40 protein-coding genes are annotated in these 44,937 nt (G+C 61.8%); 21 read left to right on the top strand and 19 right to left on the bottom strand.

The window, feature by feature from the left end; genetic code table 11:
* Positions 1–64 precede the first annotated feature (64 nt).
* From KGB28_RS19295 to pedF, 5 genes are all read right to left on the bottom strand, one after another.
* Positions 65–1,840, bottom strand: coding sequence for a PQQ-dependent methanol/ethanol family dehydrogenase (locus tag KGB28_RS19295; protein ID WP_223447161.1), 1,776 nt, complete (start codon positions 1,838–1,840; stop codon positions 65–67).
* A gap of 274 nt (positions 1,841–2,114) precedes the next feature.
* Positions 2,115–3,053, bottom strand: a complete 939-nt coding sequence (locus tag KGB28_RS19290; protein WP_223447154.1) for a quinoprotein relay system zinc metallohydrolase 1 — start codon at positions 3,051–3,053, stop codon at positions 2,115–2,117.
* 16 nt (positions 3,054–3,069) lie between these two features.
* Positions 3,070–3,831 carry a quinoprotein dehydrogenase-associated SoxYZ-like carrier gene (locus tag KGB28_RS19285; protein WP_223447132.1) on the bottom strand — a complete coding sequence of 254 codons (762 nt, stop codon included), beginning with the start codon at positions 3,829–3,831 and terminating at the stop codon, positions 3,070–3,072.
* A gap of 10 nt (positions 3,832–3,841) precedes the next feature.
* Positions 3,842–4,717 carry a substrate-binding periplasmic protein gene (locus KGB28_RS19280; protein WP_223447130.1) on the bottom strand — a complete coding sequence of 292 codons (876 nt, stop codon included), beginning with the start codon at positions 4,715–4,717 and terminating at the stop codon, positions 3,842–3,844.
* 3 nt (positions 4,718–4,720) lie between these two features.
* The gene (gene pedF / locus KGB28_RS19275) at positions 4,721–5,182 is read right to left on the bottom strand and encodes a cytochrome c-550 PedF (protein WP_223447128.1); all 462 of its coding nucleotides are present in this window, start codon (positions 5,180–5,182) and stop codon (positions 4,721–4,723) included.
* Between the two features lie 210 nt (positions 5,183–5,392).
* On the opposite strand from pedF, the gene KGB28_RS19270 reads away from it, so the two are divergent.
* The 6 genes from KGB28_RS19270 to KGB28_RS19245 all read left to right on the top strand — a co-directional run bounded on the left by KGB28_RS19270 (position 5,393) and on the right by KGB28_RS19245 (position 10,602).
* Positions 5,393–6,577, top strand: a complete 1,185-nt coding sequence (locus tag KGB28_RS19270; protein ID WP_223447126.1) for an ABC transporter substrate-binding protein — start codon at positions 5,393–5,395, stop codon at positions 6,575–6,577.
* Between the two features lie 30 nt (positions 6,578–6,607).
* Complete coding sequence (locus KGB28_RS19265; RefSeq protein ID WP_223447124.1) at positions 6,608–7,567, top strand: YVTN family beta-propeller repeat protein; 960 nt, start codon at positions 6,608–6,610, stop codon at positions 7,565–7,567.
* A complete protein-coding gene (locus tag KGB28_RS19260; protein WP_223447122.1) occupies positions 7,564–8,295 on the top strand; it encodes an ABC transporter ATP-binding protein in 732 nt (243 codons plus the stop codon). Before KGB28_RS19265 ends, KGB28_RS19260 begins: the two co-directional genes overlap by 4 nt.
* Entirely contained in the window at positions 8,292–9,083 is a 792-nt protein-coding gene (locus KGB28_RS19255; protein WP_223447120.1) for an ABC transporter permease, read from the top strand. The genes KGB28_RS19260 and KGB28_RS19255 overlap by 4 nt, the downstream gene beginning before the upstream one ends.
* Before the next feature lie 239 nt (positions 9,084–9,322).
* A complete protein-coding gene (locus KGB28_RS19250) occupies positions 9,323–9,880 on the top strand; it encodes a PQQ-dependent catabolism-associated CXXCW motif protein (RefSeq protein ID WP_223447119.1) in 558 nt (185 codons plus the stop codon).
* 56 nt (positions 9,881–9,936) lie between these two features.
* Positions 9,937–10,602 carry a response regulator transcription factor gene (locus KGB28_RS19245; RefSeq protein ID WP_223447117.1) on the top strand — a complete coding sequence of 222 codons (666 nt, stop codon included), beginning with the start codon at positions 9,937–9,939 and terminating at the stop codon, positions 10,600–10,602.
* A gap of 94 nt (positions 10,603–10,696) precedes the next feature.
* On the opposite strand, the gene KGB28_RS19240 is transcribed toward KGB28_RS19245, so the two are convergent.
* The 7 genes from KGB28_RS19240 to KGB28_RS19210 form a co-directional block, all read right to left on the bottom strand.
* Positions 10,697–11,644 (bottom strand): IS110 family transposase, encoded by a 948-nt coding sequence (locus KGB28_RS19240; protein ID WP_223447115.1) that lies wholly within the window; start codon positions 11,642–11,644, stop codon positions 10,697–10,699.
* A 248-nt stretch (positions 11,645–11,892) separates the two neighbouring features.
* Entirely contained in the window at positions 11,893–14,526 is a 2,634-nt protein-coding gene (gene nahK / locus KGB28_RS19235) for a hybrid sensor histidine kinase/response regulator NahK/ErcS' (protein WP_223447113.1), read from the bottom strand.
* Positions 14,456–15,613 carry a nitric oxide-sensing protein NosP gene (gene nosP / locus KGB28_RS19230; protein WP_223447112.1) on the bottom strand — a complete coding sequence of 386 codons (1,158 nt, stop codon included), beginning with the start codon at positions 15,611–15,613 and terminating at the stop codon, positions 14,456–14,458. The genes nahK and nosP overlap by 71 nt, the downstream gene beginning before the upstream one ends.
* Before the next feature lie 154 nt (positions 15,614–15,767).
* Positions 15,768–16,952: a porin gene (locus tag KGB28_RS19225; protein ID WP_223447110.1), complete on the bottom strand. Its 1,185-nt coding sequence runs from the start codon at positions 16,950–16,952 to the stop codon at positions 15,768–15,770.
* Between the two features lie 209 nt (positions 16,953–17,161).
* Entirely contained in the window at positions 17,162–17,968 is an 807-nt protein-coding gene (locus KGB28_RS19220) for a sulfite exporter TauE/SafE family protein (protein ID WP_223447108.1), read from the bottom strand.
* A gap of 9 nt (positions 17,969–17,977) precedes the next feature.
* Positions 17,978–19,216, bottom strand: coding sequence for an FAD/NAD(P)-binding oxidoreductase (locus KGB28_RS19215; RefSeq protein ID WP_223447107.1), 1,239 nt, complete (start codon positions 19,214–19,216; stop codon positions 17,978–17,980).
* Between the two features lie 169 nt (positions 19,217–19,385).
* Positions 19,386–19,727 (bottom strand): ArsR/SmtB family transcription factor, encoded by a 342-nt coding sequence (locus tag KGB28_RS19210; protein WP_007976596.1) that lies wholly within the window; start codon positions 19,725–19,727, stop codon positions 19,386–19,388.
* A 118-nt stretch (positions 19,728–19,845) separates the two neighbouring features.
* Between KGB28_RS19210 and KGB28_RS19205 the strand changes: the two genes are divergently transcribed.
* The gene (locus tag KGB28_RS19205; protein ID WP_223447105.1) at positions 19,846–20,709 is read left to right on the top strand and encodes an MBL fold metallo-hydrolase; all 864 of its coding nucleotides are present in this window, start codon (positions 19,846–19,848) and stop codon (positions 20,707–20,709) included.
* Positions 20,710–20,718: 9 nt separating this feature from the next.
* On the opposite strand, the gene bkdR is transcribed toward KGB28_RS19205, so the two are convergent.
* The gene (gene bkdR / locus KGB28_RS19200) at positions 20,719–21,207 is read right to left on the bottom strand and encodes a Bkd operon transcriptional regulator BkdR (RefSeq protein ID WP_007976593.1); all 489 of its coding nucleotides are present in this window, start codon (positions 21,205–21,207) and stop codon (positions 20,719–20,721) included.
* 185 nt (positions 21,208–21,392) lie between these two features.
* Here bkdR and KGB28_RS19195 point away from each other — a divergent pair, with 185 nt between their 5' ends.
* The 5 genes from KGB28_RS19195 to KGB28_RS19175 all read left to right on the top strand — a co-directional run bounded on the left by KGB28_RS19195 (position 21,393) and on the right by KGB28_RS19175 (position 27,640).
* Complete coding sequence (locus KGB28_RS19195) at positions 21,393–22,628, top strand: 3-methyl-2-oxobutanoate dehydrogenase (2-methylpropanoyl-transferring) subunit alpha (RefSeq protein ID WP_056727828.1); 1,236 nt, start codon at positions 21,393–21,395, stop codon at positions 22,626–22,628.
* 1 nt (position 22,629) lies between these two features.
* A complete protein-coding gene (locus tag KGB28_RS19190; RefSeq protein WP_015095444.1) occupies positions 22,630–23,688 on the top strand; it encodes an alpha-ketoacid dehydrogenase subunit beta in 1,059 nt (352 codons plus the stop codon).
* A complete protein-coding gene (locus KGB28_RS19185) occupies positions 23,689–24,963 on the top strand; it encodes a dihydrolipoamide acetyltransferase family protein (protein ID WP_223447103.1) in 1,275 nt (424 codons plus the stop codon).
* 3 nt (positions 24,964–24,966) lie between these two features.
* Positions 24,967–26,349 carry a dihydrolipoyl dehydrogenase gene (lpdA, locus tag KGB28_RS19180; protein ID WP_223447101.1) on the top strand — a complete coding sequence of 461 codons (1,383 nt, stop codon included), beginning with the start codon at positions 24,967–24,969 and terminating at the stop codon, positions 26,347–26,349.
* Positions 26,350–26,620: 271 nt separating this feature from the next.
* On the top strand, positions 26,621–27,640 hold the full coding sequence (locus KGB28_RS19175) for a branched-chain amino acid aminotransferase (RefSeq protein ID WP_008052737.1): 1,020 nt from the start codon (positions 26,621–26,623) through the stop codon (positions 27,638–27,640).
* Positions 27,641–27,936: 296 nt separating this feature from the next.
* Here KGB28_RS19175 and KGB28_RS19165 read toward each other — a convergent pair whose 3' ends face one another.
* Positions 27,937–28,710, bottom strand: coding sequence for an ArsR/SmtB family transcription factor (locus KGB28_RS19165; protein ID WP_223447099.1), 774 nt, complete (start codon positions 28,708–28,710; stop codon positions 27,937–27,939).
* 79 nt (positions 28,711–28,789) lie between these two features.
* Between KGB28_RS19165 and KGB28_RS19160 the strand changes: the two genes are divergently transcribed.
* Positions 28,790–29,899 carry a cytochrome P450 gene (locus tag KGB28_RS19160; protein WP_223447097.1) on the top strand — a complete coding sequence of 370 codons (1,110 nt, stop codon included), beginning with the start codon at positions 28,790–28,792 and terminating at the stop codon, positions 29,897–29,899.
* 11 nt (positions 29,900–29,910) lie between these two features.
* On the opposite strand, the gene dmeF is transcribed toward KGB28_RS19160, so the two are convergent.
* The 3 genes from dmeF to KGB28_RS19145 all read right to left on the bottom strand — a co-directional run bounded on the left by dmeF (position 29,911) and on the right by KGB28_RS19145 (position 31,626).
* Entirely contained in the window at positions 29,911–30,843 is a 933-nt protein-coding gene (gene dmeF / locus KGB28_RS19155; protein WP_223447095.1) for a CDF family Co(II)/Ni(II) efflux transporter DmeF, read from the bottom strand.
* A gap of 13 nt (positions 30,844–30,856) precedes the next feature.
* Positions 30,857–31,132, bottom strand: coding sequence for a metal/formaldehyde-sensitive transcriptional repressor (locus KGB28_RS19150; RefSeq protein WP_108215964.1), 276 nt, complete (start codon positions 31,130–31,132; stop codon positions 30,857–30,859).
* 155 nt (positions 31,133–31,287) lie between these two features.
* Complete coding sequence (locus KGB28_RS19145; protein ID WP_223447093.1) at positions 31,288–31,626, bottom strand: FKBP-type peptidyl-prolyl cis-trans isomerase; 339 nt, start codon at positions 31,624–31,626, stop codon at positions 31,288–31,290.
* A gap of 172 nt (positions 31,627–31,798) precedes the next feature.
* Here KGB28_RS19145 and KGB28_RS19140 point away from each other — a divergent pair, with 172 nt between their 5' ends.
* The 3 genes from KGB28_RS19140 to KGB28_RS19130 all read left to right on the top strand — a co-directional run bounded on the left by KGB28_RS19140 (position 31,799) and on the right by KGB28_RS19130 (position 36,159).
* Positions 31,799–32,869: a sensor domain-containing diguanylate cyclase gene (locus KGB28_RS19140; protein ID WP_223447091.1), complete on the top strand. Its 1,071-nt coding sequence runs from the start codon at positions 31,799–31,801 to the stop codon at positions 32,867–32,869.
* Between the two features lie 223 nt (positions 32,870–33,092).
* The gene (locus KGB28_RS19135) at positions 33,093–34,901 is read left to right on the top strand and encodes a monovalent cation:proton antiporter-2 (CPA2) family protein (RefSeq protein ID WP_223447089.1); all 1,809 of its coding nucleotides are present in this window, start codon (positions 33,093–33,095) and stop codon (positions 34,899–34,901) included.
* Between the two features lie 160 nt (positions 34,902–35,061).
* Positions 35,062–36,159, top strand: a complete 1,098-nt coding sequence (locus KGB28_RS19130) for a DNA alkylation repair protein (RefSeq protein ID WP_223447087.1) — start codon at positions 35,062–35,064, stop codon at positions 36,157–36,159.
* Between the two features lie 107 nt (positions 36,160–36,266).
* On the opposite strand, the gene KGB28_RS19125 is transcribed toward KGB28_RS19130, so the two are convergent.
* On the bottom strand, positions 36,267–37,169 hold the full coding sequence (locus tag KGB28_RS19125; protein ID WP_223447085.1) for a LysR family transcriptional regulator: 903 nt from the start codon (positions 37,167–37,169) through the stop codon (positions 36,267–36,269).
* Between the two features lie 132 nt (positions 37,170–37,301).
* On the opposite strand from KGB28_RS19125, the gene KGB28_RS19120 reads away from it, so the two are divergent.
* Together KGB28_RS19120 and KGB28_RS19115 are read left to right on the top strand one after the other, a co-directional pair.
* On the top strand, positions 37,302–38,963 hold the full coding sequence (locus KGB28_RS19120) for a GMC family oxidoreductase (RefSeq protein ID WP_223447083.1): 1,662 nt from the start codon (positions 37,302–37,304) through the stop codon (positions 38,961–38,963).
* A 140-nt stretch (positions 38,964–39,103) separates the two neighbouring features.
* Positions 39,104–40,726 carry an MFS transporter gene (locus KGB28_RS19115; RefSeq protein ID WP_223447081.1) on the top strand — a complete coding sequence of 541 codons (1,623 nt, stop codon included), beginning with the start codon at positions 39,104–39,106 and terminating at the stop codon, positions 40,724–40,726.
* 54 nt (positions 40,727–40,780) lie between these two features.
* Here KGB28_RS19115 and KGB28_RS19110 read toward each other — a convergent pair whose 3' ends face one another.
* On the bottom strand, positions 40,781–41,149 hold the full coding sequence (locus tag KGB28_RS19110) for a DUF427 domain-containing protein (RefSeq protein WP_008046975.1): 369 nt from the start codon (positions 41,147–41,149) through the stop codon (positions 40,781–40,783).
* 255 nt (positions 41,150–41,404) lie between these two features.
* On the opposite strand from KGB28_RS19110, the gene KGB28_RS19105 reads away from it, so the two are divergent.
* The 3 genes from KGB28_RS19105 to KGB28_RS19095 all read left to right on the top strand — a co-directional run bounded on the left by KGB28_RS19105 (position 41,405) and on the right by KGB28_RS19095 (position 44,779).
* Positions 41,405–43,351: a DNA topoisomerase III gene (locus tag KGB28_RS19105; RefSeq protein ID WP_263296833.1), complete on the top strand. Its 1,947-nt coding sequence runs from the start codon at positions 41,405–41,407 to the stop codon at positions 43,349–43,351.
* A gap of 72 nt (positions 43,352–43,423) precedes the next feature.
* Positions 43,424–43,927 carry a GNAT family N-acetyltransferase gene (locus KGB28_RS19100; protein ID WP_223447077.1) on the top strand — a complete coding sequence of 168 codons (504 nt, stop codon included), beginning with the start codon at positions 43,424–43,426 and terminating at the stop codon, positions 43,925–43,927.
* Positions 43,928–44,449: 522 nt separating this feature from the next.
* Positions 44,450–44,779, top strand: coding sequence for a hypothetical protein (locus KGB28_RS19095; protein ID WP_032829393.1), 330 nt, complete (start codon positions 44,450–44,452; stop codon positions 44,777–44,779).
* Positions 44,780–44,937: the final 158 nt, after the last annotated feature.

Here is a 44,937-nt window from a genome sequence, read left to right as displayed (position 1 = left end):
GATCACGCAACATCAATGTTGAATGTGAAGGCCCCTTCGCGAGCAAGCCCGCTCCCACAAGGGATCAGTGCTTGGCCACGAGGTCTTTCGGCAGCTTGAAGGTCCAGAGCATGCCGCCCTGGTTGAAGTCCTTCACCCGCTTGGCCACTTCGCCGCCCCACAGCGGCACCGCGCCGCCCCAGCCGGAGAGCACCGAGACGTACTGTTCGCCGTCCATTTCCCAGGTCACGGGTGAGCCGAGCACGCCGGAACCGGTCTGGAATTCCCAGACCTTTTCGCCGGTCTTGGCATTGAACGCCTGCAGGAAACCTTCCGGCGTGCCGGTGAACACCAGGTTGCCCTTGGTGGTCAGCACCCCGCCCCACAGCGGCGCGTAGTTCTTGTGGCGCCAGACTTCCTTGCCGGTTTTCGGATCGATCGCCCGCAGCACGCCGATGTAATCTTCGTTCAACGGCTTGATGGTGAAGCCGGCGCCGAGGAACGCCGCGCCTTTCTTGTAGGCGATGCCTTCGTTCCAGATGTCCATGCCCCATTCGTTGGACGGCACATAGAACAGCCCGGTGTCCTGGTTGTAAGCCATCGGCATCCAGTTTTTCGCGCCGAGGAACGCCGGCGCGACGAAGACCGAACTGCCCTTGGCTTCGGAACCCGGGGCACCGGGACGGCTGGCCTCGTTGTAGATCGGCCGGCCGTTCTTATCCAGGCCGGTGGCCCAGGTGATCTTGTCCACGAACGGGAAGCCACGGATGAACTTGCCGTTGGTACGATCCAGCACATAGAAGAAGCCGTTACGGTCGGCAGTGGCCGCCGCCTTGATCTCCTTGCCGCCTTCGCTGTAGTTGAACGACACCAGTTCGTTCACGCCGTCGTAGTCCCAACCGTCGTGGGGCGTGCTCTGGAAGTGCCACTTGATGGTGCCGTCGTCCGGGTTGAGCGCCAGGCGCGACGAAGAGTAGAGGTTGTCGCCAGGGCGCAGGTGCGAGTTCCACGGCGCCGGGTTGCCGGTACCGAACAGCAGCAGATTGGTTTCCGGGTCGTAATAGCCGCCCAGCCAAGGGGCCGCGCCGCCGGTTTTCCAGAGATCGCCCGGCCAGGTCTTGCCCGCCTCGCCGCCGGAGATGCCGTTCTCCACCGCTTTGCCGTCCTTGTAGACGAAGCCCATATGGCCTTCGACCGTCGGCCGGGTCCACAGCAGGTCACCGTTTTTCGGGTCGTAGGCCTCGATCTTGCCCACCACACCGAACTCGCCACCGGCCACGCCGGTAATCAGCTTGCCGTTGATCACCAGCGGCGCGGCGCTGATCGAGTAGCCTTCCTTGTGGTCGGCGACTTTCTTGCTCCACACCACCTTGCCGGTGTCCTTGTTCAGCGCCACGAGCTTGGCGTCCAGGGTGCCGAAAATCACCAGGTCGCCATACAGCGCGACGCCACGATTGATCACGTCGCAGCAAGGGCGGATGTCATCGGGCAGGCGCGCATCGTATTGCCAGAGTTTTTTGCCGGTGCGTGCATCCACGGCGAACACCCGGGAGTAGGAACCGGTCATGTACATCACGCCGTCCTTGACCATCGGCTGCGCCTGCTGGCCACGCTGTTTTTCACCGCCGAAGGAAAACGCCCAGGCCGGTCGCAGCTCCTTGACGTTGTCGACGTTGAGAATATCCAGCGGACTGTAGCGCTGCCCTTGAACGCCGAGACCGTTGGTCACGACCTGTTCCGGGTTCTTCGGGTCCTGGAGAATGTCCTGGTCGGAAACCCCGGCCAATGCCTGGCCGGACAACAGCATGGCACTGAGCAGCAGGCTCAAGACGAAGGGCTGGCGACGTGCGGGTTGGGTCATGACGGCTTCCTCTGCGGATTTTTGTTATGTCCGGAAAATTCTCCCGGTCTGGTGCAGATTCTTGAGCGCCGCCGCCCTGGCAACAATTGCCCGCAATGAGGAGATTGCTAGTTCCTTGGTACAGGTTTGGAGGAGATGAGCAGTGGATTTTGTGCCCGACACAGGCCCCCTGTGGGAGCGGGCTTGCTCGCGAAAGCGGTCTATCTGTCACATTGATGCTGGATGTGCTGCCGTCTTCGCGAGCAAGCCCGCTCCCACATTTGATCGGGGTGGGTCAGTTATTTGCGGTGGAATCCACCCGTGTCATCCGCTCGCGCTCGTAGCGCGGGTACAGATGACTGACGCTGCGGATCAGTTCGTAGCGGCTCAGGTTGATCCCGGTGAAACGTTCGGGGATGGGGCTGCGGATCATCTCGGCCATGTCGCTGCCATTGGCGGCGCCGTCGCGCATCAGCTGATCGAGCCAGGTCAGGTAATCGCGCATCTGCTCGAAGGGCTGCGGATCACTGGCCACCGGCCCATGGCCGGGCACCACCAGCGTCCAGGGCAAGCCTTGCAGGGTCGCGATGTCCGCCAGCCACACTGACAGCCCTGGGCTGTTGGGCGTGGTCAGCGCCCGCTGATAAAACACCAGGTCCCCGGCAAACAGCACGCCGGTTTGCTGGTCGAGAATAGCCAGATCCGCGCCCGTATGCCCACCCAGGCTCAGCAGACGCAGATCGTGATTCCCAAAACTTTTCACGCCGGGTGCCAGCGTCTGCGTCGGCAGCACCACTTCGGTGCCACGCATCCAGTCGCCGACCATCCGGTACATATTCTCGGCCATCGCATCGCCTTGCCGGTGCAACAGCTCGGTGGTGCCGGCCAGGGCGCCGATCGGCACGTCGCTGAAGGTTTGATTGCCCAGCACATGGTCCGGGTGGTGATGGGTCAGCAAGACCTCGACCACCGGCTTGTCGGTGGTGGCGGCAATCGCCTTGCGCAGCGCTTCGCCGTAACGCCGGGACGGGCCGGTGTCGATCACCACCACTCCGCGCTCAGTGACGATGAACGCAGTGTTGACGATGTTGCCGCCGTTGGCCTTGGCGAAATTATCCGTGCTGCCTTCCAGCAGCCAGGTGTCCTGGGCGATCTGCCGGGGCTTGAGCGAATACTCGAGATCGGCCAGGGCCGGCAGACTGACGCTCAGCACCATCAACAGGATCCAGCGCATGCCACGCTCCTTGAGGTCAGGGGATCGACGCATCGAACTCATTACCGCTGTTGTCCCGCAGCAGCAGGCGCGTTTGCCCTGCCCCTTCGATGTCGAAGGCCAGGTTGGGGTTTTCGCTGACCGCCGGAAACAGCTCCAGCCGGGCCAGCACTTGCTCGTTGTGGTCGCGCAACTCGGCATGGTTGATGAAGAATTCCGGAATGCCGCTGACCATGCCGTTGTCCATCGGATGGGCCACCTGCAAACGCAAGCGGCTGAATTCGCCCCGGGGATAACGGCCGCCAAGCACTTCGCCGATGTGCTCCTCCCAGCCCGGTTGAGTGCGCACCACGCTCGGCGCGGTGCAACCGCCACCGGCGGCGTCGATCAGTGTCGAACCGACATGCCACACGCCGTCGCGGGTCAACACCGCCGCGCGCAAGGGCGTGGCCTGTTCGATGCGAATGCGCAACGACAGCCAGGGCAAAACCGAATTCAGCGGCTGGAAGTCGACGATTTTCGGCAAAGGGTTAAGTTCTGCCCAGGCGAGGATTTTCACCACCTCGCCCTTGAACGCCCGGGCGTCGATTTCCAGCGGCACCTGCCGGGCATCTTCGGCAAACGGCGGCGCCAGCAGCTTGACCCGATCATCGAAAACGAACGGCGCATTGCCGAGAAACTGCTGCTGATAGAAAGTCCACATCACCGATGGCACCGGGTCTTTGCCGGGATCGATAGCGCCAGCCTGTGCCGCCAGGCTCAACCAGCAGGCCAACAGACAACTCCCTCGCCATTTCATCGCCTGCTCCTTATTGATACATCTCGGGCACGTCGTATTGCAGGCCGTAATGGCCGTAGATGGTCTTCACCGAGCCCTCGCGGATGAGGCTTTCCAGCGCCTCCTCCACGGCATAGGCCAGTTGCCGGTTGCTTTCGTGCACCGCCATGCCGATTTCCCAGAGCTGCTTGCCCATGTTCGGATAGGCGTTCGCAGCCAGTGCCACCTGAGGGTCGGCCGCTTCGTGCACTTGCCAGTCGATTTCGCCGCGCATGGCCATCACCGCGTCGACTTCACCGGCCTTCATCGCGGCAAACGCCTGGGGTACGCCAGGATAGTGATGGGTCTTGCTGGCGAGCATGCCGTTGAACACCGAGGTCAGGTAAAACGACGGTACGCTGTCGACTTCGACACCAATCGGGTGATGCTCGAACACCGCGACGCTGGCGACCTTGTCCAGTCGCCGACGGTCATAGGCCACCTGCCATTGTTCGTTCTGATACGGACCGAACATCACCACCTGGCCGTTGACCAGTTCGCCGAACTCGTTGCGCTTCTGCGCGTAGTCACGGTCGTAGGGCACGCGCATCATCAGGTCGGCCAGTTGCTGGTTGTGCAAGGCACTGGCACGCCAGATGTAATCGCGCAGGTCGTCGTCGAGCTTTTCCCCGGCCGGCGCCCAGATCAGCGTCAGGCGCACGCCGAGCGCCTTGGCCAACGCTTCGGCGAGTTCGACATCGACACCCCGGGGCTTTCCGGCGCGTTCAAAGCTGTAGGGGGCGAAGTCCTTGTAGACCGCGACCTTCAGCTCCCCGGCGGCGATCATTTCGTCGTAGTTGCGAACCTGCGCCTGCGCCGCCTGGCAGCACAGCCACAAAGCGCCGATCAACACCGCGAGCAGGCGCATGGGTCACTCCTCGACGTGCACAGTGTCCAGATAAGTGCGCACCGCCCACAGGGCTTCCTGGCTCAGGTAGTCGGCCATCTTCGGCATGTACACCCGACCGTCGCGCACCGCGCCATGGCGCACCCGCTCGGCGAACCACTCATCGCCCGACTCACCGACATCGAGCATGCGCAAGTCGGGGGCGATGCCGCCGGACTTGGCTTCCAGGCCATGACAGGCCGCGCAGTTCTGGGTATAGGCCGAGGAGCCGATCTCCACCGCCTTGTCATGTTCCGGGGCGGTGCGATACGGGTTCACCGCGGCCCAGCCATCGGCATCGAGCTGCACACCGGCATCCTTGATTGGCGTCAGTCCCTTGGTTTCCACGGCCTGTGGCACCACGTTGCCGTGGGCCCAGACGGAACCTGCGCTGATCAAACTGGCCAATAGCCCGGTCACGAGCAAGGCGTTGCGTTTTGTTGTCATTGTTATGCCCTCTGGATTGCACGCAAAACCTCTTGGCAGAGGCTATGGCAGCCATCTTAGAAACGGCATCGCACTCACCCCATGCTGCTTTGGTGGTCGCTACCTAGTCCCTTGGTAGTAAGGCGCTGGATGGACACCACCGGTACTTTCTGCATATTTCCTCAGCTTCACGGGCTACCTAAGCTGGCGCTACCTGTAATGGAGTACCCTATGCGCCAGCTCATCCCTTACGCCTTGATCTACCTGCTGGCGATTGCCTGCGCCGCCGGCCTGGTCACCCAGAGCCAAGCCGCCGATGCACCCTTGCAGGTGCGGATCGGCTACCTGGGTTATCGCCCCGACCCCGGTCCGTTGCTGTCCAACGTCATCCCCGAGCCCGCCGATGCCGGGCAGCGCGGCGCCGAACTGGCGATCACCGACAGCAACAGCACCGGGCGTTTTCTCAACCACGGCTACAGCCTGGTCAGCGCCAGTGTCGACAGCCCCGAAGCCTTGCTTGAAGCGGCGAAGATCCAGCATGAACAGGGCCTGCGCCTGTTTGTGGTGAATACCCCCGCGACCAGCCTGCGCCAATTGAGTGCAGCACTGCCCGACAGTTTGCTGTTCAACGCCGGTAGCCCCGATGACAACCTGCGCACCACCGATTGCCTGCCGAACGTGCTGCACACCTTGCCGAGCCGGGCGATGCTTGCCGATGCACTGGCGCAGTTTCTGGTGCTGCGCAAATGGCAGCGGGCGCTGCTGATTATCGGCCCGACTCCGGACGATCAAGCCTATGCCGCCGCCCTGCGCCGCGGGGCCAAGCGCTTCGGCTTGCAACTGGTGGCGGAAAAAACCTGGAGCTTCGACAACGACCAACGCCGCAGCGCCCAGGCGGACATGCCGTTGTTCACCCAGACCGCCGAGTACGACGTGGTACTGGTGGCCGATGAACGCGGCGACTTCGGTGAATACGTGCCCTACCAGACCTGGTACCCGCGCCCGGTCGCCGGCACCCAGGGCCTGACCCCGGTGGGCTGGCACAAGACCGTGGAAACCTACGGCGCCGCGCAGCTGCAAAAACGCTTCGAAGCCCTGACCGGGCGCTGGATGAATGACCGTGATTTCGCCGCGTGGATCGCCGTGCGCAGTATCGCCAGCGCCGTGAGCAAATTGCGCCAGGCCGAGCCGATGGCGATCCGTACGCTGGAAATCAGCGACCAGTTGCCGCTCGACGGTTTCAAGGGCCGCAAGCTCAGCTACCGGCCGTGGAACGGCCAGTTGCGCCAGCCGATTCCCATCGTCCAGCCCCGGGCGCTGGTCAGTACGTCCCCCCAGGACGGTTTTCTGCACCCGTTCAACGAGATGGACAGCCTGGGCTACGACAAACCCGAGGTCAGCTGCCGCTTTCCCTGAGCCGATAATCACAACAACAAGGAATCCGCCATGCGCCGCACCCTGCTCTCTTGCACCTTGCTGCTCGCCGCTGGCCATGCCGTTGCCAGCACTGCCTGGGTCTCCAACGAAAAGGACAACAGCCTGAGCCTGATCGACCTGCAGACCCTGCAAGTCACCGACACCCTGCCCGTCGGCCAGCGCCCCCGCGGCCTGCTGCTGTCCCATGACAACAAGCTGCTGTACATCTGCGCCAGTGACTCGGACCGGGTCCAGGTGATGGACGTGGCCACGCGCAAGATCATCAAGGAACTGCCCTCGGGCAAGGACCCCGAGCAATTCGCCCTGCACCCGAACAATCGCTGGTTGTACGTCTCCAACGAAGACGATGCGCTGGTCACGGTGATCGACACCGAGACCTCCAAGGTACTCGGCCAGATCGAAGTCGGTGTCGAACCCGAGGGCATGGCCGTCAGCCCTGACGGCAAGTGGGCGGTCAACACCAGCGAAACCACCAACATGCTGCACTGGATCGACACCAGCACCCAGACCCTGGCCGACAGCACCCTGGTGGACCAGCGCCCGCGCTTCGTCGAGTTCTCCCCCGATGGCGCCCGGCTCTGGGCCTCGGCGGAAATCGGCGGTACCGTGACCATTCTCGATGTGGCCAGCCGCACCGTGCTCAAGACCCTGAACTTCCAGATCAAGGGCGTGCACCCGGACAAGGTCCAGCCGGTGGGCATCAAGCTCAGCGCCGATGGCAAGTACGGCTTCGTCGCCCTCGGCCCGGCCAATCATGTGGCGGTGATCGATGCCAAGACCTTCGAGATTCTCGATTACCTGCTGGTGGGTCGACGGGTCTGGCAGATGGCGTTCACCCCGGATCAGAAGCAATTGCTGGTCACCAACGGCGTCAGCGGCGATGTCTCGGTGATCGATGTCGACAGTCTCAGGGTCAGCAAATCGGTGAAAGTCGGACGCTACCCTTGGGGCGTGGTGGTGACACCATGAACGCCCTTGAAGTCAGCGACCTGAGCTTTGCCTACGGCGCTCGAGAGGCCTTGCGCAAGGTGAGCTTCAGCCTGGAACCCGGGCGTTTCGCCGCGCTGCTGGGACCCAACGGCGCGGGCAAGTCGACCCTGATTGCCCTGCTGACCCGGCTCTATGATCTGCAGCACGGCGAGATCCGCGTCGGTGGCTGCTCATTGCGCAGCGCGGCACGCCCGGCGCTCAAGCAGTTGGGTGTGGTGTTCCAGCAAAGCACCCTGGACCTGGACCTCAGCGTTGAGCAGAACCTGCGTTATCACGCCGCATTGCATGGCCTGTCCCGGCGTCAGACCGACCTTCGGGTCGACGCCGAACTGGCCCGCCAGGCCCTGACCGACCGCCGCCGCGAACGGGTGCGTGAACTCAATGGCGGCCATCGACGCCGGGTGGAAATTGCCCGCGCCCTGCTGCACGAGCCGCGTCTGTTGCTGCTCGATGAAGCCAGTGTCGGCCTCGACCCGGCGAGTCGCCTGGCGCTCAACCAGCACATCCGCAGCCTGTGTCGCGAAGAGCGCATCAGCGTGCTCTGGACCACCCACCTGCTCGATGAAGTACAGCCCAGCGATGACTTGCTGATCCTGCATCAAGGCCGGCTGGTAGCCAGCGGACAGGCCGATGCCCTGAGCCTGGAACACGGCGGTGACCTCGGTTCGGCCTTCACCCGCCTGACAACATCAGGAGCTGCCCAATGAACGCTTACTGGCAATGCTTTAGCGGTATCGTGCTGCGCGAATGGCTGCGCTTTGTACTGCAACGCACGCGGTTTCTCAGCGCCCTGGTGCGGCCGCTGCTGTGGCTGCTGGTGTTCGCCACCGGTTTTCGCGCAGCGCTGGGGATCGCGATCATCGAACCCTACGACACCTACATTCCCTATGAGGTCTACATCATTCCCGGGCTGGCCTGCATGATCCTGCTGTTCAACGGCATGCAGGGCTCACTGTCGATGGTCTACGACCGCGAGATGGGCAGCATGCGCGTGCTGCTGACCAGCCCCCTGCCCCGAACCTTTCTGCTGTGCAGCAAGCTGGTGGCCACCTCACTGATTTCGTTGTTGCAGGTGTATGCATTCCTGGCGATTGCCTGGGTCTACGGCGTGCAGCCACCGGCGATGGGCCTGTTGCTGGCGTTGCCGGCCCTGCTGCTGGTGGCGTTGATGCTCAGCGCACTGGGTCTTTTGCTGTCGAACGCGATCCGCCAGCTGGAGAACTTTGCCGGGGTGATGAATTTCGTGATCTTCCCGCTGTTTTTCCTGTCATCGGCGCTGTATCCGCTGTGGAAGATGCGCGAGGCCAGCGAGTGGCTGTATTGGCTGTGCGCGGTGAATCCGTTCACCCATGCGGTGGAGCTTGTGCGTTTTGCCCTGTATGAACGCTTCAATCCGCTGGCACTGGCGGTGTGCACGGGGCTGACGCTGCTGTTTGCGTTGCTCGCCGTGCTGACCTTCAACCCGCAGCATGCGGCCTTGCGCAAATCCAGCTGACAACACAATCCCAATGTGGGAGCGGCGGTGCGACGATTCGACTTGCTCGCGAAGGCGTTGTGTCAGTCAACTCATTTATTGGATGTGACGCCCCCTTCGCGAGCAAGCCCGCTCCCACAGTTGATCTTCATTGAACAGGGTGAAATTACTACTTTAGTACTGGTTTCCCTGTCTATCGTCGCATTCCCAACGCCCCCCGACTGGCATGTAATAGGTCCATAACTATAAGGACTGAACCCATGCCACGTGCCCGACGTTGCCTGTTGCGCCCTGCTCTCGCCGCCCTGTCCCTGGGCCTGCTGCTGAGCACCGCGCAGGCCGACACTGCGCTGTTCTCCGCCGATGGCTATCGCATCGGCCTGTACCGCAGCCCGACGCCCGACCAGCTGCAAGGCGCAACCATCGTCGACACCCGCGCCCTGCAAACCCTGCTCGGCCAAACCCCGCGCCCGGTGCTGATCGACGTCTACCGCCGTCAGTGGCTGCAAGGGCAATTCATCGAAGACCAGCCCCATGAAAACCTGCCCGGCAGCCATTGGCTGGCCAATACCGGGGACGGCGACCTGACGCCGCAATGGCAGGACTATTTCGCCGCCAACCTGAAAAAGCTGACCGCCGGCGACCCGACGCAACCGCTGGTCTTCTATTGCCGCTCCGACTGCTGGTTGAGCTGGAATGCGGTCAAGCGCGCAGCCACCATGGGCTATAAGACTCTGTATTGGTATCGCGATGGCCTGGACGCCTGGCAAGCGGCCAATCTGCCGGTTTCGCCAGCCCGGCCCGAACCCTTTCCCTGAGCTTTACGCGTGCGTGTTGTTGCCACACCATAATCAAAATAATGAGGTGAAAGGCCATGTACAAAATTCTGATTGCCGACGATCACCCACTGTTTCGCGAAGCCATCCACAACGTCATCAGCGACGGTTTTGCCGGCAGCGAAGTGATGGAAACCGCCGACCTGGACAGCGCCCTGGCCCTGACCCAGGAACACGACGACCTGGACCTGATCCTGCTCGACCTGAACATGCCCGGCATGCACGGGCTCAATGGCCTGATCAACCTGCGTAACGAAGCGCCGACCATTCCGGTGGTGATTGTCTCCGCCGAGCAAGACAAACAGATCGTGCTGCAAGCCATCACCTACGGCGCGGTGGGTTTCATCACCAAGTCGTCACCCCGCACCCAGATGACCGATGCGATCCAGCAGATTCTCAATGGCAACGTCTACCTGCCGCCGGACATCATCCGCACTGCCAAAGGCAGCACCCACCGGCGGATGAACGACACCCCGAGCTTCCCGCCCGAACTGCTCCAGGCCCTGACCCGCAAGCAGCTGCAGGTGCTGGAACGCATGACCAAGGGCGAATCGAACAAGCAGATCGCCTATACCCTGGAAATCGCCGAGACCACGGTCAAGGCCCACGTGTCGGCGATCCTGCGCAAGCTCAACGTGCACAACCGGGTGCAGGCGATCCTGAGTGCCGGGGATATTGATTTCGGGTCTTATTTGCGGCGTTGAGTCAGTAAGACCGCGGCGCCCCTTTCGCGAGCAAGCCCGCTCCCACAAGGACAGCGATGTACCTGTGGGAGATTCTATGGTTGAGGGGAAGCCCTCAACCTGCTTTCGGTTGGTATTCACCTTGCCCTTTCAGCAGTGCAAATACGACCCGCGCAAGCTTGCGGGCCAAGATCACCAAGGCCTGCGTTGTACTGAAACCCCGAGCTCTTTGCTCCTCGTAAAACCCTTTCCAGGAAGGAGTGCGGCTGGCGGACATGGCTGCGTTGTGCAGAAGTCGGCGAGCTTCCGGATCTCCGCGCTTGGTCAGGCTTCGACGGCCATCCTTTTGCCCTGACTTCGATACCCGCAAATCCATCCCCAGAAATGCGATAAATGCATCCGCATTTCTGAAGTCGCCTCGCTGAAACGCCGCAATCAACCGTGCGCCTGTCAAAAAACCAATGCCTTCAACTTTCATGCAGCGCTTCAACTGGGCGAGTAAACCGGCCTCGTTCAGATGATCATTGATCATCTTCTCGACCAGTGTTTCAAGCCTGCGCATGGATGCCAGTTGCTCGGCAAATGCGGTTTTAAGCAGGGGTTCATTCGCCCAGCTCTGCACCAGACCGACTCGCGCCTGAACCAGCGCCGCGCGGCGGCGGAAAAGACTCAGTAGGCGACGATACAGTGGGGATGGCGGGATCCAGGGGTGGAGTTCTTCGTATTCATTTTTCAGATAACGAGCGAGCAGTTTGGCGTCCAACGCATCAGTTTTGGCCCGAATCTTCACGCCTTTGCGGTAATGACTCAACTCGTAGCCGCCGACCATGTAGATAGTGCAGCCAGCCTCATGGGCCAGATCGGCGAACTCCAAGTGATAGATGTTGGTCGATTCGATGGCCAGATCAACCGGTGCCAGCAAGGCTTTCAGCCATTTTTTGATGGCTGTCTTGTCATTGGTAATGGTCTCGAGAAGATCCAGTTCAGCCTGATAGATCACCAGTTCATTCTTGGCGACATCCACACCTACGATCGGCTTTACGACAGAAACCGCCATTGCCATTGAAATTCCTCCGGGATAAGGTTTTGAGCACTTGAAGGGCTCACCCAGAGGCGCAGGCTTGTTCCTATCGTCGGTCCTAGCCAGATGCATTCTTTATCGGCGCTTGGGCGAAAGGAGGAGGGGCGAAATCTCCCACGGATCTGTACTGCGCCAACAGTCAGAATCGGGCTTTGTCCCTCCTCCTCCCTTCAAGTCCCAGCATACAAGCGGGCTTGCTCGCGAAGAGGCCCGTGAGCGCACCAGAAAACTCAAGGCCTGCCGAGTAGATGACTCATCGCCGTCTTCAGCTTCATCGGCCGCACCGGCTTGTGCATCAGGGTGTGGCCCAGTTCGCGGATCTGCTGCTTGAGTTCATTGCTGTAGTTGGCCGTGATCATCATTGCCGGGATCGGTGACGCGCGCCGGGCATTGATCCGGGCTACGGCGTCGACACCGTTGCGATCATTGTCCAGATGGTAATCGGCGATCAGCAGATCCGCCTCGGCGTGATAGTTGTCCACTTGCCGCGCCAGGTCCTCCTCCGACAGTGCCGTCACCACCCGACACCCCCACTCCTCGAGCAAGGTGCGCATGCCGGCACAGATGGTCGCGTCGTTGTCCAGCACCCATATCCGCGCACCCCGCAGGCGCTCGAGCATCGGCTCGCTCATCTGCAACGTCGGCGGTGGTGTCGGCGCGGTGGCGCTCAAGGGTACTTCGACCGAGAACATCGAGCCCCGGCCCGGCCACGAGCGCACATGGATCGGATGCCCGAGGATGCCGGCAATTTTCTCGACGATCGCCAGGCCCAGACCCAAACCGCGATCCTGATCGGGCCGCTGCACATCACCGCGCTTGAACTCCTGGAAAATCTCTTCCAGGCGATGCTCGGCAATGCCCATGCCGCTGTCCCAGACTTCGATCGTCAGGCACTGATGATGCCGCCGGCAACCGAGCACCACGCGACCGCTGTAGGTATAACGAATCGCATTGCTCAGCAGATTGCGCAGAATCCGCGCCAGCAACTGGATGTCGCTGCGCACCAGCGCCGAACAGCCGATGAAGTGCAGTTGCAGGCCTTCACTGCGCGCCACCTGGGTGTATTCGGCGGCCAGGTTGTCCAGCAGTTCACTGAGGGCGAACGGTGCAATGTCGGCCTTGATCACCCCCGCATCGAGCTTGGAAATATCCACCAGGGTGCCGAGCAGGTTCTCCACGTCTTCCAGGGAATTGCTCACGTTGCGCACCAGAATCTCGCTGGACATCGGCTCACGCCGTTCCAGCAAGGCACTGGTAAACAGTCGCGCGGCATTCAACGGTTGCAGCAGGTCGTGGCTGACGGCGGCGAGGAACTTGGTTTTCGACAGGTTGGCCTGCTCGGCTTCCTGCTTGGCTTCGCGCAAGCGTGACTCGACCAGGCGACGCTCATCGATCTCGCGCAGCAGCTGGTCGTTGAGGGTGGTCAATTCCGCCGTGCGCTCGCGTACCCGCAGCTCCAGGTTCTGATACGCCTGATGCAGCGCCTCGGCGGTGCGGCGGCGTTCGGTGATGTCGCGGATCAGCACGAAAATCCCCACCACCTCGCCACTGGCCAGACGGTTGGGCACATAGGAGCGCAGCATGTAGCGCTCCTGGTTGTTGACGTTGGTTTCGGCGAACTCGAAGGTCACGCTCTCGCCGGCCAGTGCCCTGGCCACATAGGACTCCAGCCGCTGGTAATGCTGTTCGCTGTGCACTTCGCGCAGGCTCTGGCCGAGCATCACGCCGCGGGGCCAGCAGTACCATTCTTCGTAGACCTTGTTGGTGAACTCGTAGACCAGGTCGGCATTGAGGTAGGCAATCAATGCAGGAACGTGATCGGTGATCAGGCGGATCCAGTGTTCGCTTTCGCTCAGCGCTTCGGCGTGCTGGTAGCGTTCGGTAATGTCGGTGAAGGTGTTGACGAAACCGCCGGTGGGCAACGGATGGGTGCGGATTTCCAGGACCCGGCCATCGTACAGGCGCTGCTCGCATTCGCGGACCGGTCGCCCATTGCCATCGCGACTGGCCGGGGTCAGCAGGTTCAACTCGCTGTCGGCGATCACTTCGGCAAACGGGCGATGGGCCGCCACCGGCGCCAGCCCGCTCAACTCCAGGAAACGCCGGTTCCACAATTCCAGGATGCCCTCGGCGCTGACCATCGCCACCCCTTGGGACAGGTTGTCGACCGCCCGTTGCAACAGGTGCGACTTCTGCGCCACCGCCTGCTCACGGCGCATGGTTTCGCTGAGTTTGACGTCGGTAATGTCGGTGAACAGGATCACCCGCCCGCCTTCCTGGGTCGGCCGCTCGCTGACCTGCAGCCAGCGCCCGTTCTGCAGGCGGTACAGCAGGTTTTCGTCCGCATGCCCGCGTGGTTCTTCGGTGAACAGGCCATTGTTCAGCATCAGCCGCTTGACCTCGGTCAGGCGCATGCCGGCGTTGATCCGCACCCGACTGTTGCGCCAGAACGCCTTGAAGCGACTGTTGAACAGCACGATGCGCTGCTCGGCGTCGAACAGCACGAAGGCGTCGGAAATGCTTTCGATGGCATCGATCAGGTGTTGATGCGCCGTTTCCGCGCGCAGGCGGGCTTCGCTGAGCAAATGATTGCCGGCCTTGAGTTCGGCCATGGCCTGGTTCAGGGCATCGGTGCGTTCGCGCACTTGTTCGGCCAGCACCACCGAATGCTGGAATGCCGCGTACGGATCGTTGCCGCGGGTTCCCCCGGACTCGACCCGTTCGATCAGCGCGCCATTGATGCGCTGCAGTTTATGGTTTTCCAGGCGCAGCCCGGCCAGTTCGGCCTGCAGCTCAGCGATGTCCTGGGGCACGGCCACGGGCAATGGCAACGCCGGTGAAGGTCTGGTTGATGTGCATGCCATTGAACTGTTCTCCATAGGTGTTGAAACCCATCACCCGTTGCTCACGCAAAAACGCGCCGATCTGATCAAGACTGCCGTCGTCTTCGAGTTCCAGACGCCGCAGGAAACAGTCGCAACCGATGGTCAGCAGCAAATCGCCCAGGCGTTCCTGCAACCCCTCGAACAGGCTCTGCAGGTTCGGCAGCATCGGCCCCGGGGTCATGGCGGTAAGGACGATGCCGTTTTCCACAGCGCAGTAGAAACTCAGGCTCAGGTCCGGATGCACCTGCTGGATGGCCCGCACGTAGTACTGCTGGTTGATCCGCACCGCCAACGGGTGCGCGGCGAAGACCCGGTGATCGAGCTGCGCCACCGGCACGCCGATGTGCCGGGCGTACTCCTCGGCAGCCGGCTCGGCATTGAGTTCGAAGACCCGGCGCAAGGTGCTGTCGGCCCCGGTGACCACCAGCTTCTCGGCGCGCGGCAGCACGTGGTGGGTGGTGAACACTTCGAAATCCAGCCAGGTATTGACCAGTACCACCACGGCCGCGCCGCTGTGGAACTCGCCATCGAAGTACACATGGGTATGGGTCAGATAGTTGTCATCGCCGGCCGAACCGCCGAAATGCGGAATGTCGCCCAGTGCCGCGCTCAAGGCCGCCAGGACCATTTCTTCGCGGCTGGACAGGCCATCGAGCAGGGTCAGGGCAAAGCTGTTGCCCTTGATCGGCGCCAGGGTGTTGCTGCGACAGCCACTGACCAGGCGCTCGACCATTTGCTGGGCGTCGATCAGGCTGAAGTGTTCCATCTGGTCGATCAGCTCGATCGCAATGGAAAAGTGCCGATGATCGAAACCCACCGCTGTCACGCAATTGCGCCCGTAGCCCAGCGGGGTGATTTCCCCGGCGCTGGTGCAGCCCGCCAGGCGAATGCCGCCGAAACTTTGCTGCAAGGCCTGGCCCAGCGCCTGCAAGTCGTACTCGGCGGAACAGAAGAACAGCACGAACCCCAGGTGCGGGTGCAACAACTGGCGGGCCAGTTCCTGCGCGACCTGCCGGGCATCGGTGGCCTGGGACATTGCACTGACGACGCCTTCGCTCTGCTGCATCCTTACCTCCCGCAGGTGCGTGTGTATGAGGCACGAGTGTACGAAGTCCGTGGGGGGCGACGAATGCTACTTGGGTAGCGGGTAGCCGCTTCGATGGGATGAGACGGGTGGCGACCCTCGCCGCGATGCGCACGGCCAGGGCCACCTCCCGGGGTTACCAGGTCAGCACCGCACCCACTGCGAAGGTGTCGGTGTCTTCGTTCTGCTCGTCGGTGTCGTGGCCGTTGATTTCGAATTGGTTGTACTCGGCCACCAGCTTGAGGTTGTCGTTCACGTCATGGAACAAAGCGATACCGCGAGTCTCGTAGTCCGCGCCGCTGCCAACCACGCCGTTGCCATCGTCGTTGGTCTTGCCGTAGGACAAGGCCAGGCGGTTCTTGCCCAGTTTGTAGGAGCCCTGCATCAGGTAGCCGTCGCTGTCGACGTTGCGCAGGGTCGGCTCGCCAGCATTGTTGGTAAAAAACGGATTGATGCCCTTGGCCTGGAAGCCGGACCCGGTGAGGGACAAGCCGCCCATCTTCGCTTGCACGCCATAACCGACACCCTTGGAGGTGACGGTTTCGACTGTGGAGTCGGTGTTGTCCGAGGTCTGGTAGCTGCCGTTGACCCAGCTGTAGATCTTTGCCCCGGCCAGGTCGAACTGATAGGTGACTTCGCTCTCGGTACGCGGGTTTTCCTGATAGGCCTTGCCCGTCGGGCTGCTGTCGTTGGTGTCCACCGGGTCCATGATGCCGACCGCCACGCGCAGACCGTCCATCACCGGGGTGCGATAGGTGATCTGCGAGGTCGGGAACGGGTACGGGTAACCGGTACCGATGTTGCCGAACGACACCCCGCCGCCATCCACCAGCCCCAACGTATCGCTGACCTGGCCGTAACCGGCGAGCATTTCGTCGAGCAGGATGTTGGAACGGGCGAACAGCCCGAAATCCTTGCCGATCAGCACTTCGCCCCATTCCGGGTTGGCCACGGTGCCGAAGAACTGCCGCACATCGATGGCGGTGTCGGTGCCGTTGGTTTGGCTGTCGTTGATGGTGACCCAGAACGAGGCGCGGGCGCCGAGCTTGAGGTCGTCTACCTGCTTGCCCATGTTGAAGCCCAGGTAGTTGGGCAAGAAGCCCATCTTCACCCGCGACTGCCGACGGTCGAACTGCTCGCCGGCGCGGTCGACATCGCTGTTCACGTAGAAGGCGTTGATGTAGCCGTCGGTGGAGAACGTGGTCTGGTCCTTGTCGTACAGCATGATATCCGCCTCGGCCACCTGGCTCAGGCCAAGGGCAGACAGGCTGGCGATCAAGGCCGGCAGAAAACGATGCGTGACGTTCTTATTGTTGTGCATGGCGCGCTCCGAAACGGGGGACTAAGTGTCGGAGGCGATTATCGAAACCTGACCGGCGGCGCCATACGCTGCCTTGGGGGTGGTTTTCAGGTGCTTTGGATGAGCCGGCGGTGCGTGACCACTATGGCGTAAGACCGCTGGTCGGCGAGGCCCGCCACTTAGGGTGTAGGCCTGTGGACCCGAGTGGAGTCCACAGGAACCGGTTCCGGCTAGGCGTTGGCCCTGAATAGCATGTAGGCGGCGACCACGACGCAGATGCTGGCGAACCCGACCTGCAACGCCCGCGCCGGCACCCGGGCGCAGAGCTTGCGGCCGATGATCATGCCGACGATGCTGGAGACGATGAAGGCAATGCCCGAATCGTCGATGCGCACCCCGGCATGGAAGGCGCCGATCACGCCGATGGCCGAAATCAGGCTGATCACCATCAGCGACGTGGCAACGATCCCGCGCATCTGCACGTCAGTCAGTTGCTTGAAGGCCGGGACAATCAGAAAACCGCCGCCCACCCCCAGCAATCCCGAGACCACGCCGGTTACTGCACCGAGCGCGGCGAGGGTCGCGGTGCATTTGGCGGTCCAGGAAAAGCGCCCGGTCTGTTGATCGAGCATGCAGTTCTTCTGGCCCCAGTTGGCCTGACCGTGATCGCTGGGGCCCTCGTCCTTGCGCTCGCGGCGCAACATCCGCGCGGACACCACGACCATCAGCAGGCTGAACAGGATCATCAGGATTTTTTCCGGCAACTGATGGGCAAAATAGATGCCCACCGGCGAAAACACCGCGCCTAATGCCGCGATCAGCAGCGCCGCGCGATAACGCACCAGGCCATGGCGCAAACCATCGATGGCGCCGACCGCTGCCGCACTGCCCACCGCAAACAACGCCACCGGAGCGGCCTGGGTCATGCTCCAGCCCAACCCCAACACCAGGGCCGGGACTGCAAGGATACCGCCACCGGCGCCGGTCAAGCCGAGCACCAACCCCATCACTACACCAAACAGACTTGCCAGCAACATAGGAAGTTCTCAGTCCACCCTGGACACACGTGTCAGCCACTCGCGGCCCTTGAGCATACCGTTCCAGTAGAACCACGGTAGCAGTGTCGCCTTCAGCCACCACGCCGAGCGGCGCGGGGTCGTCGGGTCAAGGGGAAAGGTCGGCAGCAACTTGCCCGCGTACCCGAACTCGGCAAGGATCACCTTGCCCTTCTCCACCGTCAGCGGACAGGAGCCATAGCCGTCGTACTTCAGCGGCTGTTGCTTGCGCAAGGCCAGCAGGTTTTCGGCCACCACCACGATCTGCTTGCGCACCGCCGCGGCGGTTTTTGCATTGGTGGTGCCGCAGATATCACCCAGCGCGAAGACGCCGGGATAACGCGGATGCTGCAAGCTGTGGGGATCGACCTCGCACCAGCCAGCGCTGTCGGCCAGCGGGCTGCGTGCGACGAAATCCGGGGCCACCTGAGGCGGAACGACATGCAGCAGGTCAAAGGTCTTTGCCTGGCGGGTGACATTGCCATCGGCATCCCTGACGTCGAACCACGCGGTTTTCGCCGGGCCGTCGACCTTGACCAGGTTGGAGTTGAAGGCCAACCGGGCTTTGTACTTCTCGATGTACTTCATCAGCGGCGGGACAAAGGTCGCCACACCGAACAGCGCCGCGCCCGCCAGATTGAATTCGACGTCGATGCTGTCCAGCACACCGGTCTTGCGCCAGTGATCGCAGGACAGGTACAGCGCCTTTTGTGGCGCGCCGGCACATTTGATCGGCATGGCCGGCTGGGTGAACAGCACCTTGCCGCCACGCAATTTCTGCACCTGGTCCCAGGTGTAGGTCGCGTGCCGATAGCTGTAATTGGAGGTCACGCCGTGCTGGCCGAGGGTGTCCTCCAGGCCTTCGATTTTTTCCCAGGCCAGGCGCAGGCCGGGGCAGACCACCAGGTTTTGATAGCTGACCGTGCGCGCGTCACCGAGGGTGAGCTGGCGCTTGTCGGGATCGATGCCCGTCACGGCAGCCTGCAGCCATTGGGCTCCGCGCGGCATCACCGACGCCATCGGCCGCACGGTGTTCTCCACGTTGTAGGCACCGCCGCCGACCAGCGTCCAGGCCGGTTGATAGTAGTGCCGGGAGTCGGGTTCGATCACGGTGATGTTCAGATGCGGGCTACGCTTGAGCAGGCTGGCGACCAAGCCGATACCCGCCGTGCCGCCGCCGATGACCACGATATCTGCACTGATGGATGGGCCCCAGTGTTGATCGTTCATTGCTTGTTCCTTTTGCTGCACGCAAGGAGATTGTCAGTCGAAACGCAAATCCCAATGTGGGAGCGGGCTTGCTCGCGAAAGCGGTGGGTCAGCCAATGACGGTGTCGACTGACACTACGTCTTCGCGAGCAAGCCCGCTCCCACATTATTGAGTTGTGCTGGTTTGCATTCAGGGTTGAACCCAGCTTTTAAGCACCGCCCCGCAATAAAGCCCGGAGAGGGTTTTCATCACCTGGATCACCTCGTGACTGGCGAGACCGTAAAAAATGTACTTGCCTTCACGACGGGTGGCGACCAGTCCTTCATCGCGCAGGATCCCCAATTGCTGGGACAGGGTCGGTTGGCGCACGCCGGTCATTTTTTCCAGCTCGCCTACGTTGCGTTCGCCCTGGGTCAACTGGCACAGGATCAACAGGCGATCCTCATTGGCCAGGGCCTTGAGCAGCGCACATGCCTTGGAGGCCGAGGCGCGCAATTGGGCGACTTCACATTCGGTCAGACTGGATTGCATTTGCAGGATGCCTTCAACGTCACTTAAGCTGCGAACATTATGTCTTTATATAAAGTGTTGCAACCCATGGCTGACTTTCCGTCGTCCGACTTTTCTACCCCTGCACAGGTTCGTATACATGCCCGCGCTGATTGAAGCTTTCCTCGACCCCGCCTCCTCGACCTACAGCTACGTGGTCTACGAGGCTGATGGCGGGCAGTGTGCGATTGTCGATCCGGTGCTCGACTACGACGCAGCCGCCGGGCGTACCGCGACCACCCAGGCCGACAAAATCATCGCCTTCGTCCGCGCCCGTCACTTGCAAGTGCAATGGTTGTTGGAAACCCACGCCCATGCCGATCACCTGTCCGCCGCGCCGTATCTGCGCGAGGTGCTTGGCGGCAAGATCGCCATTGGCGAGTCGATCAGCAAGGTCCAGGACGTGTTCAAGGCGCTGTTCAATCTGGAGCCATCCTTTCGCATCGACGGTTCCCAGTTCGACCACCTGTTCGCCCCCAACGAATCGTTCATGATCGGCAACCTCAAGGCGAGCGCCCTGCACGTGCCCGGCCATACCCCGGCGGACATGGCCTACCTGATCGGCAACGATGTGATCCTGGTCGGCGATACACTGTTCATGCCGGACGTGGGCACCGCGCGCTGCGACTTTCCCGGCGGCAATGCCAACCAGATGTACGCCTCGATCCACAAGCTGCTGGCCTTCCCCGCCGACGTGCGACTCTACATCTGCCACGATTATCCGCCCGAGGGCCGCGCGCCCCAATGCATGACCACGGTGGGCGAACAGCGCAAAAGCAACATCCACGTGCGCGACGGCATCGACGAAGCCGCCTTCGTCGACATGCGCACCCGGCGTGATGCCGGGCTGGGCATGCCGACGCTGCTATTGCCGGCGATTCAAGTCAATGTGCGGGCGGGGGAACTGCCGCCGGCAGAGGACAATGGCGTGACTTACCTGAAGATTCCGCTTAACAAATTTTAAGATCGACGTTTAATTCCCCAAGGTCAGCCCATTCGCCGGCAATGGCAGCGCGGTTTTATAGCGCACCTGCTTGAGCGCAAAGCTCGACCGGATGTTCGCCACCCCCGGCACCTTGGTCAGAAAGTCCATCATGAAGCGCTCCAGCGACTGGATGGTCGGCACCAGCACCCGGATCAGATAGTCCGGGTCGCCGGCCATCAGGTAGCACTCCATCACTTCGGGGCGATCGGAAATCGCCTCTTCGAAATGCTGCAACGCCTCCTCCACCTGTTTCTCCAGGCTGACGTGAATGAACACGTTCACATGCAGCCCCAGCAGGTCGGCATCCAGCAACGTCACTTGCTCGCGAATCACCCCCAGTTCTTCCATGGCCTTGACCCGGTTGAAACACGGGGTCGGCGACAGGTTCACCGAACGCGCGAGGTCGGCGTTGGTGATGCGCGCGTTCTCCTGAAGGCTATTGAGAATGCCGATATCGGTACGGTCCAGTTTGCGCATGAGACAAAACCACCTGTTTTTTGTGTTTATGCAGGTTTTTTATCTGCAAATGATCTTCAGCGCAACGAAACAGAGAGAAATATTCTTCTTGGCCGGGCCTATGATTGTTGTAGGACAAGATTTCTTCTACCGAACGAAATCTGTCAGCTCACTACAAGAAATTCACAAGATCGAGCGTAGAAGCCATGACCCAAGCGTATGAACCGCTGCGCCTGCACGTCCCCGAACCCTCGGGCCGTCCCGGCTGTAAAACCGACTTCTCCTACCTGCACCTGACCGATGCCGGCACGGTGCGCAAACCCCAAATCGACGTTGAGCCGGCTGACACGGCTGACCTGGCCCGTGGCCTGATTCGCGTGCTCGACGACCAGGGCAACGCCCTCGGTCCCTGGGCCGAAGGCGTCTCCAGCGAGATCCTGCGCAAGGGCATGCGTGCCATGCTCAAGACCCGCATCTACGACAACCGCATGGTGGTCGCCCAGCGTCAGAAAAAGATGTCGTTCTACATGCAGAGCCTTGGCGAAGAAGCCATCGGCAGCGCCCAGGCCCTGGCGTTGAATATCGACGACATGTGCTTCCCGACCTACCGCCAGCAAAGCATCCTGATGGCCCGCGACGTGCCGCTGGTCGGCCTGATCTGCCAGCTGCTGTCCAACGAGCGCGATCCGCTCAAGGGCCGTCAGTTGCCAATCATGTACTCGGTCAAGGAGTCCGGTTTCTTCACCATCTCCGGCAACCTCGCCACCCAGTTCATCCAGGGAGTGGGCTGGGGCATGGCCTCGGCGATCAAGGGCGACACCAAAATCGCTTCGGCGTGGATCGGCGACGGCGCCACCGCCGAGTCGGACTTCCACACCGCCCTGACCTTCGCCCACGTGTACCGCGCGCCGGTGATCCTCAACGTGGTCAACAACCAGTGGGCGATCTCCACCTTCCAGGCGATTGCCGGTGGTGAAGCGACCACCTTCGCCGGTCGCGGCGTCGGTTGCGGCATTGCCTCCCTGCGGGTCGATGGCAACGATTTCTACGCGGTCTACGCCGCCTCGGCCTGGGCCGCCGAACGTGCGCGCCGCGGCCTCGGCCCGACCATGATCGAATGGGTCACCTACCGCGCCGGCCCGCACTCGACCTCCGATGATCCGTCGAAATACCGTCCCGCCGATGACTGGAGCCACTTCCCGCTGGGTGATCCGATTGCGCGCCTCAAGCAGCACCTGATCAAGACCGGTCACTGGTCCGAAGAAGAACACGCCGCCGTCAGCGCCGAGCTGGAAGCCGAAGTGATCGCCGCACAGAAAGAAGCCGAACAGTACGGCACCCTCGCCGGCGGCCAGATTCCGAGCGCCGCGACCATGTTCGAAGACGTCTACAAAGAGATGCCGGAGCACTTGAAGCGCCAGCGCCAAGAGTTGGGGATCTGACATGAACGATCACAACAACAATATCGAGCTGGAAACCGCCATGACCACGACCACCATGACCATGATCCAGGCCCTGCGCTCGGCCATGGATGTGATGCTTGAGCGTGATGACAACGTCGTGGTCTTTGGCCAGGACGTGGGCTATTTCGGTGGCGTGTTCCGCTGCACCGAAGGCCTGCAGAACAAGTACGGCACCTCCCGGGTGTTCGACGCGCCGATCTCCGAAAGCGGCATCGTCGGTGTCGCCGTGGGCATGGGCGCCTACGGTCTGCGTCCGGTAGCCGAGATCCAGTTCGCCGACTACGTGTACCCGGCCTCCGACCAGATCATTTCCGAAGCCGCCCGCCTGCGTTATCGCTCGGCTGGCGAGTTCACCGCGCCGATGACCCTGCGCATGCCATGTGGCGGCGGCATCTACGGCGGCCAGACCCACAGCCAGAGCATCGAGGCGATGTTCACCCAGGTCTGCGGTTTGCGCACGGTGATGCCGTCCAACCCGTACGACGCCAAGGGCCTGTTGATTGCCTCCATCGAAAACGATGACCCGGTGATCTTCCTCGAGCCAAAACGCCTGTACAACGGCCCGTTCGACGGCCACCACGACCGCCCGGTAACCCCGTGGTCGAAGCACCCCGCCGCGCAAGTACCGGACGGTTACTACACCGTACCGCTGGACGTCGCTGCGATCACCCGTCCGGGCAAGGACGTGACCGTGCTGACCTACGGCACCACCGTGTACGTGTCGCAAGTCGCTGCTGAAGAAAGCGGCGTCGACGCCGAAGTCATCGACCTGCGCAGCCTGTGGCCGCTGGACCTGGAAACCATCGTCAAATCGGTGAAAAAGACCGGCCGTTGCGTGGTGGTGCACGAAGCCACCCGCACCTGCGGTTTCGGCGCCGAACTGGTGTCGCTGGTGCAAGAGCATTGCTTCCACCACCTGGAAGCGCCGATCGAACGCGTCACCGGTTGGGACACCCCTTACCCGCACGCGCAAGAGTGGGCGTATTTCCCTGGCCCGTCCCGTGTGGGCGCGGCTTTGAAACGGGTCATGGAGGTCTGAATGGGCACGCACGTCATTAAAATGCCGGACATTGGTGAAGGCATTGCAGAAGTTGAATTGTCGGTATGGCACGTGAAGGTCGGCGACATGGTCGTCGAAGATCAGGTACTGGCCGATGTCATGACCGACAAGGCGATGGTCGATATCCCGTCGCCGGTGCATGGCAAGGTCATCGCCCTCGGTGGCCAGCCGGGCGAAGTCATGGCGGTCGGCAGTGTGCTGATCAGCATTGAAGTCGAAGGCGCGGGCAACGTTAAAGAGTCGGCGCAACCGGCACCTGTTAAAGAAGCGCCTGTGGCCGCACCTAAAGTTGAAGCCGTGGTGGAAAGCAAACCGGTCGCTGCCCCAGCGCCGAAAGCTACCGTCTGCCAGGGTCCGATGGTGGCTCGCGCAGCCGATGAACGCCCACTGGCCTCCCCGGCTGTGCGCAAGCATGCGCTGGACCTCGGTATTCAATTGCGCCTGGTGCGTGGCAGCGGCCCCGCCGGTCGCGTGCTGCATGAAGACCTCGACGCCTACCTGGCCCAGGGTCAGTCGAACGCTTCGGCACCGGTGGCGGCTGCTTACGCCCAACGTACCGATGAACAGCAGATCCCGGTGATCGGCATGCGCCGCAAGATTGCCCAGCGCATGCAGGACGCCACCCAGCGTGCCGCCCACTTCAGTTATGTCGAGGAAATCGACGTCACCGCCGTGGAAGAGCTGCGCGCGCACCTCAATGAAAAACACGGCGCGACCCGCGGCAAGCTGACTTTGCTGCCGTTCCTGGTCCGCGCCATGGTCGTCGCCCTGCGCGACTTTCCGCAGATGAACGCCCGCTACGACGACGAAGCCCAGGTCATCACCCGCCTCGGCGCGGTGCATGTGGGCGTCGCGACCCAGAGCGACGTTGGCCTGATGGTGCCGGTGGTGCGTCACGCCGAAGCCCGCAGCCTGTGGGACAGCGCAACGGAAATCGCTCGTCTGGCCAACGCCGCGCGCAACGGCAAGGCCAGCCGCGACGAGTTGTCCGGTTCGACCATCACCCTGACCAGCCTTGGCGCCTTGGGCGGCATCGTCAGCACGCCAGTGCTGAACCTGCCGGAAGTGGCGATTGTCGGCGTGAACAAGATCGTCGAACGGCCAATGGTGATCAAAGGCCAGATCGTGATCCGCAAGATGATGAACCTCTCCAGCTCCTTCGATCACCGCGTGGTCGACGGCATGGATGCGGCGCTCTTCATCCAGGCCATCCGTGGCCTGCTCGAACAACCCGCGACCTTGTTTGTGGAGTAAGGCATGCAGACCCTGAATACCACGCTGCTGATCATCGGCGGCGGTCCTGGCGGTTATGTAACGGCGATCCGTGCCGGTCAGCTGGGCATCCCGACCATTCTGGTGGAAGGCCAATCCCTGGGCGGCACCTGCCTGAACATCGGCTGCATTCCGTCCAAGGCACTGATTCACGTCGCCGAGCAGTTTCATCAGACGCAGCACCACCATCAGCTTTCGGCTCTGGGCATCAGCGTTTCGGCGCCTTCTCTCGATATCACCAAGAGCGTTGAGTGGAAGAACGGCATCGTCGATCGCCTGACCACCGGCGTTGCCGCGTTGCTGAAAAAGAACAAGGTCCAGGTCGTTCAAGGCTGGGCCAACGTGGTTGACGGTAAAACCGTGGAAGTCGGCGACACGCGCATCCAGTGCGAGCACCTGGTGCTGGCCACCGGTTCGAAAAGCGTGAACCTGCCGATGTTGCCGATTGGCGGGCCGATCATCTCCTCCACCGAAGCCTTGGCGCCGACATCCGTGCCCAAGCGCTTGATTGTGGTCGGCGGTGGCTACATCGGTCTGGAGCTGGGTATTGCCTATCGCAAGCTCGGCGCCGAGGTCAGCGTGGTGGAAGCGCAGGAACGCATCCTGCCGGCCTACGACGCCGAACTGACCCAGCCTGTGCACGACGAACTGAGAAAGCTCGGCGTGAAGCTTTACTTGAAGCATAGCATTCAAGGCTTTGATTCAAAAGATAATACCTTGCAAGTACTGGCCCCGAACGGCGCGACCCTGAACCTGGAAACCGATCAGGTGCTGGTGGCCGTCGGTCGCAAGCCGAACACCCTGGGCTGGAACTTCGAAGCGCTGAACCTGGACATGAACGGTTCGTCGATCAAGATCGACCACCGCTGCCAGACCAGCATGCGCAACGTGTATGCCATCGGTGACCTGAGCGGCGAACCGATGCTCGCGCACCGGGCCATGGCCCAGGGCGAGATGGTCGCCGAGCTGATCAGCGGTAAATCCCGCGAGTTCAACCCGACCGCCATCGCCGCCGTGTGCTTCACCGACCCGGAACTGGTGGTGGTCGGCAAGACCCCGGACGAGGCCAACGCCGCAGGTCTGGACTGCATCGTGTCGAGCTTCCCGTTCGCCGCCAATGGCCGGGCGATGACCCTGGAGTCGAAAAGCGGCTTCGTGCGGGTGGTCGCCCGTCGCGACAATCATCTGATTGTCGGCTGGCAGGCGGTGGGCGTAGGCGTGTCGGAGTTGTCCACGGCGTTCGCGCAGAGCCTGGAGATGGGCGCGCGGCTGGAAGACATCGGCGGCACCATCCATGCGCACCCGACGCTGGGTGAGGCGGTGCAGGAAGCGGCGTTGCGGGCGTTGGGGCATGCGTTGCATATGTGATTCAGGGCGATTGATGGCGGCTGTGATGGCCCCATCGCGAGCAAGCTCGCTCCCACAGGGGATTTGTGGTGTTTGCAGGATCTAATGGCAAACACAGATCGAATGTGGGAGCGGGCTTGCTCGCGAATTCTCAAGGTCAACGCGAATTATCTGCCGATCACCCGATAGTCTGGGCTGCGATTTAGCCCAAGAATGAAGTATTGTTGTCCCCATCCAAAAAACGTCAGAAGCCTTGAACCGTTTCGGCGGTTGTTCAGTGATAGAGGGTGTCATGGGTAACGAAAGCATCAATTGGGACAAGCTGGGTTTTGACTACATCAAGACCGACAAGCGCTATCTGTCGTACTTTCGCAATGGCGAGTGGGACAAAGGCACCCTGACCGAAGATAACGTGCTGCACATCAGCGAAGGCTCCACTGCCCTTCACTATGGCCAGCAATGCTTCGAAGGCATGAAGGCCTATCGTTGCAAGGACGGCTCGATCAACCTGTTCCGCCCGGACCAGAACGCCCTGCGCATGCAGCGCAGCTGCGCCCGCCTGCTGATGCCGCAGGTGGAAACCGAGCAGTTCATCGAAGCCTGCAAGGCAGTGGTCCGTGCCAACGAGCGTTTCATTCCGCCGTACGGCACCGGCGGCGCGCTGTACCTGCGTCCGTTCGTGATCGGCGTGGGTGACAACATCGGCGTGCGTACCGCCCCCGAGTTCATCTTCTCGATCTTCTGCATTCCGGTCGGCGCCTACTTCAAGGGCGGCCTGACCCCGCACAACTTCCAGATTTCCAGCTACGACCGCGCCGCCCCACAAGGCACCGGTGCCGCCAAGGTCGGTGGCAACTACGCCGCCAGCCTGATGCCGGGCTCCAAGGCCAAGAAAGCCCACTTCGCCGACGCCATCTACCTGGATCCGATGACCCACACCAAGATCGAGGAAGTCGGTTCGGCCAACTTCTTCGGGATCACCCACGACAACAAGTTCGTGACCCCGAACTCGCCATCGGTACTGCCGGGCATCACCCGTCTGTCGCTGATCGAGCTGGCCAAGACTCGTCTGGGCCTGGAAGTGATCGAAGGCGACGTGTTCATCGACAAGCTCTCCGACTTCAAGGAAGCCGGTGCTTGCGGTACTGCGGCGGTGATCACGCCGATTGGCGGCATCGACTACAACGACCACCTGCACGTGTTCCACAGCGAAACCGAAGTCGGCCCGGTCACCCAGAAGCTCTACAAAGAGCTGACCGGCGTGCAAACCGGTGACATCGAAGCGCCAGCGGGCTGGATCGTCAAGGTTTGACCTGACGCCAGACGCACAAAAGCCCCCCATCGGGAGACCGATGGGGGGCTTTTTGTTTGCATTGAACTGGCGGATCCACCCCCCCTGTGGGAGCGGGCTTGCTCGCGAAGGGGCCGTCAGATTCGACATCATCATTGCCTGACACACCGCTTTCGCGAGCAAGCCCGCTCCCACAGGGATTTTCAGTGTGCACAAGATCTGCGAACGACACAAAACCAGTGTGGGAGCGGGCTTGCTCCGGGCGGCGATCCGACGAAGGCAGTATGTCAGTCACCACAGAAACAACCGGAAAAATGCTATTGACCGTTAACGGATACACCCGGTGTGGTCGGAGCTGCTGTAAGCGGTGATCTTTTGCCGTTGCCTTCAACCAGCAGCGGCAACTCAATCCCGAACCGCCCTCCCATCTCCTTGCGCCCCAACGCCGTCAACGCCAACGCCCGACTGTCCAGATCCTGGGTCACCCACTTGCGCCTGAGCGCCGTTTGCAGCAACGCCGCGCCCAGCGACCCGCCCAGATGTGGCCGGCGCATGCTCCAGTCCAGGCACGGGCAGGCAAAACGGCGGCGCAAGGTGCTCAAGTCCTGCACTTCGATCCCGAGCCCTTGAAACATTGCCGTACCGCTGTCGCTCAAGCGATAGGCCTGTTCGTCGGTTTCTTCAAGCCAGCCCGCTTCAAGCATCCGGTCATGCAACAGCACCGCCAGGGTTCCCGCCATGTGGTCGTAGCAGGTGCGGGCAAACTGCAGGCGATCCGGGGTCCGCGCCTGGAACCTCGGCGCGGTGTTCTGGCCGATCACCATCAGTGCCTCCAGGGCCTGGGCCACGCGCTTGTCCGCCAGGCTGTAATAGCGGTGACGCCCCTGGACGTGCAGTCGCACCAGCGCCAGCTCCTTGAGTTTGGCCAGGTGGGCACTGGCGGTCGACGCGCTGACTTCGGCCACCGCCGCCAGTTCGGTGCTGGTGCGGGCGTGGCCGTCCATCAGCGAACAGAGGATTTTCGTCCGCGCCGGCTCAGCGATGGCTGCTGCCACCTGCGATACGCCGATGTCGTGTTGTTCCGCGCTCATATTTCGCTCCCGGACGAATCAATGCCCTTTCGGACTGGAGATAGTAGCAACACTTTCCAACAACAAAAGGCTGTGACCCATGGACCCGATCATCGCTGCGACCCATGCCGATCCCTATCCCTACTACGCACAACTGCGTGCCGAAGGTGGGCTGGCTTTTCATCCGGGACTGAACCTGTGGGTGGCCAGCAGCGCCCGGGCGGTGGCCGCCGTGCTGGCGCATCCCGATTGCCACGTGCGCCCCGCGCTGGAGCCAGTCCCCAAGGCAATTGCCGACGGCATGGCCGGCCAGGTGTTCGGTCAATTGATGCGCATGAATGAAGGTGAACGCCAGCGTTGCCCACGGTCGGCGATTGCGCCGGGGCTGGAGTTGATCGATGAGCGGGAAGTCGAGGCCCTGGTCAGCGCCCGATTGATTACCGCGGATGCCACTGGCCTGTACAACGCCATGTTTCGCGGACCGGTGTGCGTGGTGGCGGCGTTGCTGGGGTTCACCCCGGCCCAGGGCCGCGCCATCAGCGAACTGACGGCGGATTTCGTCGCCTGCCTGTCGCCCTTGAGTGACGCGGCACAATTGACTACCGCCCACAGTGCAGCCGAACAGTTGAGCGGTTATTTCATCGAATTGCTCGACGATCCGCACAACCACAGCGCTTTGCTGGCAGGCATCCGCCAACGTTTCGCATCCGGCGCGCCGCAAACCCTGATCGCCAACCTGATCGGCCTGTTCTCCCAGACCTTCGAGGCCACTGCCGGGCTGATCGGCAATGCCGTGCTGGCTTTGATTCAACAGCCGTCGTTGCGCAGCGAATCAACCCCTGTCGAAGACCTGCTGGCCGAAGTGCAGCGCTTCGACCCGCCGGTACAGAACACCCGCCGCTTCGTCGCCGCCCCCTGCGAGATTGACGGCGTGAGGCTGAACGCCACCGACATGATCCTGGTGCTGCTGGCCTCGGCCAATCACGACCCGCAGCTCAACGACAACCCCGACACCTTCCTGCTCGACCGCCCGAACCGGCGCAGCTTCACCTTTGGTGCGGGGCGCCATCAATGCCCGGGGCAACGACTGGCGTTATGCATTGCTGGCGCTACCGTCCGGCAAATTCTGGCGATGAAGCCGGCACTGGATCGCCTGACCTGGCATTACCGCCCATCCACGAATGGACGGATTGCGCTGTTCCGAGACTGACCGAAAACCGCTCAAGCCGTGCGGTATTCGACGGTCAGGTGAGACAGTTCATGGACCGGCGCCAGGCGTTCGCGAATGGTGTCGGCACTGACATTGGCCGCGGCCACAACGCTGACAATCGCGGCCCGCGCCTGGGGGCCAACCTGCCAGACATGCAGATCGCTGATGCGCACATCGTCCGATGACTCCAGCAGTTCACGGATTTCATCGGCAACGTGCTCATCCGTGACATCGAGCAACACCGCAGCGCTGTCACGCATCAATCCAACGGCCCATTTCGCGATCACGATAGCGCCCACTATGCCCATCACCGGGTCCAGCCACACCCACCCCAGATAGCTCCCGGCCAGCAATGCGGCAATCGCCAGCACCGAGGTCAAGGCGTCGGCCAGCACATGGACATAAGCCGAGCGCAGGTTGTTGTCGTGATGGTGATGATGGCCGTGGTCATGGCTGTGTCCGTGATCGTGGCCATGATGACCGCGGCCGCCCGCCAGTAAAAAGGCACTGGCGATGTTCACCGCCAGCCCCACCACCGCAATCACCGTCGCTTCGGTGAATGCCACGGTCGTCGGCTGAAACAGGCGATAGACGGATTCACCGGCAATGCCGATCGCCACCAGCCCCAACAACATGGCCGAGGCAAAACCGGCGAGATCCCCGACCTTGCCGGTACCGAAGCTGTAACGCGCGTTATTGGCATTGCGCCGTGCGAACCCATAGGCCGCCGCCGCGATGCCCAAGGCCCCGGCATGGGTGGCCATGTGAAAACCATCGGCCAGCAGCGCCATGGAACCGGTGATGTAACCGGCGGCAATTTCGCCAATCATCATCACGAACGTCAGCGCCACCACCCATAAGGTGCGTCGGGCGTTTTCATCATGGGATGCGCCGAGAAACACATGATCATGGGAAAAACGCGAAGCCTGGGGTGTGTGTGTCATGGATTTCAGGCCTCTATTTGGCGTAACGGCGAATGGCCAGCAACAAGTCTTCCACGCCCTGGGCGCGCTCTTCATCGCTCAGGCCTGGATGGGCCACGTGCTCGCGGGCATGGGCATCGATGAACTGCTCCAGCAGACCATTGACCGCACCACGGATGGCGGCGACCAGGTGCAGGGTCTTGGCGCAATCGGCATCGGACTCAAGCGCACGCTCCACGGCCTCCACCTGCCCGGCAATCCGTCTGACCCGCTTGATCAAGTCATCCTTGTGTTCGTGAATGTGCGACATACCTATACCCCCTACCCCTATATAACGCGCATGTTCGCCGATAGAGCGGAGCCTGGCAAGTGTTCACCGGTCCAGTGCCGATAGGACTCGTCCAGCAGTTCGATAGCCGTGGTGTATTCGTTGATTGGCGACATGGGCCTCCCGGGCAATCGCGGTCAATCATCCCGCGTCAGCACTTCCAGCAATTCAATTTCGAAGATCAGGTTCGAATTCGGCGTGATCTTGCCCATGGTGCGTTCGCCATAGGCCAGGTGCGCCGGCACCAGCAACTTGCGTTTGCCACCGACCCGCATGCCGATGATGCCCTGGTCCCAGCCCTTGATGACCCGCCCGGTGCCGATCACGCACTGGAAAGGTTTGCCACGGCTGTAGGAAGAATCGAATTCGCTGCCATCCTCCAGCCAGCCACGGTACTGGGTGGTGATCAGTGCGCCTTTGATGGCGGCTTTTCCGTCACCCACCTGTAGATCGATTACCTGAAGCTCGTCATTCATTGATTTCACTCGTATGCTCTCTCGCCCTCAAGGGCCTGACGGGCGCCGTTTTCCCAGATTTGCCCTCGATTGGCAACCATTGCCACCTCCCGCGCGACGTTTAAAGCTGTTTGCTGAACTAAAATAATCAACAAGTACCCGTACGGTTCACCGCCCTGATGGCCATCCCCGAATGATCCTGCTCTGGACCAGCCTCATCCTTGGTTCAACGACGCTCAGCCTGATCGTCGCGCTGGTCTGGCGCGAACGCTCGCTGCAAAAGCGACTGGCGGAATATCGCGCGCTCATCAACAACCTGTCCGAAAGCCAGAGCATCCACCAGGATGGCGACGCCGAACGCTTCAAACGCAGCCAGTACTTTGCCCGCATCGGCACCTGGGATTGGGATGTCGACACCGACCGGTTGTATTGGTCAGATGCCATTTTCGGCATGTTCGGCTTCAAGATCGGCGAAGTGACGCCCTCTTACGCCCTGTTCTGCTCCTGCGTGCATCCAGATGATCGGCCCAGGGTTCGGGCCGGCGAACTGCGTTGCCTGCAAACCGGTGAAAACCATGACGAGGAATACCGCGTGGTCTGGCCCGACGGAACGATCCGCTGGCTGCGCGAAACCGGCAACGTGGTCAAGAATGACCACGACGAAACGGTCAAGATGATGGGCGTGGTACGCGACATCACCGAAGAAAAGGCCTCGGCCAACTACCTCAAGCACCTGGCCCATTACGACCCGTTGACCGGCCTGCCCAATCGCCTGGTGCTCGAAGAGCGCCTGTCCGAAGCGCTGGAGCAGGCGCGCACCGGCGCCACGCGGGTGGCGCTGGTGTTTGTCGATCTCAATGGCTTCAAGGCCATCAACGACCGCTATGGTCATGCGGCCGGCGACCGCGTGCTGGTTACGACCGCCACGCGGCTCAAGCGCATTCTGCGTGGCACCGACACCGTCGCCCGGATCGGCGGCGACGAATTCGTGGTCATCCTCCAGGACCTGCCCCAAAGCAAAAGCCTGCAAGACGAAGCGCGCACCATCTGCCAGAAAATCTTCGTCGAACTCTCCCCGCCCGTCACCATCGGCAACGACCAGCGCCACATCGGCACCAGCCTCGGCGTCGCCGTGTTCCCCGATCATGCGCCGAGCATCGACCGCTTGCTGCACATTGCCGACCTGGCGATGTATGAGGCCAAGCGCAGCGGGAACAATCAGTATCGGCTGGGCACCGAGAGCGTGGTGCGGGCACATGGCTAGTAGCACTTCGTCAGAGGGTGCCCATCGCGAGCAGGCTCGCGCCCACAGTGATTTGTGCCGTACACAAAATTTGCGCATGACCAGGAAACATTGTGGGAGCGAGCCTGCTCGCGAAGGCGGCGGCCCAACTGTAAAGACCTGACTGACAACCCACGGTAGATCTTCGGCGAGCCCAGCCTTTATCCTTGACGCCCCCGCTGTGTCGAGTTCTGGAGTTTCGCCCATGCCCCATGAAGGCAACCTGCTACAAGCCGCTGTCGTATTTCTGATGGCGGCCGTGCTCATCGTTCCCTTGGCCAAGCGCCTGCAACTGGGGGCGGTTCTGGGTTATCTGTTTGCCGGGGTGATCATCGGCCCGTCGGTGCTGGGCCTGATCGACAATCCGCAAAGCGTCGCGAACATTTCCGAACTCGGCGTGGTGTTGCTGCTGTTCATCATCGGCCTGGAACTGTCGCCACGACGCCTGTGGGTGATGCGCAAATCAGTGTTCGGCGTGGGTCTGGCGCAAGTGTTGCTCACCGGCACTGTGATTGGCGTGGTGGCGCTGTGGCTGTTTGGCCAGCCGTTGAACACCGCGATCGTCCTCGGCCTGGGCCTGGCGCTTTCGTCCACGGCGTTCGGCCTGCAAAGCCTGGCTGAACGCAAGGAACTGACCAGCCCCCACGGGCGGCTGGCGTTCGCGATCCTGTTGTTTCAGGACATCGCCGCGATCCCCTTGATCGCCATGGTGCCGTTGCTTGCCGGTGGCGATCACAGCACCTCCGCCAGCGAAAACCTCAACCACGGCCTGCAAGTGCTGGCCAGCATCGCCGTGGTGGTGATCGGCGGGCGTTATCTGCTGCGGCCGGTGTTTCGCGTGGTGACCAAAACCGCGTTGCCGGAGGTCTCCACCGCCACGGCGTTGCTGGTGGTGATCGGCACGGCATGGCTGATGGAGCTGGTCGGCATTTCCATGGCCCTGGGCGCCTTCCTCGCCGGCCTGCTGCTGGCGGACTCCGAGTATCGCCATGAACTGGAAGCCCAGATCGAACCGTTCAAGGGCCTGTTGCTCGGGCTGTTTTTCATCAGCGTCGGCATGGGCGCGAACCTGAGCCTGTTGCTGAGCATTCCGGTGGCGGTGTTGGGCCTGACCTTGCTGCTGATCGCGATCAAACTGCCGCTGCTGTTCCTGGTCGGTCGCCTGGCCGGGGGCTTGAAAAAGGTCAGTGCGATCCGCCTGGGCATCGTGTTGGCGGCCGGTGGTGAGTTTGCCTTTGTGGTGTTCAAGATCGGCCGCGACCACGGGCTGTTCGCCACCGAACTGTATGACTTGCTGGTACTGACCATCACCCTGTCCATGGCCGTGACGCCGCTGTTGCTGCTGCTTTGCGCACGCTTGGTCAGCCCGAAGGTGCAACCGGTGGAAGTGCCGGAGAAGTTCCGCGAAATCGACGCCGACGCGCCACGGGTGGTGATCGCCGGCATGGGTCGCATGGGCCAGATCGTTGCGCGGATTCTGCGCGCGCAGAACATCAAGTTCGTGGCCCTCGACACCTCGGTGGAAACCATCGAACTGTCCCGCAGCTTCGGTGGCGTGCCGGTGTTCTACGGCGACCCGATGCGCCCGGAAATCCTCAACGCGGCCAAGGTCGGGGAAGCCGAGTATTTCGTGATCGCCACCGACGACCCGGACACCAACATCAAGACCGCCGAACTGGTGCGCAAGCTCTACCCGCACATGAAAATCATCGCCCGCGCCCGTAACCGCCAGCATGTGCACCGGCTGATGGACGTCGGCGCCCACGCCGTGCGCGAAACCTTCCATTCGAGCCTGGAAATGAGCCGGCAAACCCTGATCGGCCTGGGATTGACCCAGGCCCAGGCGGATGCGCGGATCAAACGCTTCAAGCAGCACGACGAAGAGGTGCTTGAAGCCCAGCATGCGGTGTATGACGACGCGGTGAAAGTGATGCAGACGGCGCAGGAAGCGCGGGTTGAACTGGGCAGGTTGTTCGAGTCGGATCAACTGCAGGAGCAGGCGGGCAAGAATTGAGGTGACTATTCGGGCCTCTTCGCGAGCAAGCCCGCTCCCACAAGGGATCGCTACCAGGCTCAATATTTGTGAGCACCAGAGATCCAGTGTGGGAGCGGGCTTGCTCGCGAAGAACGATAACGCGGTGTGATGGAATAACCACAACTTCAAAGGAGCCACCATGACTGACCAACCTGCCCCCGCCCTCAAGGAAATCTTCAACGCCGAGCGCCTCCAGCACATCGCCAGCGAAATGACCGCTGTCTATCCGCCATTCGAGGCCAGGCGCTTCCTGAAGCTGGCCCAATCCGGCCTGGCAGAGCTCAGCGTCATGCAGCGCATGGCCCGGGTCAGCGAGTGCCTGCACGCCGTGCTGCCCCTGGACTACGCGGCGTCGCTGCAGGTGCTGCGCGCCCTCGCCCCGCGCCTGAACAGCGGCTTCGTCAGCATGTGCCTGCCGCACTATGTCGCCAGCTACGGCGGCCATGCGTTCGATCAGTCGATGGACGCGCTGAAGTACTTCACCGCTTTTGGCTCTTCGGAATTCGCAATCCGTCACTTTCTGCGCAGTGACCTCGAGCGCTCACTCAAGCTGATGCACGACTGGTCACTGAACGACAACGAGCATGTGCGGCGCCTGGCCAGCGAAGGATGCCGGCCGCGCCTGCCCTGGTCATTCCGGCTGGAGACCATCCAGGCCGATCCGACACTGGCCGCGAACATCCTCGACAACCTCAAGGCCGACACCAGCCTGTACGTGCGCAAGTCCGTGGCCAACCACCTCAACGACATCACCAAGGATCATCCCGACTGGGTGCTCGGCCTGATCGAAGGCTGGTCGCTGGACAACCGGCACACCGCATGGATCGCCAAGCACGCCCTGCGCAGCCTGATCAAACAGGGCAACCAGCGGGCACTGGCGATCATCGGCGCGGGCGGCAAGCCTGAAGTCGAGATCGTAGATGTGAAAGTCGAACCGTCGGTGATTGGCCTGGGAGAAAAAATCACCCTGTCGTTTGCCGTCAGATCCACGGCAGAAAGCAGCCAGCGCCTGGTGATCGATTACGCCATTGATTACGTCAAGGCCAACGGCAGCACCTCGGCGAAGGTGTTCAAGCTCAAGGCGCTGACGCTGCCGGGCAACGCGGTTGAAGCCGTCAGCCGTGGTCAGCAGATCAAGGAGCTCACCACCCGCCGGCATTATGCGGGGCGCCATGCGGTGCATGTCATGGTCAATGGCGAGCGGCTGGCCAGTACAGCGTTCGAGATTCTCGTTTAAACCATTAGATCAATTGTGAATCTACCGACGCCTTCGCGAGCAAGCCCGCTCCCACATTGGAATGCGTTCCCCCCTGTGGGAGCGGGCTTGCTCGCGAAGGCGTCAGCTCAGGCACCGAGGGAAACAGCCCCCTGCAACAACCCCTGCTCCCGCTCACACAACTCCACCACATAATCCCACAACACCCGCAACCGCACCGATTTGTGCAGCTCCCGGCGGGTGCTGATCCAGTAGCTGCGCTGGATGCTTTCGTCCGGCAGCAACGGCACCAGACCGGGATCGGCACTGGCCATGTAGCACGGCAGCACGGCAATCCCCAGGCCTGAGCGTGCCGCCTGCTGTTGGGCGATCACGCTGGTGCTGTGAAACACCACCCGGGGGTTGCGGCAGAAGCTGTTGAGGAACATCAGTTCCTGGCTGAACAGCAAATCATCGACGTAACCGATCCACGCATGGCGCCCAAGGTCCTCACGACTGCGCAACGGCGGTGAGCGGTCGAGGTAGTCCTGGCTGGCGTAAAGCGCCAGGCGATAATCGGTGAGTTTGCGGGTGACCAGCATGTCGGCGGCCGGGCGTTCGAGGTGGATGCTGATTTCCGCCTCGCGGTTGAGGATGCTGACAAAACGCGGCACCGCCACCAGTTCCACCTCCAGCCCCGGATAGCGCTCGAACAAGCCGTTCATGCGACTGGCGAGGAACATGATGCCCAGCCCTTCCGTCACCCCGACGCGGATCTTGCCCAGCGGCGCGGTGGATTGGGTGATTTCCTCCTGGGCCAGCAGCGCCACGTTCTCCATCGCCTCGGCGTGTTTAAGCAGCGCCTCGCCCGCCGGGGTCATCTCGTAACCCTGGGCATGCTGAACGAACAACGCCGTACCGAGGCTCCTTTCGATGGCCTCGATGTGCCGCGCCACGGTGGCGTGGGTGGTGTTCAAGCGCCGGGCAGCCGTGAGCAAACGCCCGCTGCGCTGCAACTCGAGAAAAAACCGCAGGTCATTCCAGTCGAACATGAAGCGTCCTTGTTCGTTGCCGTTCGGAACGCTGTTTAAAAACGCACAGCGGCTGCGCAAAAACTAACATTCTTTTGACGAAAGCTAACAACTAGGATGACAGACAACAAGAACAACAACACGAGGTCAGGGATGCAGACTTCCCTAGATGAATACGATTACATCGTGGTCGGGGCCGGGCCGGCCGGGTGTCTGCTGGCCAATCGACTGTCGACCAATGCGCAGCATCGCGTGTTGCTGCTCGAGGCCGGTGGCCGCGACAACTATGCGTGGATACACATCCCCGTGGGCTACCTGTTTTGCATCGGCAACCCGCGCACCGACTGGTGCTTCAAGACCGAAGCGCAACCGGGCCTGCAAGGCCGCGCCCTGAGCTACCCGCGCGGCAAGGTACTGGGCGGCTGCTCCTCGATCAACGGCATGATCTACATGCGCGGCCAGGCCGGCGACTACGACCGCTGGGCCGCCGACGGCAACCCTGGCTGGAGCTGGCAAGACGTGTTGCCGCTGTTCAAGCAGAGTGAAAATCACTTTGCCGGCGCCGCCGAATTTCACGGTGCCGCAGGCGAATGGCGGGTCGAACGCCAGCGCCTGTCATGGCCGATTCTCGATGCGTTCCGTAGCGCCGCCGAACAAAGCGGCATCGCCAGCATCGATGACTTCAACCAGGGCGACAACGAAGGTTGCGGCTATTTCCAGGTCAATCAGAAGGCCGGCATCCGCTGGAACGCGTCCAAGGCCTTTCTCAAACCCATTCGTCAGCGTCCCAATCTCACCGTGCTGACCGCTGTCGAAGTCGACCGCGTGCTGCTGGACAATGGTCGCGCATCGGCGATCAGCGCCCGCTGGCAAGGCCAGGCGAAAACCTTCAAGGCGCGCAAGGAAATCGTCCTGTGTGCCGGCTCCGTCGGTTCACCCAGCATCCTGCAACGCTCCGGCATCGGCCCGCGTCCGCTGCTGGAGCGGCTGGGCATCGGCGTCGCCCATGAACTACCCGGCGTCGGTGGCAACCTGCAGGATCACCTGCAACTGCGGCTGATCTACAAGCTGGAAAATGCCCGCACCCTGAACCAGATTGCCGGCAGCCTGTGGGGCAAGATGGGCATGGGCCTGCGCTACCTGTATGACCGCAGCGGCCCGCTGTCCATGGCGCCGAGCCAGTTGGGCGCCTTTGCCCGCTCGGGGCCGGAGCAGACTTCAGCCAACCTCGAATACCACGTACAACCGCTGTCGCTGGAGCGCTTTGGCGAACCGCTGCACGCGTTCCCGGCGTTCACCGCGTCGGTCTGCGATCTGCGCCCGCAAAGCCGTGGCCGGGTGGACATCCGCTCCGCCGATCCGCAAGAAGCCCCGCTGATCCAACCCAATTACCTGAGCCACCCAGAGGACCTGCGGGTCGCCGCCGACGCCATTCGCCTGACCCGGCGCATCGTCGCCGCCCCGGCCCTGCGCGCCTTCAATCCGGTGGAATACCTGCCCGGCGACAGCCTGCAAAGCGAAGAACAACTGCACGAAGCCGCCGCGCGGATTGGCACCACGATTTTCCATCCGGTGGGCACCTGCCGCATGGGCAATGACGCCGACGCCGTGGTCGACGCGCAACTCAAGGTCCATGGCATCCCCGGCCTGCGCATTGCCGATGCCTCGATCATGCCGCGCATCACCTCGGGCAATACCTGCTCGCCGACACTGATGATTGCCGAGAAGGCTGCGCAGATGATCCTCAACTCCGCTGCAAACACATCACCTGTGGGAGCGGGCTTGCTCGCGAAAGCGGTGGATCATTCACATTGATGTTGAATGACACGACGCTTTCGCGAGCAAGCCCGCTCCCACAAGGACCGCATTAGATTCAAGGACATCGAGCATCATTCCTACAAGGAACACGCAACACCAGTGGAACAACAAAAACAATCACTGTGAGGGATACCGGTATGTCAGAAAACGTTCAAACCCTGGAAGCCGTGCGCAGCGCGGGCACCAGCCAGGAAACCCAGAAAGTCATCTTCGCCTCGTCCCTAGGGACGGTCTTCGAGTGGTATGACTTTTTCCTCTACGGCGCCCTCGCGGCGGTGATCAGCAAGCAGTTCTTCGCCGGGGTCAACGACACCACGGCGTTTATCTTCGCGCTGATGGCCTTCGCCGCCGGCTTCATCGTCCGACCGTTCGGCGCGCTGCTGTTCGGGCGGTTGGGGGACATGATCGGGCGCAAGTACACCTTCCTCGCCACCATCGTCCTCATGGGCCTGGCGACGTTCTGCGTCGGGCTGCTGCCGACCTACGCCAGCATCGGCATTGCCGCGCCGATCATCCTGGTGGTGCTGCGCATGCTCCAGGGCCTGGCCCTGGGCGGTGAATACGGCGGCGCCGCGACCTATGTCGCCGAGCACGCGCCCATCGGCAAGCGTGGCTTCCACACCAGCTGGATTCAATCCACCGCGACCCTGGGCCTGCTGCTGTCGCTGCTGGTGGTGCTGGGTTGCCGCTACTTCACCGGCGATCAGTTCGAAGTCTGGGGCTGGCGCATTCCGTTCCTGTTTTCCATCGTGCTGCTGGGTATCTCGACCTGGATTCGCATGAGCCTGCACGAGTCGCCGGCCTTCGTGAAAATGAAAGAAGAAGGCAAACTGTGCAAACAGCCGATTCGCGATTCCTTCGGCAAGTGGGAAAACCTCAAGGTGGTGTTGATCGCCCTGTTCAGCATCAACGCCGGGCAAGCGGTGACCTTCTACGCCGCGCAATTCTATGTGCTGTTCTTCCTCACCCAGTTCCTGAAAATGGACCCGGCGGTAGCCAACGGCTTGCTGATTGTCAGCGTGACCATTGGCGCGCCTTTCTTCATCTTCTTTGGCTGGCTGTCGGACAAGGTCGGGCGCAAACCGGTGCTGATGATCGGCCTGCTGCTGGCCACCGCGCTGTACTTCCCGATCTTCAAGACCCTGGCCCACTACGCCAACCCGGCCATCGACCAGGCCAGCCGCCAGGCACCGATCACCGTGATGGCCGACCCGGCCACCTGCACCTTCCAGTTCGACCCGGTGGGCAAGGCGAAATTCGACAGCCCGTGCGACAAGGTCAAGACCTTCCTGGTCAAGCAGGGCCTGCCGTACCAGAGCGCAGCGGCCCCGGCCGGCAGTGACGTGCAGGTCAGCGTCGGTGACATGAAGATCGATGGTTTCGACGAAGCCGCCTTGCGCGGTGCCGTGACCCTCGCCGGTTACCCGAAACAGGCGGACATGCAGCAGATCAACAAACCGATGATCGTGGCGCTGATCGTCGCGCTGATCATCATCTCCGCGATGTGCTACGGCCCGCTGGCGGCGTTGATGGTCGAACTGTTCCCGACCCGCATCCGCTACACCTCGATGTCCCTGCCCTACCACATCGGCAACGGCTGGTTCGGCGGTTTCCTGCCGACCGTGTCGTTCGCGTTGGTGGTGTACACCGGGGACATCTTCTACGGGCTGTGGTACCCGGTGGTGATCACCGGGGTGAGCCTGGTGGTGGGGATGATTTGTCTGCGTGAGACGCGCAACGTGGATCTCGACAAGAACTGAGGTAATGCCTGCCGACGAGGGAGCTGACTCCCTCGTCGCGCCGATCAACCCCGATCAGACCTCGGCATCGAGCAACTCGAACTTCACTTGATCCGGGTAGAACGCCAGGTATCCGCGGATTTGCTCCACCGACACCTTGGGATCTTCGTAACTCCACACCGCGTTGGCACTTTCATGCCCCGGCACCTGCAGGCTGAAATAGCTGGCATCGCCCTTGTAGGGGCAATAGCTGGTGTGGTCGGTGCGGGCGAAATACTTCTCGTCGATGTCCTCTCGCGGCACGTAGTACACCGGCGGGTAATTGGCCTCCAGCAACACCAGGGCCCGTGCCGAGGCGGCCACTTGAATACCGTGAAATCTCACCAGCAGACAGCCAGGCTGCTCGGCGATGGTGATGACAGGGCTAGGACCGGAGCTTTTCATGGAAAACGTTCCTCATGACGGTGATGGACCTGCAAATCGTTGTGGGAGCGTGGCTTGCCCGCGATGGGCTGCGCAGCAGCCCCAAAACCTGAAACCTCGATTTATCAGGTATAACCCAAGTTTTACCCTCGCGACTGCTTCGCAGCCGAACGGGAGCGACACACCAAGCTGTACATCCATACAGATAAAGATTGCTCCATCGCCCATCAAGCGCCATTCTGTGCACCCTTGGCATATTGATCGACGATGGTGGTTATGCGGCTGTACCTCTGTGAAAAACCTTCCCAGGCCAAAGACATTGCGGCAGTCCTCGGCGCCCGGCGCCGGGGCGATGGCTGCTGGCTGGGAACGGACGTCACGGTGACCTGGTGCATCGGCCACCTGCTGGAAACCGCACCGCCGGATGCCTACGACGCGCGCTACAAGCGCTGGGTGCTGGCCGACCTGCCGATCATTCCGGAAAAATGGAAAATGACCGTCAAGCCACGCACCGCCAGCCAGTACAAGGCGGTCAAGCGCCTGCTCGGTGAAGCGTCCGAACTGATCATTGCCACGGACGCCGACCGCGAGGGCGAGATGATCGCCCGGGAACTGGTGGAGCATTGCCGCTATCGCGGGCCGATCCGCCGCCTCTGGTTGTCGGCGCTGGACGATGCGTCCATCCGCAAGGCCCTCGCGGCCCTCAAACCGGGGAACGAGACCTTCAGCCTCTATCACTCGGCCCTGGGGCGTTCCCGGGCCGACTGGCTGATCGGCATGAACATGAGCCGACTGTTCACCCTGCTGGGGCGCCAGTCTGGCTATCAAGGCGTGTTGCCGGTCGGCCGGGTGCAAACGCCGACCTTGCGCCTGGTGGTGGATCGCGATCGCAGCATCGCCGACTTTGTGCCCGTCCCCTATTGGGCCATCGACGTGCAACTGCTGCACAACGGCACCGCGTTCACTGCGCAATGGCGCGCGGCATCGGAGCTTTGCGACGATCAGGACCGCTGCCTGAATCAGGCATTGGCACAACAAGCGGCGGCGGCCATGAGTGGTGCGGCCAGTGCGCGGGTGATCAAGCTGCGCACCGAACGGATGCGCGAGGTGGCCCCGCTGCCGTTCGACCTGGGCACTCTGCAGGAGGTCTGCTCGAAGAAGCTCGGCCTCGGCGCCCAGGAAACCCTCGACATCGCCCAGGCACTCTACGAAACCTATAAAGTCATCACCTATCCACGCAGCGATTGCGGCTACTTGCCCCTCAGCCAGCACAGCGAGGCACCGGCCATTCTGGCGGCGTTGCGCCAGGCCGATCCGGCGTTGAACGCCTTGCACGATCACCTTGATCCGCAACGGCGCTCACGGGCCTGGAACGATGCCAAGGTCAGCGCGCACCACGGCATCATCCCCACCGCTGCGGCAAAGAATCTCGACAAGCTGGCGGGCAAACAACGTGCGGTCTACACCCTGATTCGCGCTCGATACCTGGCGCAGTTCCTGCCCAATCACGAATACGACCGCACCCAGGCCGACTTCGACTGCGCTGGCGAGGCCTTGCGCGCTGTCGGCAAGCAGATCATCGAGCCGGGCTGGAAACGCGCCCTGCCCGAAGCGCTGGCCCCGGCCAAGGGGCGCGAAGCTCCCGCGCCGCAGACCCTGCCCAACCTGGCCGAAGGCATCGATTGCGCAGTGGCCGGCGTGCAATTCAAGGACCTCTGGACGCAACCGCCAAAGCCGTTCACCGAAGGCGATCTGATCAAGGCCATGAAGAATGTCGCCAAACTGGTGCAAGACCCGCTGCTCAAGCAAAAACTCAAGGACACCACCGGCATCGGCACCGAAGCGACCCGTGCGTCGATCATCCAGGGCCTGCTCGATCGTGGTTACCTGATCAAGAACGGCAAGGCCCTGGCCGCCACGCCGGCCGCGTTCAGCCTGATCGATGCCGTGCCGCGGGCCATCGCCGATCCGGGCACCACGGCGATCTGGGAACAGGCTCTGGACATGGTGCAAAGCGGGGAAATGAGCCTGGAAGAGTTCGTCACCAAACAGGCGGCGTGGATGAGCAAGCAGGTCAGTCGCTGTGCCGGGCTGAGCCTGACCATCAGCGGCCCACCGCCGGGCGGTTCCGCCGCTGCCCCTTGGAAGAAAAAACAAAAAGGCGCCCCGCGCAAACCAGCGAGCGGCACCAGGCGCAGGGCAAAGCCGGCAAGCAATACCTGAACCCGACACCGAACCTTGCGGCCAACCATAATGAACGGTGTCCTTGCCCCGGCGTAACTGGAGCCAACCCGTATGCTTTCGATAGAACTGCACGCTGCCCAACGCGATGAGCTGGAAACCATCGAGAACCTGATGCAGTTCTACACCTACGACTTCAGTGAATGGTTGCCGCTGAAACTGGGCGAATACGGTTTGTTCAACATCCTGCCCATGCCCGACTACTGGCGAAACCCGGCCACCCGGCCATTCCTGATCAAGGTCGACGGTGAACTGGCCGGCTTCGTGACCGTGGATAACCAGGTCCATCTACCCGGTGCCGACTACAACATCGGCTATCTGTTTGTCAGCCGACGCTTCCGTGGCCGGGGTGTCGCGCGATTTGTCGTTTCCACCCTCTTGAGTCGATTCCCCGGTCAATGGCAGATTTTCCACATCGAGGCGAACCAGCCAGCACGCTTGTTCTGGGCCGCCGTGATGCCGGGGCTCGGCGTTGACGGGTTCACCTTGCATCAACAGCTGGTAGACGGTCATTCCTGCACTTTTTACCGCTTTGAGTGTCCGCCTTTGTCGTCCTGACCGACACGACCTCGCCCCCCGCGCTAATTCCCAACAGCTTTGTCCGACAATATGTAGTGACTGAAAATATTCACTACAAAACCGTTGACGCCTCCGATTTGCCCTTGCATGATGCAGACGTCTCCCCGATCGGGAGTACAGGCAACACGTTTGAGCAAGCTCGTCTGACCGCCGAGCTGTTTTTCCCGGATACACGCTGCCCACAAGGCAGATTGAAGAAGCTGACCTGGCCTGAACGTCCAGTACAAGGGCGAGAAGTCTTGGCGAGCAATCCTCATGAAGCTTGTGGCCGACCCTGAAAACGTCGGCAGTGGCCTTAAGGTTTTCGCCGCTTCTCTTCGTTGTGACGCTATTGCGTAGCAGTTATTCAACACGACTACATGCAACAGACGCAGGACCCCGCCCGATAAGGCGGTCGAACGCTGACGTCCTGGTTTCGGTGCCAGGGATCAACTAACCGATGGGCTACCTGTATTAGCGAACCAACTTTGAAAGATCACCAATTGGTCAAGGGGCTTTATGATGAATCTGAACAATCAACCAACTATCGATGAACTGGCTCGTATCTTCGCTGCAAAGAAAGACAGCCACGACAACCATATTCTCTGGATCAGCAAGTGTGGCCAGGTTCATATCGACTGCCTGTCGCCGCACGCCCATGAAGCAGAGTTCGACCAGAACAACCAGAACCTGCTGGCCCGACTGAAGATGTACCGTCGCGGCCAGGGTTATGTCGGCAAGAAAGCCGCCGCCGACAAGGACTTCATCGGTAATGTTCTGCAAACCCTGAAGCAGGCTTGGGCCTCGATGCAGAACCAGAACGAAGTTCGGGTGATTGACCGGTTCTACTGATTGAATGAGTCATTACTGACTTATTGATAAACAAGGCCTGCTCCCGATAAGGAGCAGGCCTTTTTTTATGCCAGAACGAAGATCAACTGTGGGAGCGGGCTTGCTCGCGAATGCGGTGTGTCAGATAACACTATGTCAACTGATACACCGCATTCGCG

Origin of the sequence: Pseudomonas sp. BF-R-19 (genome assembly GCF_019956445.1) — a bacterium.
Lineage (GTDB): Bacteria > Pseudomonadota > Gammaproteobacteria > Pseudomonadales > Pseudomonadaceae > Aquipseudomonas > Aquipseudomonas fluorescens_BH.
Note: the sequence above shows the minus strand (reverse complement) of the source record. Positions and strands in the feature narration are given on the sequence as shown.

Bases quoted from the DNA above. Each gene is read 5' to 3' on its own strand.
- KGB28_RS19295 (WP_223447161.1), bottom strand. From the start codon at position 1,840: ATGACCCAACCCGCACGTCGCCAGCCCTTCGTCTTGAGCCTGCTGCTC.
- KGB28_RS19290 (WP_223447154.1), bottom strand. From the start codon at position 3,053: ATGCGCTGGATCCTGTTGATGGTGCTGAGCGTCAGTCTGCCGGCCCTG.
- KGB28_RS19285 (WP_223447132.1), bottom strand. From the start codon at position 3,831: ATGAAATGGCGAGGGAGTTGTCTGTTGGCCTGCTGGTTGAGCCTGGCG.
- KGB28_RS19280 (WP_223447130.1), bottom strand. From the start codon at position 4,717: ATGCGCCTGCTCGCGGTGTTGATCGGCGCTTTGTGGCTGTGCTGCCAG.
- pedF (WP_223447128.1), bottom strand. From the start codon at position 5,182: ATGACAACAAAACGCAACGCCTTGCTCGTGACCGGGCTATTGGCCAGT.
- KGB28_RS19270 (WP_223447126.1), top strand. From the start codon at position 5,393: ATGCGCCAGCTCATCCCTTACGCCTTGATCTACCTGCTGGCGATTGCC.
- KGB28_RS19265 (WP_223447124.1), top strand. From the start codon at position 6,608: ATGCGCCGCACCCTGCTCTCTTGCACCTTGCTGCTCGCCGCTGGCCAT.
- KGB28_RS19260 (WP_223447122.1), top strand. From the start codon at position 7,564: ATGAACGCCCTTGAAGTCAGCGACCTGAGCTTTGCCTACGGCGCTCGA.
- KGB28_RS19255 (WP_223447120.1), top strand. From the start codon at position 8,292: ATGAACGCTTACTGGCAATGCTTTAGCGGTATCGTGCTGCGCGAATGG.
- KGB28_RS19250 (WP_223447119.1), top strand. From the start codon at position 9,323: ATGCCACGTGCCCGACGTTGCCTGTTGCGCCCTGCTCTCGCCGCCCTG.
- KGB28_RS19245 (WP_223447117.1), top strand. From the start codon at position 9,937: ATGTACAAAATTCTGATTGCCGACGATCACCCACTGTTTCGCGAAGCC.
- KGB28_RS19240 (WP_223447115.1), bottom strand. From the start codon at position 11,644: ATGGCAATGGCGGTTTCTGTCGTAAAGCCGATCGTAGGTGTGGATGTC.
- nahK (WP_223447113.1), bottom strand. From the start codon at position 14,526: ATGGCATGCACATCAACCAGACCTTCACCGGCGTTGCCATTGCCCGTG.
- nosP (WP_223447112.1), bottom strand. From the start codon at position 15,613: ATGCAGCAGAGCGAAGGCGTCGTCAGTGCAATGTCCCAGGCCACCGAT.
- KGB28_RS19225 (WP_223447110.1), bottom strand. From the start codon at position 16,952: ATGCACAACAATAAGAACGTCACGCATCGTTTTCTGCCGGCCTTGATC.
- KGB28_RS19220 (WP_223447108.1), bottom strand. From the start codon at position 17,968: ATGTTGCTGGCAAGTCTGTTTGGTGTAGTGATGGGGTTGGTGCTCGGC.
- KGB28_RS19215 (WP_223447107.1), bottom strand. From the start codon at position 19,216: ATGAACGATCAACACTGGGGCCCATCCATCAGTGCAGATATCGTGGTC.
- KGB28_RS19210 (WP_007976596.1), bottom strand. From the start codon at position 19,727: ATGCAATCCAGTCTGACCGAATGTGAAGTCGCCCAATTGCGCGCCTCG.
- KGB28_RS19205 (WP_223447105.1), top strand. From the start codon at position 19,846: ATGCCCGCGCTGATTGAAGCTTTCCTCGACCCCGCCTCCTCGACCTAC.
- bkdR (WP_007976593.1), bottom strand. From the start codon at position 21,207: ATGCGCAAACTGGACCGTACCGATATCGGCATTCTCAATAGCCTTCAG.
- KGB28_RS19195 (WP_056727828.1), top strand. From the start codon at position 21,393: ATGACCCAAGCGTATGAACCGCTGCGCCTGCACGTCCCCGAACCCTCG.
- KGB28_RS19190 (WP_015095444.1), top strand. From the start codon at position 22,630: ATGAACGATCACAACAACAATATCGAGCTGGAAACCGCCATGACCACG.
- KGB28_RS19185 (WP_223447103.1), top strand. From the start codon at position 23,689: ATGGGCACGCACGTCATTAAAATGCCGGACATTGGTGAAGGCATTGCA.
- lpdA (WP_223447101.1), top strand. From the start codon at position 24,967: ATGCAGACCCTGAATACCACGCTGCTGATCATCGGCGGCGGTCCTGGC.
- KGB28_RS19175 (WP_008052737.1), top strand. From the start codon at position 26,621: ATGGGTAACGAAAGCATCAATTGGGACAAGCTGGGTTTTGACTACATC.
- KGB28_RS19165 (WP_223447099.1), bottom strand. From the start codon at position 28,710: ATGAGCGCGGAACAACACGACATCGGCGTATCGCAGGTGGCAGCAGCC.
- KGB28_RS19160 (WP_223447097.1), top strand. From the start codon at position 28,790: ATGGACCCGATCATCGCTGCGACCCATGCCGATCCCTATCCCTACTAC.
- dmeF (WP_223447095.1), bottom strand. From the start codon at position 30,843: ATGACACACACACCCCAGGCTTCGCGTTTTTCCCATGATCATGTGTTT.
- KGB28_RS19150 (WP_108215964.1), bottom strand. From the start codon at position 31,132: ATGTCGCACATTCACGAACACAAGGATGACTTGATCAAGCGGGTCAGA.
- KGB28_RS19145 (WP_223447093.1), bottom strand. From the start codon at position 31,626: ATGAATGACGAGCTTCAGGTAATCGATCTACAGGTGGGTGACGGAAAA.
- KGB28_RS19140 (WP_223447091.1), top strand. From the start codon at position 31,799: ATGATCCTGCTCTGGACCAGCCTCATCCTTGGTTCAACGACGCTCAGC.
- KGB28_RS19135 (WP_223447089.1), top strand. From the start codon at position 33,093: ATGCCCCATGAAGGCAACCTGCTACAAGCCGCTGTCGTATTTCTGATG.
- KGB28_RS19130 (WP_223447087.1), top strand. From the start codon at position 35,062: ATGACTGACCAACCTGCCCCCGCCCTCAAGGAAATCTTCAACGCCGAG.
- KGB28_RS19125 (WP_223447085.1), bottom strand. From the start codon at position 37,169: ATGTTCGACTGGAATGACCTGCGGTTTTTTCTCGAGTTGCAGCGCAGC.
- KGB28_RS19120 (WP_223447083.1), top strand. From the start codon at position 37,302: ATGCAGACTTCCCTAGATGAATACGATTACATCGTGGTCGGGGCCGGG.
- KGB28_RS19115 (WP_223447081.1), top strand. From the start codon at position 39,104: ATGTCAGAAAACGTTCAAACCCTGGAAGCCGTGCGCAGCGCGGGCACC.
- KGB28_RS19110 (WP_008046975.1), bottom strand. From the start codon at position 41,149: ATGAAAAGCTCCGGTCCTAGCCCTGTCATCACCATCGCCGAGCAGCCT.
- KGB28_RS19105 (WP_263296833.1), top strand. From the start codon at position 41,405: ATGCGGCTGTACCTCTGTGAAAAACCTTCCCAGGCCAAAGACATTGCG.
- KGB28_RS19100 (WP_223447077.1), top strand. From the start codon at position 43,424: ATGCTTTCGATAGAACTGCACGCTGCCCAACGCGATGAGCTGGAAACC.
- KGB28_RS19095 (WP_032829393.1), top strand. From the start codon at position 44,450: ATGAATCTGAACAATCAACCAACTATCGATGAACTGGCTCGTATCTTC.